Below are 44,602 nucleotides of genomic sequence, written 5' to 3' on the forward strand. Positions count from 1 at the left end.
CCGCTGTATGAATCCCGCCTGAAGGGAAAGCTGCACGTAATCAGCAAGCGATATACGCAGCGAATTGAGCGGCATAACCTGAATCTGAGGCAGCACCTGGCACGGCTGGGACGGAAGTCACTGTCGTTCTCAAAATCGGTGGAGCTGCATGACAAAGTCATCGGGCATTATCTGAACATAAAACACCATCAATAAGTTGGAGTCATTACCGCATGAGATTTTCATCGCGCTATCCGCCATGCTGGATGAGTCGATTGCGGATATTAAGGCGCAATTTGCCGATCTCCTGCCGGCAGAAAATATAGTCGTATGGCATGCCGTAGGCCCTGTTCGTGCGATGGACCAAGGTAATGAATGGCGTCGGGAGAGCGCAGAACTGATTCGGGAAGCGTTTCTTGAATCATTGTGTCCAGATGTCGTTTTCATTACGAGCTTGTTTGAAGGTCATGTCGACGATGCGGCTACATCGGTACACAAATTTAGTCGTCAGTATAAAGTAGCCGTACTGCACCACGATCTTATCCCCCTCGTGCAGGCGGAAACCTATCTGCAGGACGATGTATACAAACCCTACTACTTACAGAAAGTTGAGTGGTTAAAAAACGCTGACCTTTTGTTGACTAACTCTGCTTATACCGCACAGGAAGCGATCGAGCATCTGCATTTACAGGGCGATCATGTGCAGAATATTGCAGCCGCAGTCGATTCTCAGTTTTGTATGGCGGAGGTGACAGCGAGCGAAAAAGAGACCGTCCTTGGCCATTACGGTATTCAGCGCGAGTTCATGTTGTATGCGCCCGGAGGATTTGACTCAAGGAAAAACTTTAAACGGTTGATTGAGGCCTATGCCGGGCTCAGTGATGCCTTACGTCGCAGTCATCAACTGGTTATCGTCAGTAAGCTTTCCATCGGTGATCGTCAGTATCTGGAATCCCTTGCGTCAGGTAATGGTTTACAGCAAGGCGAACTGGTACTCACTGGTTATGTGCCGGAAGATGAGCTGATCCAGCTCTATCGCCTATGTAAGCTGTTCATCTTTGCTTCACTACATGAAGGTTTTGGGTTGCCGGTTCTGGAAGCAATGTCGTGCGGTGCGCCGGTGATTGGCTCAAATGTCACCAGTATTCCTGAAGTCATCGGTAATCCTGAGGCATTATTCGACCCGTATTCTGTCTCTTCCATGAGGGATAAGATCGCGCAATGTTTGACTGATGATACTTTCCTCGCGCGTCTGAAAGACATGGCGCAGCAGCAAGCGCGAAATTTCTCTTGGGATAAAGCTGCGGTGACTGCTCTGGAAGCTTTCGAAAAGATCGCGGTAGAAGACACCGGTACTGCGCAGGTTTTGCCTGAAGCTTTGATTCAGAAAATCCTTGCTATCTCACAAGGGCAGCCAGATGACCGCGATCTGCGCTTGTGCGCAACGGCCATTGATTACAATCTGAAAACGGCAGAACTTTATCAAATCGACGATAAATCGCTGAACTGGCGTGTAGAAGGCCCATTCGATAGCTCATATAGTCTGGCGTTGGTCAACCGCGAATTTGCCCGGGCACTCTCAGCCGATGGTGTAGAGGTCTTATTGCATTCCACTGAAGGACCGGGTGATTTTGCCCCAGATGCCTCGTTTATGGCGCAGTCGGAAAATAGTGATCTTCTGGCATTTTATAATCAATGTCAGACCCGCAAGAGTAACGAAAAGATAGATATTCTTAGCAGAAATATCTATCCACCGCGGGTTACCAAAATGGATGCCAAAGTAAAATTCCTTCATTGTTATGCTTGGGAAGAAACGGGCTTTCCGCAACTGTGGATCAATGAATTTAATCGGGAACTTGACGGAGTGCTGTGTACTTCGGAACATGTTCGTAAAATATTGATTGATAACGGACTGAATGTGCCCGCATTTGTTGTTGGCAATGGCTGTGACCATTGGCTCAATATCCCAGCCGAGACGACAAAAGATGTGGATCACGGAACATTCCGTTTCCTTCATGTCTCTTCTTGTTTCCCTCGCAAAGGGATACAGGCAATGCTTCAGGCTTGGGGGAGGGCGTTCACTCGTCGTGACAATGTTATCTTAATCATTAAGACTTTTAACAATCCGCACAATGAAATTGACGCATGGCTGGCTCAGGCCCAGGCTCAATTCATAGACTATCCCAAAGTTGAAGTGATCAAAGAGGATATGTCAGCCACCGAGCTTAAAGGGCTTTATGAAAGCTGTGATGTTTTGGTTGCTCCAGGTTGCGCTGAAGGCTTTGGTTTACCTATTGCTGAAGCAATGCTGAGTGGGCTACCGGCTATCGTCACCAATTGGAGCGGGCAACTTGATTTTGTTAATTCACAAAATTCATGGCTGGTTGACTATCAGTTCACTCGGGTAAAAACGCACTTTGGTCTGTTTTCCTCAGCCTGGGCCAGTGTGGATATTGACAACTTAACAGATGCATTAAAAGCGGCAGCCTCAACCGATAAATCAGTGCTGCGTGACATGGCCGATGCTGGTCGCGAGCTTCTTCTGCAGCAGTTTACCTGGAAAGCGGTGGCTGATCGTTCTTGCCAGGCGGTCAAGACTCTGCGTGGGCATATTGATATTGCACAGCATCGGGCGCGCATTGGCTGGTTGACGACCTGGAACACGAAATGTGGGATCGCAACCTATTCCCAGCATCTGGTGGAGAGCGCACCTCATGGCGCGGATGTTGTTTTTGCTCCCCAGGTCAGCGCTGGCGATCTTGTGTGTGCAGACGAAGAGTTTGTACTTCGCAACTGGATTGTAGGTAAAGAGAGCAACTATCTGGAAAACCTCCAGCCACACATTGATGCTCTGAGACTCGATGTCATCGTGATCCAATTCAACTATGGATTCTTTAATCATCGAGAACTGTCGGCGTTTATTCGTCGCCAGCATGACGCCGGTCGTTCAGTTGTTATGACGATGCACTCAACTGTGGATCCGCTGGAAAAAGAGCCGAGCTGGAATTTCCGTCTTGCTGAAATGAAAGAGGCGCTGGCACTTTGCGACCGGTTGTTGGTGCATTCGATTGCCGATATGAACCGCCTTAAAGATTTAGGCTTAACTGCGAATGTTGCTTTATTCCCGCACGGCGTTATCAACTACTCCGCAGCGAGCGTTACGCGTCAACAGCAGTCTTTACCGCTAATTGCGAGCTATGGCTTCTGCTTACCGCATAAGGGCCTGATGGAACTAGTAGAATCCGTCCATAGACTCAAGCAAGCCGGTAAACCGGTTCGTTTACGACTGGTGAACGCAGAGTATCCTGTTGGGGAGTCACGCGATCTGGTGGCAGAGCTTAAAGCGGCTGCTCAGCGGTTAGGTGTTACCGATCTGATTGATATGCATAATGATTTCCTACCTGATGCGGAGAGTCTGCGGTTGCTTTCAGAAGCCGATCTTCTGATTTTTGCTTATCAGAATACTGGGGAGTCTGCTAGCGGGGCGGTACGTTATGGTATGGCGACTCAAAAACCTGTTGCGGTAACGCCCCTGGCGATATTTGATGATTTGGACGATGCCGTCTTTAAATTTGATGGATGCAGCGTCGATGATATCAGTCAGGGGATTGACCGGATCCTGAATTCCATCCGTGAACAGGACGCTTGGGCAACCAGGACTCAACAACGTGCCGATGCATGGCGGGAACAACATGATTATCAAGCTGTTTCACGCCGTCTGGTTAATATGTGTCAAGGCTTAGCTAAAGCTAAATATTTTAAATAAAAAAATCGCTCTTGTATTTTTTGCCTTTGAATACAAGAGGGGTTAGATAATGTGTCATTTATTATGAAAATTATTTTTGCTACTGAGCCAATTAAATACCCATTAACGGGCATCGGTCGGTATTCCCTGGAGCTGGTTAAGCGGCTGGCGGTCGCCCGCGAAATTGAAGAATTAAAGCTATTTCACGGTGCGTCGTTTATCGAACAGATCCCTTTGGTGGAGAATAAAAGCGATACCAAAGCCAGCAATCATGGTCGTCTGTCGGCGTTTCTACGCCGACAGACGCTGTTGATTGAGGCTTATCGCTTGCTGCATCCGCGGCGCCAGGCGTGGGCATTGCGCGACTATAAGGATTATATCTACCATGGCCCCAATTTTTATCTGCCGCATAAACTGGAACGCGCCGTGACCACGTTTCATGACATATCCATTTTTACCTGCCCGGAATATCATCCAAAAGATCGGGTTCGCTATATGGAGAAGTCCCTGCATGAGAGTCTGGATTCGGCAAAGCTGATCCTGACTGTTTCTGATTTCTCGCGCAGTGAAATTATCCGCTTGTTCAACTATCCGGCGGAGCGGATCGTAACCACCAAGCTAGCCTGCAGCAGTGACTATATCCCACGCAGCCCGGCAGAGTGTCTGCCGGTACTGCAGAAATATCAGCTGGCGTGGCAGGCCTACGCGCTATATATCGGCACCATGGAGCCACGTAAAAATATCCGTGGCCTGCTGCATGCCTATCAGTTGCTACCGATGGAGATCCGCATGCGCTATCCGCTAATCCTTAGCGGCTATCGCGGCTGGGAAGACGATGTGCTGTGGCAGTTAGTCGAGCGCGGTACTCGGGAAGGCTGGATCCGTTATCTCGGATATGTTCCGGATGAAGACCTGCCGTATCTGTATGCAGCGGCCAGAGTCTTTGTTTATCCCTCCTTCTACGAGGGATTCGGTTTACCTATTCTTGAAGCGATGTCTTGCGGTGTGCCGGTAGTATGCTCCAATGTCACCTCTTTGCCTGAGGTTGTTGGCGATGCCGGCCTCGTTGCCGATCCTAATGATATAGACGCGATTAGCGCACAAATTTTGCAGAGCCTGCAGGATGATAGCTGGCGGGAAATCGCCACCGCGCGCGGTCTTGCTCAGGCGAAACAGTTTTCGTGGGAGAACTGTGCGACCCAGACCATTAACGCCTATAAATTACTCTAAGGGTGTCAGTTGAGAGTTCTACACGTCTATAAGACTTACTATCCCGTTACCTACGGCGGTATTGAGCAGGTCATTTATCAGCTAAGTCAGGGCTGCGCCCGCCGGGGAATCGCAGCCGATGTTTTCACTTTTAGCCCGGACAAAGATACAGGTCCTGTCGCTTACGAAGATCATCGGGTCATTTATAATAAACAGCTTTTTGAAATTGCCTCCACGCCGTTTTCGCTGAAAGCGTTAAAGCGTTTTAAGCTGATTAAAGATGACTACGATATCATCAACTACCATTTTCCGTTTCCCTTTATGGATATGCTGCATCTTTCGGCGCGGCCTGACGCCAGGACTGTGGTGACCTATCACTCTGATATAGTGAAACAAAAACGGTTAATGAAGCTGTACCAGCCGCTGCAGGAGCGATTTCTCAGCGGCGTAGATTGCATCGTTGCCTCGTCGCCCAATTACGTGGCTTCCAGCCAGACCCTGAAAAAATATCTGGATAAAACGGTGGTGATCCCGTTTGGTCTGGAGCAGCAGGACGTGCAGCACGATCCGCAGAGGGTCGCGCACTGGCGGGAAACTGTCGGCGATAAGTTCTTTCTCTTCGTCGGCACTTTCCGCTATTACAAAGGGCTGCATATTCTGATGGATGCCGCTGAGTGTAGCCGACTGCCAGTGGTGGTTGTAGGGGGCGGGCCGCTGGAATCGGAAGTGCGGCGTGAAGCGCAGCAGCGCGGGCTGAGCAATGTGATGTTTACCGGCATGCTCAACGACGAAGATAAGTACATTCTCTTCCAGCTCTGCCGGGGCGTGGTATTCCCCTCGCACCTGCGCTCTGAGGCGTTTGGCATTACGTTATTGGAAGGCGCACGCTTCGCAAGGCCACTGATCTCTTGCGAGATTGGTACAGGTACCTCTTTCATTAACCAGGACAAAGTGAGTGGTTGCGTGATTCCGCCGAATGATAGCCAGGCGCTAGTAGAGGCGATGAATGAGCTCTGGAATAACGAGGAAACCTCCAACCGCTATGGCGAAAACTCGCGTCGTCGTTTTGAAGAGATGTTTACTGCCGACCATATGATTGACGCCTATGTCAATCTCTACACTACATTGCTGGAAAGCAAATCCTGAGAGCTGCTACCCCCGCCGTTGCTGCGGGGGCCAACGCGTTAATGCCGATTCTTCAGATTATCAATCACTTCTCCGAGATCCAGCCCCTGATCCTGCAACAGCACCAGCAGGTGATACATCAAATCAGATGCCTCGTTGGTCAGCTCAAAGCGGTCATTTACCGTCGCGGCCAGTGCGGTTTCCACCCCTTCTTCGCCCACTTTCTGCGCAATGCGTTTGGTGCCGCTGGCATACAGTTTGGCTGTGTAAGAGGTTTCCGGGTCGGCAGATTTGCGTTCGGCGAGCAGTTGTTCCAGTTGATACAGGAACAGCCACTGGTGAGCGGTGTCGCCGAAGCAGCTGCTGGTGCCTTTGTGGCAGGTTGGCCCGATGGGATTCGCCAGCACCAGTAACGTGTCGTTGTCGCAGTCCGGGGCAATACTCACCACATTGAGAAAATTGCCCGACGTTTCGCCTTTGGTCCACAGTCGTTGTTTAGTGCGCGAGAAGAAAGTGACTTTGCCGCTTTCGAGGGTTTTGTCTAAGGCTTCCGGGTTCATATAGCCAAGCATTAGCACTTCGCCGGATACCGCGTGTTGCACAATCACCGGCATCAGTCCGTCGGTTTTTTCCCAGTCCAGTTCGCGACGTTGTTGTTCTGTTAACATATCCTGATCTCCACGCCCTGTGTTGCCAGGTACGCTTTTAATTCACCAATATTGATTATTTGTTTGTGGAATACAGAAGCTGCCAGCGCGCCGTCAACGTCGGCATCGCGGAAGGCTTCGAGGAAGTGTTCCATGGTGCCCGCGCCACCGGAGGCAATCAGCGGGACGTGGCAAACTTCACGCACTTTTTTCAGTTGTTCCAGGTCGTAACCGTTACGCACGCCGTCCTGATTCATCATGTTGAGGACGATTTCTCCGGCTCCACGTTTTTGCACTTCCTGTACCCAGTCGAGTGTTTCCCACTGAGTGACGCGGGTGCGACTTTCATCGCCGGTATATTGATTCACATGATATTTACCGGTTTCGGCGTCGTACCAGGTATCAATACCGACCACAATACACTGCACTCCAAAGCGATCGGCCAGGCGAGTAATTAACGTCGGGTCCGCCAGCGCAGGGGAGTTAATGGAAATTTTATCCGCGCCAAAAGAAAGAATTTTCGCGGCGTCATCCAGCGACTTAATCCCACCCGCCACGCAGAACGGGATGTCGATCACTTCCGCCACGCGGGATACCCAGCTTTTATCTACCACGCGTCCATCACTGGAGGCTGTGATATCGTAGAACACCAGTTCGTCAGCGCCTTCTTCGGCGTAGCGTTTTGCCAGCGGTACAATATCGCCAATGATTTCATGGTTGCGAAACTGTACGCCTTTCACCACCTGACCATCACGAACGTCGAGACATGGAATTATGCGTTTTGCCAGCATGCGATGGCCTCCTTCACGGTGAATTTACCTTCCAGTAATGCCCGACCAACTATTACGCCGCGCACGCCAGTACCACGTAGAGCAGCAACATCATCAATGTCGCCAATACCGCCGGAGGACTGAAATGCCACCTGCGGATATCTGGCGCAAACTTCTTCATATAAAGAGACGTTAGAACCTGCCAGCGTGCCGTCTCGCGAGATATCGGTACACAGCACATGTTTCAGGCCGACGGGCAGATAGGTTTCCACCAGTTGTTCCAGTGAAACGCCCGAGTTCTCTTGCCAGCCGCTGACTGCCACCTGCTTGTTGCCTTGCTCGTCAATACGGACATCCAGCGCCAGCACTAAGGCATCGGCACCAAAACGTTCAAACCAGACCTTCACCATTTCTGGTGATTTCACCGCGGTGGAGCCGACCACCACGCGCGCAACGCCCGCTTCCAGTAACGCCGCCACGTCTTCTTCGCTACGCACGCCGCCGCCAACCTGCACCGGAACGTTAACGCCCGCCACCAGGGTTTTAATCAGCGGGATTTGACGTCTAGCCGGATCTTTTGCTCCGGTCAGATCCACCAGATGCAACACTTCGGCACCCTGCGCGGCGTAATCCTGTAAGCGCGGCAGCGGGTCGTTACCGTAATCGCGTTGTTTGCCGTAATCGCCCTGATGGAGACGCACCACGGTGCCGTCGATTAAATCTAATGCCGGAATAATCATCACATCTCCAGGAAGTTTTTCAGCAACTTAGCGCCAGCGGCACCAGAACGCTCCGGGTGGAACTGCACGCCGTAGAAGTTATCTTTTTGTACCGCCGCGGTGAACGGTTCGCCGTAATTACACTGGGCGATGGTCCACGGATTGACCGGCATTGCGTAGCTGTGAACAAAGTAAAAGTACGCGCCGTCTTCAATCCCCTGAAACAGGCGGTTGCCTGCCTGCGGGTAAACGCGGTTCCAGCCCATATGTGGCAGCGGCAGACCAAAGTCGGTCATTTTCGGCACGTCTTCGTCGATGATGCCCAGCAAATCGACGCCGTTGCTCTCTTCGCTGCGCCGCCCCAGCAGTTGCATCCCTAAGCAGATGCCCAGCACCGGTTGGGTACAGGCTTTGATGAGATCAAACAACTCGCGCTCACGCACCTGGTCCATCGCCGCTTGCGCGGTGCCAACGCCGGGTAAAAACAGTTTATCGGCCAGCAACACGACGTCCGGGTCACGGCTAACTTTGGGTTCATAACCGTGACGCGCAATGGCAGACTTCACCGAGTTCAAATTGGCGCAGCCGGTATCAAGGATCACCACGTTCATTACAGCACTCCTTTCGACGAGGGTAGGGTGTCGCCTTCCACGCGGATGGCCTGGCGCAGGGTGCGACCAAAAGCTTTGAACAGGCTCTCTACTCGGTGGTGATCGTTTTTACCTTTGGTTTTCAGGTGCAGGGTCACGCCCATAGTGTATGAGAGCGAACGGAAGAAGTGCTCGATCATCTCGGTGCTGAGATCGCCCACGCGCTGGTAGGTAAATTCAGCTTTATATTCCAGGTGCGGGCGACCAGAGATATCCAGCGCGCAGCGGGCAAGGCATTCGTCCATCGGCAGTACAAAACCAAAGCGGCAAATACCGCGTTTGTCGCCAAGGGCGATTTTTAACGCTTCGCCCAGCGCCAGGCCGGTATCTTCGACGGTGTGGTGATCGTCGATATAGAGGTCGCCTTTGACGTTGATTTCCATACGGAAACCGCCGTGGGTGGCGATCTGATCCAGCATATGATCAAAGAAGCCAACGCCGGTGTTAATCTTGCTGCCACCTTCGCGATCCAGCCACACCTGGACGTCAATTTGTGTCTCTTTGGTGTTGCGCACTACATGGGCGTAACGGTCTCGTTTAGTGAGCTGCTCGCCAATCATTGGCCAGTTCAGGGTTTCGCGGTCGTAGCGTAAACCATTAATGCCCATGTTTTCCGCCAGCTGAATATCGGTCGCGCGATCGCCAATCACATAACTATTGGCACGATCCATCGCTTGCTCAGCCAGATAACGCTCCACCAGTTTTACTTTCGGCTTACGGCAGTCGCACTCATCGGCGGGCAGGTGCGGACAAATCAGCACTTCATCAAACTGCACGCCTTGCGAGGTGAAGATCTGCATCATCAGGTTGTGCGGGCCATCGAAATCCACCTGCGGGAAACTTTGTGTTCCCAGACCATCCTGATTGGTGATCATCACCAGCTTGTAGCCCGCTTTTTGCAGCTTCAGCAGCTGCGGGATCACGCCCGGTTCAAAGGCGAGTTTGTCAAAACGGTCCACCTGAAAATCACTCGGCGGTTCGCTAATCAGGGTTCCATCGCGATCGATAAAAAGATACTTCTGACTCATCAAACTTGCTCCGCACGTAAGGCGTCAATGACGCGCTGGCTTTCTTCACGGGTTCCGACGGTAATTCGCAGGCAGCCGCTTAAAGAGGGTTGTTTATTCTGATCACGTAAGATAATGCCCTGATCCCACAAAGATTTAAACACTGCGCTGGAGGCTTTAAAGCGCGCCAGAATGTAGTTGGTTTCAGAGTCAAAAACCTGCTCCACGCAGGGGATCTCTTTCAATGCGGCAATCAGATATTCGCGTTCTGCAATAATTTGCGCCACCCGCTCACGCATGGCGACGATCCCCTGCGGGCTTAACGCCTGGGCCGCAATGTCGGCAACCGGCGTCGAGAGCGGGTAGGGGGCGATCACTTTCATTAACAGGTTGATGACCTCTTCGTTTGCCAGCGTAAATCCGCAACGAAGCCCCGCCAGAGCAAAAGCTTTCGACAGTGTGCGCAAAATAGCCAGGTGCGGATATTCCGCCAGCCAGCCAGCCAGCGATGCCTGTGGACAAAACTCTATATAGGCTTCATCGGCAACCACAATCGCCTTACCGCGCGTTAACTCCAGCAGGGTGCGAAAATCCTGCGGGTTGATCAGTTGCCCGGTCGGGTTGTTGGGGCTGCAAACATAGACCACTTTTACGCCGTCCAGCTTGTCGGAAATGCCCTGTAAGTCCAGTTGCCAGTTGTCCAGCGTCGGCACTGTGCGGCACTCGACGCCAATCGTTTCGGCGCTGACGCTGTACATGCCGTACGTTGGCGGGCAGTAGAGGATGGCGTCTTTACCCGGTTCGCAAAAAGCGCGAATCAGCAGTTCAATACCTTCGTCCGCGCCACGGCTGACCAGCACCTGCTCCGGTTTTACGCCTGCATATTGCGCGTAATTTTCAATCACCGCTTTCGGCTGGCATTCCGGGTAGCGGTTGAGCGTTTGCTGAGTAAGCTGAAACTCCACGGCAGTGGGGTATTCGTTGGCGTTCAGCCAGACATCGCCGTTACCGCCCAGACGACGCGCTGACTGATACGGCGTCAGGTTGCGGACGTTTTCACGCGCTAAATCGGTAATAGTCACGGTGCTCATGCTTGCTCCTTAAGGGCGTTAACACGCAAAGTAACGGCATTTTTATGGGCGGTCAGGCGCTCGGCGGAGGCCAGTGTTTCAATGGTCGAAGCCAGCGCGGAAAAGCCTTCTTTCGAGAGTTCCTGCACGGTCATGCGCTTCTGGAAATCTGCCAGCCCGAGGCTGGAACAGGTGGCGGTGTAACCGTAAGTCGGTAGAACATGGTTAGTGCCGGAGGCATAGTCGCCTGCCGATTCCGGTGACCAGTCACCAAGAAATACCGAACCGGCGCTGGTGATGCCATCGACCAGTTCGCGGGCGTTGCGGGTCTGAATGATCAGGTGCTCCGGGCCGTACTGGTTGGAAATCTCTACGCACTGCGCTAAATCTTTAGTCACGATCAGGCGGCTGGCGCTCAGTGCCTGACGTGCGGTTTCGGCACGCGGCAGTTCTGCCAGCTGGCGTTCGACAGCTTCGGCAACGCGACGCGCCATATCAGCATCGGGCGTCAGTAAAATCACCTGAGAGTCCGGGCCGTGTTCAGCCTGAGAAAGCAAATCAGAAGCCACGAAATCTGGCGTAGCGCCGCTGTCGGCAATCACCAGCACTTCCGACGGGCCTGCGGGCATATCGATCGCCGCACCGTCCAGACGCTGGCTTACCTGGCGTTTTGCCTCGGTGACAAAGGCGTTGCCTGGCCCGAAGATTTTGTCCACTTTTGGCACAGATTCAGTACCAAACGCCAGTGCGGCAATGGCCTGTGCGCCGCCGACGTTAAACACGTCCTGTACACCGCACAGCTGCGCCGCATAAAGGATCTCATCGGCAATCGGCGGCGGTGAGCACAGCACCACTTTTTTACAGCCCGCAATACGCGCCGGAGTTGCCAGCATTAATACCGTTGAGAAGAGCGGGGCGGAGCCGCCAGGAATATACAAACCTACCGAAGCCACCGGGCTCGTGACTTGCTGACAACGTACGCCTGGCTGAGTTTCTACATCTACCGGCGGCAGTTTTTGCGCAGTGTGGAAGGTTTCAATATTCTTTACTGCCACCGCCATCGCCTGTTTTAGCTCGTCGCTCAGGCGTTCGCTGGCGGCGGCAATTTCCTCTGCAGACACCTTCAGCGCGGTAACCGTGGTTTTATCAAACTTCGCGCTGTATTCCCGCAGGGCCTCATCGCCGCGTGCTTTCACGTTATCGAGAATATCGTTAACAGTGCGGGTAATGCTTTCAGAAGCGGAGATCGCCGGGCGCATTAATAGCTGGCGTTGTTGCTCCGCAGTACAGCTATTCCAGTCAATGATTGTGTTAAAGCTCATGGCGATCACTCCATCATCTTCTCAATCGGCAGGACCAGGATTGAACTGGCACCCAGCGCTTTCAGTTTTTCCATCGTTTCCCAGAACAGGGTTTCGCTACTGACCATGTGCATCGCTACGCGTTGTTGGTCACCCGCCAGCGGCAGAATGGTTGGGCGTTCGGCACCTGGCAGCAGGGCGATGACTTCATCCAGACGTTCGGTCGGTGCGTGCATCATGATGTATTTTGATTCGCGCGCCTGGATCACACCCTGAATACGGGTCAGCAGTTTGTCGATCAGTTGCTGTTTGGATTCTTCCATTTCGCCATCGCGTTGGATCAGGCAAGCTTTCGAGCGGTAGATAACTTCGACTTCGCGCAGGCCGTTTGCTTCCAGCGTGGCACCGGTGGAAACCAGATCGCAAATCGCATCCGCCAGTCCGGCACGCGGGGCGACTTCAACAGAACCGTTCAGTAAGCAGGATTTAAAAGAGATGCCTTTCTGGTCGAGATAACGCTTGAGCAGGTGAGGATAAGAGGTGGCGATACGTTTACCGTTTAAGGAGAGCGGGCCGTCCCAGGCTTCATCAACCGGCGTTGCCAGCGAGAGACGACAACCGCCAAAATCCAGACGACGCAGGGTAAAGTAGCGCGGATCTTCACCCTGGGCGCGGCGGTTAAGCAGTTCTTCTTCCAGCACGTTTTCGCCGATAATCCCAAGGTCCACCACGCCGTCCATTACCAGACCGGGAATGTCGTCGTCACGCACGCGCAGAATATCAATCGGCATGTTTTCTGCCATCGCGATCAGGCGCTGGGTGTGAAGATTGATTTTAATGCCACAGCGCGCCAGCAATTCACGTGAGTCATCACTTAAACGGCCGGATTTCTGCATAGCTATGCGTAAACGAGTGTTGTCTGTCATTTTGTTATTCCTCTTTAAATCTGTCTGAACCGTTATCAACCGCGCAATAAAAAAGCCCCCGGAAGGTGATCTTCCGGGGGCTTTCTCATGCGTTCATGCACCACTGGAAGATCTGAATGTCTTCCAGCACACATCGCCTGAAAGACTAGTCAGGATGATGGTGATGATGGTGGTGTTTAAATTGAACGCGTGTCATAAAAGTCTCTGTGAATGTTTATTCAACTGATGTCTTTTAACCTAAACCACTTTCACGTTAGAAAGCAAGGGCTTTTTTATATATTTTATGGCGATGGATTTGTTTAATGAATGAGCGGGGAAAGGAGGGGGCTAAGAGGACTGTCCTCTAACTTGACAGCACCAAAAAGAGCAAAGTCTGATTTTTCGTCTCGCTGGCAATGTCTTGATCTACAAACTAATTAATAAATAGTGAATTAACACCCATCATTGTACAATGAACTGTACAAAAGAGGAGATTGACATGCGTACAATTAGCTACAGCGAAGCGCGTCAGAATTTGTCGGCAACAATGATGAAAGCCGTTGAAGATCATGCCCCGATCCTCATTACTCGTCAGAATGGAGAGGCTTGTGTTCTGATGTCACTCGAAGAATACAACTCGCTGGAAGAGACGGCTTATCTACTGCGTTCCCCCGCTAACGCCCGGAGATTGATGGACTCAATCGATAGCCTGAAATCAGGCAAAGGAACGGAAAAGGACATTATTGAGTGAAACTAATCTGGTCTGAGGAATCATGGGATGATTATCTGTACTGGCAGGAAACAGATAAGCGAATTGTTAAAAAGATCAATGAACTTATCAAAGATACCCGCAGAACACCATTTGAAGGTAAGGGGAAACCAGAACCCCTGAAACATAATTTGTCAGGTTTCTGGTCCCGACGCATTACAGAGGAGCACCGTCTGGTATACGCGGTTACTGATGATTCACTGCTCATTGCAGCATGTCGTTATCATTATTGAACAGATTCATTCATAGAATGAATTGTCAGTTTTGATACGCTAGCGTAGCCTTATAGATCTAAGGTGTATCAGGAGATAACGGATGAAAAAGGTCGCAATTGTCGGGTTAGGGTGGTTAGGCATGCCGCTGGCGATGTCACTTTCAGCGCGAGGCTGGCAAGTCACCGGGAGTAAAACCACACAAGATGGTGTCGAAGCGGCCCGAATGAGTGGCATTGATAGCTATCTGCTTCGCATGGAGCCTGAGTTAGTTTGCGATTCTGACGATCTGGATGCCCTGATGGATGCCGATGCGCTGGTCATTACGCTTCCGGCACGTCGTAGCGGCCCCGGCGATGAGTTCTATTTACAAGCGGTACAAGAGTTAGTGGATAGCGCGCTGGCCCATCGTATTCCCCGCATTATTTTTACCAGCTCGACATCTGTCTATGGCGACGCGCAAGGCACGGTGAAAGAAACCACCCCGCGTAATCCGGTGACCAACAGTGGACGAGTATTAGAAGAACTCGAAGACTGGCTGCACAATTTACCCGGTACTTCGGTCGATATTCTGCGTCTTGCGGGCCTGGTCGGACCGGGACGTCATCCCGGACGCTTCTTTGCCGGAAAAACCGCCCCTGATGGTGAACATGGTGTTAATTTAGTCCATTTAGAAGATGTTATTGGCGCTATCACTCTGTTGTTACAGGCACCTAAAGGCGGACACATCTATAATATATGTGCGCCAGCTCACCCTGCGCGTAATGTTTTCTATCCGCAGATGGCCCGTTTATTGGGGCTGGAACCTCCGCAGTTCAGAAATAGTCTGGACAGCGGCAAAGGTAAGATTATTGATGGCAGTCGGATTTGTAATGAACTGGGATTTGAATACCAGTATCCCGATCCGCTGGTAATGCCGCTGGAGTAAACGATCACGCCAGCAGGACGCCGCATATACTGCAAGGGGGCGTGTATGAAACCACTGCTGGATGTGTTGATGATCCTCGATGCCTTAGAAAAAGAAGGCAGTTTTGCGGCGGCGTCGGCCAAACTCTACAAGACGCCGTCCGCTCTGAGTTACACCGTTCACAAGCTGGAAAGCGACCTTAATATTCAATTGCTTGATCGCAGCGGACACCGCGCTAAATTCACCCGCACCGGAAAAATGTTATTAGAGAAGGGGCGGGAAGTTCTGCATACCGTGCGAGAACTGGAAAAGCAGGCGATCAAACTGCATGAAGGCTGGGAAAACGAGCTGGTGATTGGCGTGGACGACACCTTCCCTTTTTCTCTGCTTGCGCCACTCATTGAGGCTTTTTATCAACATCATAGCGTGACGCGCCTGAAGTTTATCAATGGTGTACTCGGTGGTTCATGGGATGCCCTGACTCAGGGGCGAGCGGATATTATTGTTGGCGCGATGCATGAGCCACCATCTTCCAGTGAGTTTGGTTTCTCTCGGTTGGGCGATCTGGAACAAGTCTTTGCGGTCGCGCCTCATCATCCGTTAGCCCTGGAAGAAGAACCGTTAAACCGTCGTATCATTAAACGATATCGGGCGATTGTGGTGGGGGACACTGCACAGGCCGGCGCTTCTACGGCCTCACAACTTCTCGACGAACAAGAAGCTATTACCGTTTTCGATTTTAAAACCAAGCTGGAGCTGCAAATTAGCGGCCTCGGCTGCGGCTATTTACCCCGTTATCTGGCGCAACGTTTTCTCGATAGTGGTGCGTTAATCGAGAAGAAAGTGGTCGCCCAAACCCTCTTTGAACCCGTCTGGATTGGCTGGAATGAACAGACCGCGGGGCTTGCCAGTGGTTGGTGGCGGGACGAAATTTTAGCAAATAGTGCGATCGCCGGTGTTTATGCAAAATCTGATGACGGAAAATCAGCCATTTAAAGAAAAATTATTATGACAAGCCTCTCATTCTCTTGTCATTTCCCCCCCATTTAGGCACAATGCGCCGCTGTCAAAAAATGACTAAAAACCGACGTTTCATCAGCGTCGGTTATTTTTTGCTTCAAACCAATCATTCATACCAAGAGGCCGGGCTTCGTACCGGATAGATATTTACTAAAAATCGACAGTTGTTGTCGCTGAGGAATCCAAAAAAATGGGGCAATTTTTTGCTTACGCGACGGTTATCACCGTAAAGGAGAATGACCATGTCGCATAACGTTACTCCAAACACCTCTCGCGTGGAATTGCGTAAAACGCTTACGTTAGTTCCGGTTGTAATGATGGGTCTTGCCTATATGCAGCCGATGACGCTGTTTGATACTTTTGGTATCGTTTCAGGCCTCACGGATGGTCATGTGCCGACAGCCTATGCGTTCGCATTGATTGCGATCCTGTTTACGGCTCTGAGCTACGGGAAGCTGGTTCGCCGCTATCCTTCTGCTGGCTCTGCATATACTTACGCCCAGAAATCCATTAGCCCGACTGTCGGCTTTATGGTGGGTTGGTCTTCTCTGCTCGACTATCTGTTCGCGCCGATGATCAACATTCTGCTGGCGAAAATCTATTTTGAAGCTCTGGTGCCTTCCATCCCATCGTGGATGTTTGTGGTGGCGCTGGTGGCCTTTATGACCGCCTTTAACCTGCGTAGTCTGAAATCCGTAGCGAACTTCAACACTGTAATCGTCGTGTTGCAGGTAGTGCTGATCGCGGTGATTCTGGGCATGGTTGTTTATGGCGTATTTGAAGGTGAAGGCGCTGGTACGCTGGCGAGCACTCGTCCGTTCTGGTCTGGCGATGCGCATGTTATCCCGATGATTACCGGGGCGACAATCCTGTGCTTCTCCTTTACCGGCTTTGACGGCATCAGCAACCTGTCGGAAGAAACCAAAGATGCAGAGCGCGTGATCCCGCGTGCGATTTTCCTGACCGCGCTGATTGGCGGCATGATCTTCATCTTTGCAACTTACTTCCTGCAGCTGTACTTCCCGGATATCTCTCGCTTTAAAGATCCGGATGCGTCACAGCCTGAAATCATGCTGTACGTTGCGGGTAAAGCGTTCCAGGTTGGCGCGCTGATCTTCTCCACCATTACCGTACTGGCGTCCGGTATGGCGGCGCACGCAGGCGTAGCGCGTCTGATGTACGTAATGGGTCGTGACGGCGTGTTCCCGAAAAGCTTCTTCGGTTATGTACACCCGAAATGGCGTACTCCGGCGATGAACATCATCCTGGTTGGCGCGATTGCCTTGCTGGCAATCAACTTCGACCTGGTAATGGCTACGGCGCTGATCAACTTTGGTGCGCTGGTGGCGTTTACCTTCGTTAACCTGTCGGTCATCTCGCAGTTCTGGATCCGTGAGAAGCGTAATAAGACGCTGAAAGATCACTTCCAGTATCTGTTCCTGCCGATGTGTGGTGCGCTGACCGTTGGTGCGCTGTGGGTTAACCTGGAAGAAAGCTCAATGGTTCTGGGTCTGATCTGGGCTGCTATCGGTCTGATTTACCTGGCTTGCGTCACCAAGAGCTTCCGTAACCCGGTTCCGCAGTACGAAGACGTTGCATAATCATCTTTTCTAATAATAAACCGGAGTCGAATGAATATTTGGCTCCGGTTTTTTTATTCTTTTTTATCGAAATCCTCATTAATAACCATTTGTTCTAATTTAGAGAATTTGGTTATTGGTCTGCATTCCACCAGTCATGAATAATTTCCCTATTAACATTCATCTGGTTAATTAATTTATGTTTTCAATGATATTAAGCGGGCTAATTTGTGGTGCTCTGCTGGGATTTGTCATGCAGCGTGGGCGTTTTTGCCTGACAGGTGGTTTTCGCGATATGTATATCGCGAAAAATAATCGCATGTTTTACGCCTTGCTGATTGCAATTTCGGTACAAAGCGTGGGGGTTTTTGCGTTAATTCAGGCGGGCCTACTGACTTACGAAGCCGGGGCGTTCCCGTGGCTTGGTACTGTTATAGGTGGGTATATCTTCGGGCTGGGAATTGTTCTGGCGGGTGGATGTGCCACCGGGACCTGGTATCGCGCGGGTGAGGGATTGATCGGCAGTTGGATCGCGCTTTCCACTTATATGGTGATGAGTGCGGTGATGCGTTCTCCACATGCCAGTGGTTTAAATCAAACCTTGCAGCACTACAGTACTGAACATAACTCTATTGCTGAGACTTTTAATTTGTCTGTTTGGCCGTTGGTTGCCGTTTTGCTGGTGATAACGCTCTGGGTGGTGATGAAAGAGTTGAAGAAGCCAAAACTGAAAGTCGCGACCTTACCGCCGCGCCGAACTGGGATCGCTCATATTCTGTTTGAAAAACGCTGGCATCCCTTTGTCACTGCTGTACTCATCGGTTTGATTGCGCTTTTAGCCTGGCCCCTGAGTGAAGCAACCGGACGCATGTTTGGGTTAGGAATCACTTCCCCAACGGCCAATATTCTGCAATTTCTGGTCGCGGGTGACGTGAAATACATTAACTGGGGCGTTTTCCTGGTGTTAGGGATCTTCGTGGGGTCATTTATTGCAGCCAAAGCGAGCCGTGAGTTCCGCGTTCGCGCAGCTGATGCACAAACAACAGTACGTAGCGGGTTAGGTGGTGTACTGATGGGCTTCGGTGCCAGTATTGCAGGTGGTTGCTCTATCGGTAATGGACTGGTTATGACTGCAATGATGACCTGGCAGGGCTGGATTGGCCTTGTATTTATGATTCTCGGAGTCTGGACTGCGTCCTGGCTTGTGTATGTTCGACCGCAGCGTAAGGCGCGACTGGCAACTGCTGCGGCAAATTAAGTAAGGTGTAAAGATGGCGATTAAAAAGCTGGATGTGGTGACGCAGGTCTGTCCGTTTCCACTCATAGAAGCAAAAGCAGCACTGGCAGAAATGACCAGCGGCGATGAGTTGGTAATTGAGTTTGATTGCACCCAGGCAACAGAAGCAATCCCACAATGGGCGGCAGAAGAAGGACATGCCATCACCGATTATCAGCAGATTGGCGATGCTGCGTGGAGCATCACCGTTCAAAAAGCCTGACCCAACATTGTCCTCCGCCGTATCAGCGGCGGAGGCTTCAAACTAGACGATCTCTTCCGCGTACTGCCAAAGCGCTTTTAACAGCGCCACTTTTTCTTTATCGTCGGCATACTGCTGCGCCAGCATCTGAATCTCTTCTGCATAGCCTTGTAAAAACTCTGGTGTGAATACCTGGCGGCGGTGCTCCAGCCAGCGTTGCTGCTCGGCATAATCCAGCGTCCCTGGGAAGTTGCGTGCCCGATAATTGAACAACAGCTTTTCAATCCGTTTATCGACAAAAGTGATATCCAGTGCCGGTAAATTGCGCGGCTCGGTTTCCAGCACAATTTTCATTGCTGCGCGATCGGCGTCACTGAAAAAGCCGTTATAAAGCTGTGCATCCACGTTATCTGAAGGCGTAAACGGTTCGGCTTCCGCGAATATCGCCACCACTTTTTCACGCACTTGCGGATTTTCACGCAGAATTTTCAGGTTATCGAGGCAATGCTGACGATCAATTCCCAGTCGGTCGGCATCTTCCGGGCGTAGCGTATTCGCCTGGGCCAGCACCGGACATTTATTGATATGCACCAGCTTAACCGGAACGGCGGCGTTATCGCCAAGATCGGCTTTTGCAGTATATAAACGCTCGCGCAATGTGTCGCTATCCAGTTCCAGTAATGGCGAAATGTCTCCTGCCAAATCCACCATAATTACGGCATTGCGATTTTCAGGATGCCACGCCAGCGGTGCCACCCAGCTGGTATTGCCGCGCCATGCCCCAAACATTCCGGAAACGTGCACCAGGGGTTTCATCTGCGGAACATCAATCAACGCCATCAGTTTGTGTTTATTACGATGGGTAAAGAGATATTCAAACAGACGTGGCTGACGCGTTTTTACCAGCTTTGCCATCGCAATAGTGGCGTACACATCAGCCATCGCATCGTGGGCGTTGCTATGTTCAATTCCATTCGCTTTGGTTAAATGCTCAAGGCGAAAGCTCGGTAGACCGTCATCATTTTCAGGCCAGTTTATTCCTTCCGGGCGCAGGGCATAACAGGCACGCATAACATCCAGTAAATCCCAGCGTGAGTTGTCATGCTGCCAGCTCCAGGCATAAGGATCATAAAAGTTGCGATAGAAGATATTGCGTGTGACTTCGTCATCAAAACGCACATTGTTGTAGCCCAGAATACAGGTCTTCGGTACGGTAAAAAGCGAGTGAATACGGGCGGTAAACGCGGCTTCGTTTTCTCCTTTCGCCCGTGCTTCCTGCGGGGTAATACCGGTAATTAATACTGCTCCAGGCTGGGGTAAATAGTCATCAGCGGGCTTGCAGTAAAAGACTTCGGGTTCGCCGATGACATTGAATTCGCTATCGGTGCGAATGGCTGCGAACTGTGCAGGGCGATCTAACGCGGGGTGCGTGCCAAAGGTTTCGTAATCGTGAAACAAAAAGGTAGATTGTTGCTTACCGTCATTCATCATTAGGTTAAATCCGTTATTTCTGCTGTCTGCCAGAGTATCAAATATCACCGTGCTAATCAGCTTTAGCGCGACAATTTGACAGCGAGTGGCAACAGATCATGTCAGATGAAAATGAGAGGGTAGTCACATTTTCTTGCACTTTATTCCAGCCAGTTCATAAGTATTTCCGTAAAAAGAACAGCTATTTGAAACTCCTGAGGGTTTGCTGTTGAAACGCCGTCTTATTATTGCTGCTTCTTTGTTCGTTTTTAACTTATCGTCTGGTTTTGCGGCGGAAAACATTCCTTTTTCACCTCAGCCTCCTGAGATTCATGCCGGGTCCTGGGTACTGATGGATTACACCACCGGACAGATCCTCACCGCGGGTAATGAGCATCAACAGCGCAATCCCGCCAGCCTGACAAAGCTGATGACGGGTTATGTCGTGGATCGCGCTATCGATAGTCATCGCATTACGCCAGACGATATTGTCACCGTGGGGCGCGATGCGTGGGCGAAAGATAATCCGGTGTTTGTCGGTTCTTCACTGATGTTTTTGAAAGAGGGCGATCGCGTATCGGTACGTGATTTAAGCCGTGGTTTAATTGTTGATTCCGGAAATGACGCTTGTGTTGCTCTGGCTGACTATATTGCCGGTGGGCAACGGCAGTTTGTTGAAATGATGAACAACTATGCCGAGAAGTTGCATCTCAAGGATACGCATTTTGAAACAGTGCATGGCCTGGATGCACCTGGCCAGCATAGCTCGGCTTATGATTTAGCTGTGCTTTCTCGCGCTATCATCCACGGCGAGCCCGAGTTTTATCATATGTACAGTGAGAAAAGTCTCACCTGGAACGGTATCACCCAGCAAAACCGTAACGGGTTGTTGTGGGATAAAACCATGAATGTTGACGGCCTGAAAACGGGTCATACTTCTGGTGCCGGGTTTAATCTCATTGCTTCGGCTGTAGATGGGCAGCGTCGTCTCATTGCAGTGGTAATGGGTGCTGACAGCGCAAAAGGTCGTGAGGAAGAGGCAAGAAAATTACTGCGTTGGGGGCAACAAAACTTTACTACGGTGCAAATTTTGCACCGTGGGAAAAAGGTCGGTACGGAGCGCATCTGGTATGGCGATAAAGAAAATATCGCCCTGGGAACAGAACAAGAGTTCTGGATGGTACTACCGAAAGCCGAAATTCCACATATCAAAGCCAAATATACCCTTGATGGTAAAGAACTCACCGCGCCAATTAGCGCCCATCAGCGGGTAGGGGAAATTGAACTTTACGACCGTGATAAACAGGTGGCGCACTGGCCGCTGGTTACCCTGGAATCTGTCGGGGAAGGCGGCATGTTTTCCCGCCTGAGTGATTATTTCCACCATAAGGCCTGACCTTTCTTTTGCAGCAGACTGGCAGGAGTGCGAGTCTGCTCGCATAATCAACACTCATTCCTTGTGGTTTTAATTTTGCAACTATACTGTATATAAAAACAGTATTAATGGAGGCGTCATGAACTACGAGATTAAGCAGGAAGAGAAACGTACCGTTGCAGGTTTCCATCTCGTTGGCCCGTGGGAACAGACGGTAAAGAAAGGTTTTGAGCAGTTGATGATGTGGGTAGATAGCAAAAATATTGTGCCGAAGGAATGGGTTGCTGTCTATTACGACAATCCAGATGAAACACCCGCCGAAAAATTACGCTGCGACACCGTCGTGACGGTGCCGGGTTACTTTACGCTTCCCGAAAACAGTGAGGGCGTCATTCTGACAGAAATTTCAGGTGGTCAGTATGCGGTGGCGGTAGCTCGTGTAGTCGGTGATGATTTTGCTAAACCCTGGTATCAGTTCTTTAATAGCCTCTTGCAGGACAGTGCTTATGAAATGTTACCAAAGCCCTGCTTCGAGGTTTATTTGAACAATGGCGCGGAAGATGGGTACTGGGATATCGAAATGTATGTTGCGGTGCAGCCAAAACATCACTAATTCATCTCAGGGCGGTGTGTTAACGCGATGACCACTCTTTTTTTTGAAAGCGAAAAGAGTAAGATGCGCCTTTCAATTTTTTCGCTCCTGCCGGGAAATTACACTGTTCCCGGTTTGTCCGTCGGATAATTCAGAGGCGCGCCTTCTGGCCGACAGATGAGTTATGAGCGCTTTTAATCTTCATTACGGAGTTTCTGCGTGCGTGCCGATAAGTCATTAAGCCCGTTTGAAATCCGGGTATACCGCCATTACCGCATTGTGCATGGTACTCGGGTCGCGCTGGCATTCCTGCTCACTTTTCTCATTATCCGCCTGTTTACTATCCCGGAAAGCACCTGGCCGCTGGTCACCATGGTGGTGATTATGGGGCCAATCTCGTTCTGGGGTAACGTTGTCCCTCGCGCCTTTGAGCGTATTGGCGGTACGGTGTTGGGTTCGATTTTAGGTCTTATCGCTCTGCAACTGGAGTTAATCTCGTTACCGCTGATGTTAGTCTGGTGCGCGGCGGCCATGTTCCTTTGCGGTTGGCTGGCGCTGGGCAAGAAACCGTATCAAGGTTTATTGATTGGGGTGACGCTGGCAATTGTTGTGGGTTCCCCGACAGGTGAAATTGATACGGCGTTATGGCGAAGCGGCGATGTGATCCTCGGCTCTTTACTGGCAATGTTGTTTACCGGTATCTGGCCACAACGGGCGTTCATCCACTGGCGCATTCAACTGGCGAAAAGTCTGACCGAGTATAATCGGGTCTATCAATCTGCATTCTCACCGAACTTACTCGAACGCCCACGTCTGGAAAGCCATCTACAAAAACTCCTGACCGATGCCGTGAAAATGCGTGGACTGATTGCGCCCGCCAGCAAAGAAACCCGTATTCCAAAATCGATATATGAAGGTATCCAGACCATTAACCGCAATCTGGTTTGTATGCTGGAGTTGCAAATCAATGCATACTGGGCCACGCGCCCCAGCCATTTCGTGTTATTGAACGCGCAAAAACTTCGTGATACCCAGCACATGATGCAGCAAATACTGCTGAGCCTTGTTCATGCGCTGTACGAAGGTAATCCGCAGCCGGTTTTTGCCAATACGGAAAAATTGAACGATGCTGTGGAAGAGCTGCGTCAGTTGCTCAATAACCACCATGACCTGAAGGTTGTGGAAACACCAATCTATGGTTATGTGTGGCTGAACATGGAAACGGCGCATCAGCTTGAGTTGCTATCGAATCTGATTTGCCGGGCCTTGCGCAAATAATTCCTGAACTTCAGAATCATCTTGCTGCTGCTTCGATTCAGCAAGGATAAAGGGTATGATAGTGAAAAGGGATAAAAGCATTGTCATCTGCGGCAGCTATGAGTAATGTTGGCCCTAACGAATAGCGGTTGCTTAAACGAATCCGACTCTCACATTATCAGGGGTATAAAAATGGAAACAACCAAGCCTTCATTCCAGGACGTACTGGAATTTGTTCGTCTGTTCCGTCGTAAGAACAAACTGCAACGTGAAATTCAGGACGTTGAGAAAAAGATCCGTGACAACCAGAAGCGCGTCCTGCTGCTGGACAACCTGAGCGATTACATCAAGCCGGGGATGAGCGTTGAAGCAATCCAGGGCATCATCGCCAGCATGAAAGGTGACTATGAAGATCGCGTTGACGATTACATCATCAAAAATGCCGAGCTCTCCAAAGAACGCCGCGATATCTCCAAAAAGCTGAAAGCTATGGGCGAAATGAAAAACGGCGAAGCGAAGTAATTCCCGTTTTATTCAATGAGGGTTGCCCGGCAACCCTCATTGCTCATTGATTCTTATCTGTGTATCACCGTCATCATTCTCATCCGAGAACCAATCGAAATTAACAACAGCCTTCTTCTGTATGCAGCAAGGCAAAAAGTTCTGTAACTCCATTGTTATTAACTGCACTGGTTACTAACACGTTGTGCGCTCCAGCTTCCCGTAACCAACTTTTCACCAAAGATATTTGTTCCATGCTGGCTAAATCTGCTTTGGTTACTACTCCAATGACCGGGTGATTCATGGCCCGGTAGGGCGTTTTTACCTCTAATTCCTGCTTCAGCGCTGAGATTCCTGCTTGTTGCCAGAAAAGCAGGCACCTGCCGTCTGAACGGTATCGATCCGGAAGCGTATCTGCGCCATATTCTGAGCATACTGCCGGAATGGCCCTCCAACCGTGTTGACGAACTCCTGCCATGGAACGTAGTTCTCACCAATAAATAAGCGTCAATACGGTGCTCCGTTGACGCTTACTTTAATCCGTTTTCTGAGCTTAGATTTTTCTGTTCCTACCCAGACCGTGGATTTGGAATTCATTTTTTGTCAGGTCAATGCTAATCGTTAAAACGGCCATAACGCACCTCCACTGGAAGGTTTATCAGTAATATCCTACCGTTGCTTCATGGTCGGGGCGTCCATTCCATTATTATCGGTTTTCCTTTCTGTTTATAAATGAAAACGCCAGCTGTATTCAGGCTGGCGTCAGGAGAAATGAAGCCTGTTGAGTGAGATTCACCGGTTCTGGTGCAGAAGCTGCAGATGGCGCAGGGTAAGGACATCTTCTCTTGCCTGCTTAATACAGGACAACAGTGCTGTTTCTATGGTTAATGGCACTATACCCTGTATCACTGCATTGTCTTACAGCAACTGGTGAGGGCTGGCATAAGTTGCCGGTGTTTCGGTAGAGTCACGGTCATCCACCACGCGGAGTGAATAACCGTTTTCAGCGGCCTTATTAATCAGTTCAGTGATATTAACACCATCAATGTCAACGACAATGTGCCCCATATCCAGCGCCTGTACGTTAACGCTGTCGGCTTCCAGTGTCATCATTTCGCCTCCGGATACTTACCCAGGGTAATGTTATTTACCGTTCTGTAATTGTCGCGGGTCATCAGGCCGGTCGCCCTGCGAGCCCGGAGGATATCGATGCTGTTTATTAACTGAGAGCGGGTACAGGCGCTGAATCCCGGCTGGTCGGTACGCACCAGCGCGTATTTTTCCACGAGAAAGTTCACCGCATCACACAGTGAAATGCCTGCCTCAATATGCTGCTCAATCACACGTTCATCGGCAAAAGGTGTGTCATTCAGTGTGAGGCCATAGTGCTGGTCCAGCAGTCGGGACAGCAGTATCTGCCAGATTTCAACAGGAGACGGGCGAGAACTGGCCGCCTGCCCGGGTAATACAGGTAATGTTTTCATACTGAAGATTTTCCTGATATGCAGATATAAAAATGGAAAAGTGGCGTGGTGAAAACACCAGGCCGTAGCAGAAGGCTATTCTGGAGAGTTAATTTTTCATTTCGGGCGTCGGATAAACAGCCAGATAAACGTAACCACAACTGCTGAGGGTATCGGCTTTGCAGGTCAGCCCTTTTGCATACAGCGTGACGGTATGCTGATGGCGGGGATTCAGTTCACCGCTGGTGAGCATGAGTTCCAGTTGTTTCATCAGCAGCGGAAAGGCCTGGTCCAGGTGGTACGCATCTGCATCGCTGAACAGGCCCCTGATACCGGCGCGGTCGGCAAGGTAATGCAACCGGTTACCCTCCTGCACCAGACGTGCCCCGAAACAGGGCGTCACGGTGCAGGGCAGCCCCCACCAGGGGCGGTCGTGATTGTCGTCGGGAAGTGTTGTCCCGGGGAGTGTGTCTGACACGATAAAATCCTTACAGAAAATCGGCTAAGAATGGTCCGGTAGTGGCGATAATTCTGCTCATCAGAATTCCCACTCAGTTCAGGGTGACGCTCATCAGCCGGACATACGGACCAAAACTGTCCTTACGGCGTTCAGCAAACACGGCCAGCACACCGGGAATATCCTGCACTTCACGACCGGTATACGCTTCAGCACTGCCGTGCCAGCGGTATTTACCGGTACAGAACGGAAAAAGACGGGATGTCGGATGTTGTTGGTGAATACGCATGGCTTCACCACGGGTGATAATTTTCATAATGGGATACCTCTGAAGACAGAAGATAAAAGTGAAAACAGGTGTGATGTGGTTGTGAAGGGTTAAAGCAGACCATGTTCGGCAAAGGAGAAAACCTGGTTGCCACCGACTATCAGATGGTCCGGCACCCGGATATCCACCAGGCCCAGTGCCTGTACCAGACGTTCGGTGATAAGCCGGTCTGCCTTACTGGGTGTGACTTCACCGGACGGGTGATTGTGTGCCAGTACCACGGCAGCGGCATTGTGGTACAGGGCGCGTTTAATCACTTCCCGGGGATGGACTTCCGTGCGGTTGATGGTGCCGGTGAAGAGGGTTTCACCGGCAATCAGCTGATTCTGGTTGTTCAGATACAGCACCCGGAATTCTTCACGCTCCAGTCCCGCCATGTTCAGAATCAGCCATTCCCGTGCTGCACGGGTGGAGGTGAAGGCCACGCCGGGTTCATGAAGATGGCGGTCCAGGGTTTTCAGGGCCCGCAGAATGAGGCTGCGCTCGCCGGGCGTCATCTCTCCGGGCAGAAAGGAAAGTTGTTGCATTGTGCTTCTCTCCATTCAGTCGATGATGCGCATAATGGCGCTGCATTCCGGATGCTGCAGGGCGTAATCCCGCAACCGGTAATAATGGACCGTCATGGCATAATTCTCCGTACGACAGGCATGATGACTGTACGTCATCAGACAGGCGGCAATACCGGCGGCTTCCGGGCTCATTTCTGCGCGGTTACCGTTCATGGCATTGAACAGTACCCATGTTTCGTCATCATCGTCATCCGGTTCGGGTGCCATAAATGCGCCACCGTTGTTCAGGGTGTACAGATTCCAGATACCACCGCAGTAGTCTTCGCAAAGACGGTCCATCCAGCCGAAGACACGGGGCTCCAGGGTCACCCACTGTGGAATGAGGCCAAAATGCTGCGGCCAGAAGCTGATGCGCTGTTCATCAGGGACGAGGCTGGCAACCAACTGAGGCGGATTATTCTCTGGTGTTGTAGCTGAATAAATTGTGGGGGTATTCTGAGAAACGGTTTTCATGAGATAACTCCTTAAATAACAAATAAATGTGTGTTTTTCAGGAACGAAAGCTGAATGATTCCCTCACTCAGGGAAACGGCATCAGCGCAGGCTCTCCAGCATCGTTTCTGCCATCACCCACAATGCGCGATTGAGCTTAATGTCGGTATGAATGCTGTGAATGGCCCGGGTATGGATACGTTTTCCTTTTGCACTGCGACCGGAAATCCCGCCTTTCAGCATATTCTCCTGGATGGTCTGATATGCGCTCCTCAGGTCCTTACCGTAATCCTCCCGGCGTCGCGGCGTCAGAATGTCGGCGGTGGTGACGGGCTGATGTTCGTCACCATAACGGTAAGTCAGTGCCGCCTGTGCCAGCGCCTGGCGTGCCGGTGGCGGCAGGACCAGCGACTGCATGGCATCACGCTTCTCCTCTATCCGGTCAAACACGCCCACCACCTCGTAAGCCCCTTCAATGACTCTGTCCACCACATTTCCCCGATGCGGAACACGCACTTCCCCCAGAGACTGACCACAGACGCATCCGTTCTGACAGACGAACCTGAAGTAACCCGGCAGCATCTGGTAGCTGGAGGTACCGTCATGGGAGTTGAGCAGAATGATTTCAGGGACATGTTCTCCGTTTATCTCTCCGGCCCGCCGCAGACGCAGCATGTGTTTTGTGTATCCCCGGCGGCCCGGGTCGCGCACACGGGTCTGGCAGGCGAAGAATGGCTGAAAGCCTTCCCGCTGCAGGCTTTCCAGTACGGTGATGGTGGGAATGTACGCATATCGTTTACTGCGGGAAGTATGCCGGTCTTCACCGAAAATACTGGGAACATAGTGCATCAGTTCTTCGTGTGTCAGCGGACGGTCACGGCGTATCTGGTTCGTATAACCAAAACGACTGGCTAGTCGCATAATTTGCTCCTTATCGGTGGTTAAGATTTACTGGTGTAATAAATGAAAAAGCCACGTCTCCCGGAGAAGACGCGGCCTGACGGGTGAAATGAATAAGGTTTATTGTCTGAGAGGCCTTTCACTGGCGAGCCACGCATTAAGCGGCTTTCCGGTAACAATGGCTGGGGCTGTATTTACCTTTGATATTAATAATGTGCAGAGAAACGCATGGTTTACTCCTTAGATTTTAAGTTTGTCCTGGGCTACAACGACAGGTTTTCCGGATGTGTCGATGACTCCTACCGTCGGTACGCCATTTTTGATTTCGAAGAACGGTTTGTTGCTACCTGAGCACAGTTGATTGTCCCCGTATTCAATCATTTGTGCTTTCCCGGTTTTCAGGTTAACTACCGAGACAGTGTAGTCGTAGCACCAGGCACCACCACGTTCAAGCACGAAAACATAGCTGTTATCTTTATAGTTGAACTGATTCTTTGTCTGGCAATTCATACCGTCAATTTCGGTACAGGAAAACGCTTCTGTAGTATTAACGTATTTGATGTTATTTGGCAGTTTTACTTGTTTCGCAGTAGCGAAGACAGAGAACAGAATAGTTACAGCAACGAGTAAAGTTTTGATAAAAGTTTTCATGATAGACTCCTTAAATTAGTTAACCGCAGCTACGTAGTTTTTCACCAGATACGCGAATTCATGCACGCCAATTTCACCGAACCAAACCAGGTAGGCCGGGTCATCTAAACCAAAGTAACGGTAGCCTGCGTATTACCGTGAAGGAGATCGGTGAGTAACATCGATGGAGATCGGTTCGTGTCACTTTCACAGAACCGTTTTTAAATTACCTTCACTGATCTCCTTCGGTCAACGGAGATTGTATTTTCCGCATTGATTCTCCTTTAAGTTCGATCTTGATACTGCCATGAACCAGTCGATCTAGGATGGCATCCGCATGTGTGGAGTCTCCGATCATTTTGTACCAGTTTTCCACCGGCAACTGGCTCACTACGATGATTGAGCCTCGTTGGTACATCAGATCCACTATTTCCAGCAGGTCGCTACGCTGTTCTGATGAGAGAGGTTCCAGCCCCCAGTCATCCAGAAGCAGCAGATCGCTATTATTCAGCCTGGTCAAAAGTTTGCTGTATCTTCCATCAGCATGCCCCTGATAGCACTGTTCCATCAGCGCTTTAAGGCGATAATAGTAGACCTTGTATCCCTGTCGGCAGGCATTATGACCAAGTGCACATGCCAGGAACGTTTTACCGCTGCCGGTGGCCCCGGTCAGTAAAATATTTTGTTTCAGGGTTAACCAGTTTCCCTGACTGAGTGAACGGATGAGGGCCCTGTCCAGCCCTCTATTGTTACGATAATCCAGCTTTGATAACTCAGCATTAAGTCTGAACCGTGCATGTTTGATCAGACGCTCTGCCTTCCTGTTTTCACGGCAGGTTAGTTCTTCTGCTGTCAGTAATGACAGGCGTTCTTCGAAGCCCAGCTCCTGGTATGTGCCCGGCTGAGCAAGTTGCTTTTTAAGCGCATCACGGAAGCCGGTGAGTTTAAGTGCGGTCAGTTGTTCGTAAAGATGATTCATCATTGGATCCCGTATCAGTGGTAATACTCACTGCCGCGTACGTTTTCGTGTTCCATCGTGGATAACAGATCTGGTTTTGGATCCTGAACAGGTTGTTTATCCAGACCTTTTTCCAGGATCGATTTAATACCTGACAGACGCCATACCTTTGTTTTCAGAGCTCTTGCACATGCTGCATTAAGTCTGGCTTTACTGTATTTTTTATGAAGGTTCAGGAGTCCAAGGCAGAAGCGATAGCTTTGTTCCGGATGTGGACGAGAGTTCAGTATATGAAGCACATAACTATGAGTTTCACTGCCTATGTGCCCCGCCCATTCCAGAAGACGCTCTGGCGTCCAGGTGGCATGCTGTCGATGAGCTTCAGGCATGTGCTCGTTGCGGGTACTGTAGCCATAAGTACGCTTGCGCGGGTGCACAGCAACCTCCTGCCCCTGATTGAAGAGTCTTACCAGTTCTCCGGAGATCCATGCTTCCAGTTGCTGGCCTAACAGCGAACATGGAACCGAGTAGTAATGTTTGTCGATTTCCACGTGGTAATCGGCATGAACTCTGACTTTCTTCACCAGGGTGTAACTGTAACTGGCTTCAGGAAGAGGCTTCAGTGCGGGTTTATCAAGCTGGATGAAGAGTTCTGCACGTGAATAACCCAACTTCTGCATTATTTTGTTATTCAGTCTTTCCAGCAACTCCCGAATGCGCTGATTAAGCGATGCAAGGCTGTAGAAGATCTCATGCCTGATTCGGGCCATGATCCAGCGTTCAACAACCTGAACGCCAACTTCAGCTTTGGCTTTATCTTTCGGTTTACGTGGCCGCGCAGGCAAAACTGCGACATTATAATGCTCAAGCATCTGCTGGTAGGTAGGGTTAACGTCAGGATCATACTTACATGCCCTGGATGTGGCGCTTTTCAGATTGTCCGGAACAACAAGTTCAGGAACGCCACCCAACCACTGGAAGCAGCGAACATGACTCATCACCCAGTCTTCAAGCTGCTGAGACCAGGTGGCCTCTGCCCATGTGTAACTTGATGCCCCGAGAACAGCTACGATGACCTGAGCAGTTCTTATTTCTCCGGTCTCAGGGTCGGTAACGCCAACGGTAGGTCCACAGTAATCAACGAAAAGTTTTTCGCCAGCTTTATGTACCTGACGCATTGATGGTGAAGTGGTTTTGAGCCATTCACGGTACATCCGGCAGTAATGGTTATAGCTGTAAAAACCGCCTGGATTACGCTCACAGTATTCTTCCCAGAGTAGCTGCAGCGTCACGCATTTATTACGCAGTTCCCGGTGTACTGTAGCCCAGTCAGGCAGAGAGTGCTTCTTCATCTTAACCTGGGTCTGAAGGAACGCATGTTTTAGTTTTGTATCATCCCATCCTGTAGGTAAGGGCCACTGCTTTATGCCAAGTTGAGCCGCCCGATTAGTATATCTGGATACAACGGAAGGGGAGATTGCAAGACTACGACCAATTTGTCGATGGCTGAGTCCAACACCGTATTTAAGCCTAAGAATTTCTTTAAGTTTTCTCATAGAAATTGGAACTGTTGGCATAGGTATCCTTTACCGGAATGGCAAAAGATACAGATCAACACACCTGTGAAGTTCCAATAACATTGATGGAGATCACTGAATAACAAAATGAGTCAAAAGTGATCTCCATCGATGTTATTCAGCGATCTGTTCAAATGTTATTACCCGATCTCGATGGAAGTTATTGAGTGATCTCCTTTCATGAAAATACGCAGTAGCCAACAACTTCATGGGTTTTTGGGTTATAGAGTGTTACGATAAAGTCCCAGCCGCAGGTATTGGCTTTGCAACCGTCGCCCTGGAACCAGACTGTACCGTTAATGTTTACTGGCGTGATACCTCCACCAGGGCCATCCATATAGCCGCCTTTACCGAACATGCCGCTCAGTCCGACCGGTTTTAATGCTTTGTCGATAGCGGCTTTGTAGGTAGCGTCACCTTCGTACAACTCGTACGTTGATGGACACGCTCCAGGTTGTTCAGCCCAGGCTTCCGGGTTACAACTAAGAGCTTGTTTTACGGTAGCCGCTTCTGCGTTAAAGTTAAAGCCCGTGAACAGAACCGCCAGAAATAACATAAGGGTATGTAAACGTTTCATTGTAAATATTCTTCCGTTGTAAATGGCGCTGGAAAATTTCTCATCAGTGAAACCTTCCGGAAGTTTCCCCCCCTTGTATGATGTATATCGCCAGTATTTTATTTCATCCCGGCTGTAATTTTTATATTCCCCGGCACGTGCAATAACGCTGACCAGAGATATAAGGCTCATTAATAACTTTACAGGTAATTTCATAATTAAATTTCCAGTGAGTGAATTGACAGGTGAGGGGTAAAACTTTCTCTCAGGTAATATATATATGAAAATATTTTCAATAACACCAGACAGGAAAAACACCACCACAGGCGGTGGCGTTTCTTTGGGGCGTCTTTATTTAATCCGGGCCATCGCGTTTCTCAGTGCCAAATCTGCCTCTTCCGTTATATCCAGGCTTTTCTGCAATACCGCCTCTGACCGGGTCAGTGCCTGACGTGCTGCCAGCGGTTTCCGGATATGCTCCATCGCCAGCATCGTGTCTTCATAGCCCTGCTGACGCCAGGCGTCGGTATGTGCCGATGTAAAACTGAGCAGACCGCCGCTGTTGCCACCATCACCTGCATATTTCAGCCTTTTCCGGGGACGGATCTCAAGGATTGTGGTGTCCGGAAAAGCCTGGCGATCCCATAAAGAACCGTCACTCAGATGCGTCACAATCACCATATTGCATCCGGCATCGACCAGAGGCGTCACAGGGGTATTTCCCTGCATATTTCGCCATCCTCCCATACCACCATCACCGAACATTGTCCCCTGAACCTCACGGGGACGGAACAGCAGGGGCAGCGCGGCTGACGCAAGCAGAGCCTCTTTCTGCTGTCCGCGGGGCAGGCTCTGGATATGCTGAAAAACGGCGTTTTTCGTGGTTCCGACACCCAGTTCAGCACGAATGCAGTCAATAATATCCTGCATGCCCCCTTCTGTGGGGTACAGCGACACATACAGCGGTAGCCCGTCTGCCAGAGCATCAGTATCAAGATAATGATCCATCAGCGCTGTCAGGGGCTCATCTGACAACAACGGCTGAGCCATCAGATTGTCAAACCCGTTGATTGTCGATATATGGCGAAGAAGCGTCGTAAGCAGTGCTCCTGCACGTCCGGGGATCTGGCAGAGGTTCATTGCCTGGAACAATTTTTTCAGCAATGAAAAGTAAACCAATCTGTTTACCGACAGCACTTGATTATTCCCCAGATGATCCCAGAGCGCCTCCAGGCGTACGGCAGCTTCTGACAGATCGGGAGAGGCCGCGATAATGGCACCATTGAATGCGCCAATGCTGGCCCCTGAAACCATGCTGATCTGTGTACCACACTCTGCCAGTGCCTTAACCACTCCCGCCTGATAAGCGCCCACCGCCCCGCCACCGGACAGCACCAGCCCCGTTTTCATTTCTGTACTCATGCAGCCCCCTTCTGAAATATTTCATCGACCATACTTTCAGAGAGGCGTTCTGCAGAGCAGAGGCGAGGCATGCGAACCGGTAAGTGTTCTGCAGCCTGCGTGGTTGACCAGATCACCGGATGCTGCTCTTCACTGCACCAGTCTCCCAGCCAGTTAATCGCGTCATGCCACTCGTTATCTGCCTGCTCCCGGCCCTGACCACCAAGCCAGTCCAGAGTGTTCAGACGCACGGTTGCACTACCGCCACTCTCCTGTGCCATCTGCGTTAATGCTTTATGTCTGAGAATATCCAGTAGCTGGTTAACCTGGCCTGTTTCGCTCTGACGTATCACATCACCAAACGCGCCCCAGCGAAGCTCTTCAAGTGCCACATAACAACGTCCGGCAGGGGAAAATGACGCATATCGCCCGGCGCTCCACCATGAGAATATCTGCTCAAGATGTAACTGCGCCCGCTGAACCTGGTCAACACGGTGGAGTTTTTCTTCAAGATGATTCAGTTTATGGTGAACCTGATCGGCCAGGGTGAGTAACTGCTCCCGCGTATCTGCGGAATAATGCGCCAGCCTGGCTGTATCACTGACCAGTGAACTGACCCTGTCGTTTACCCGGGTAATCGCGTAGTTTGTGGTGGCAAGTGACGTTGTCATCTCCGTCAGCCAGCGCAGGGACGCCTCAACGCCCTGTGCAAGCGACGCATTGATGGCATTCTGCCGTGTAGCGCCTTCGCCGGTCAGCCCCTCTTTTAAACGCCGGAAGAACGTGCGCTCTCCGGCCGTGCGGATATGCTCCTGTGCAACATCGATTCCGTTTGCGAAATCAACCACAAATTTTTCAGGAAGACAGGTGAGTACCTGACATACCCGGTTATCAGCAATTTGTTGAATAAATGGTGAAGTCACAGCATTGTCTCCAGCTCTTCCCTCAGCGCCTTACTGTCAGTAATGAGCTCAGGAACCCTTTCATTTAATGCCTGAAGTCGCCCGGTAAGCCGTTCCTGCGCCTGCTGATCGCGTTTATGATCTTCAGAGCTCTGAATCAGCGTGTTACGCAGTTGTTCAACTTTCTCCCTGAATGCGCAGAAAAAGGCATCGATTTCCTGGCGGACGGGCTGGTTAATATCCTGCTCAATGGATGCCTGCAGCTCCCCGAAATATGCCCGGGTCAGTGACATAACTTCCTCTCTGACCTTGTTGATATTGATCACGCTGCGACTCACATCCTCGTCATAGTTTTCCCAGCCCAGGTCACTGGTGCCAAACCATCGACAAACGGTTCCCCATACGCCACTCTGCCGACGGCGACGGGTGACGGTCTCCGTTCTTTCCTCCATAAGCGCACTCAGATTTATTTTTACCGCGAGCCGGGTCTGTAACTGGCTGACTGCCGGAAAACTGATTTTTACGGTAAAGCCCTCATCCTCCAGGCGGGCATTGATGCGACCGGCAATGTTTTCTGTGGCGTACAGGGCCGTGCCACGAAAACCTGTTTCAATCCCGCTGACGATTTTCTCCAGCTCAGGCCGGAACTGTGCTTCAGCCTCACGGTGCAGGCTGGTCACGGTCGATTCGATTTGCGTCATCAGTTCAAGGGCTTCCCTGCGATCACTGAATTTTATTTCGGGGCTGTCCGGGGCAAAATCTCGTTTCCTGTAATCCTCCCGGCCCTGGTTGTTGATACCGGACCATTGAGAAATTTTCCCCCATAATCCGGACTGAGACCTTCGTTGTTCTGCGTCTTCTTCCTCCAGCATTTGCTGTTCTTTGCGTTTACCGCTTCTGAAATAGTCATTCAGCTCCTCTTCCAGTGAGGTGCAGACCCCCGTCAGTAATTCCCGGGTTTTAGTATCGATCTCCTCCATGGCCATTCTGACATCAGTGGTCATCTGCTCCTGACAGTCCGCGATTTCCCGGATATCCGCAAGCAGGCTGGTGATATGCGACTGCAGTGACTGAATGCTTTGCTGTAGCCCCTGATGGCGTAACAACAGGTATTCACTGATATTTTCTGCATTCTGCATCAGTTTTGCGGCGGCAGAGTCAACCGCCAGTGCCGCAGCTCTGGAATGTGAGCTCTGTATGACTTCCGTTATCAGTTGATCGATAAGTGAGCCTTCCCACAGGTCTGTCGCCCCTTCAGTTGCCAGTTCACTGTCTTTACAGACGTATTCTTTTTTCATGCAACCGAAGGCACCTCTGATAAAATCATCGACCCAGGCTTCATCAACAGGAAGGGTTCCGTTTTTCCGTAACTCATGAAGCGCACGGTTAGCCAGGTATGCCTGGCGTGAGGATCCGGGATAAACGCGGGAGGCGGGCAGCACATCGCTGTTCAGCATTGCCGGAACTTTCTGGCGTACGGCATCTGCCCCATCGCCATTGCGGTCTTTCTCATCAAATTTATTGACCAGTACAAACAGGCGGCCGGCTGATACGTCAGCAATGGCATTAAGCTCTTTACGGACGTCTTCATCCGCTTTTGAGTTCATCTGGGTGTAATCCATCACAGCCAGAACCGCAGAGGCTTTCTGCAGTTGATCCCGCATCATCACTTCCATCTGCGGTTGTCCGGCCTCATTAGGGCCGGGGGTATCCAGCAGTGTGAGTGTTCCCTGGCATGCATCCATCCCCACCAGATGGCTGAATTCCACGTCGATCACCGGCAGTTTCTGCACTTCTGCGTATTCATCAAAAGGAAATTCAGTCCCCATTGCCGCAGCAAGACGAACCAGATCGTTTAACGATGCCAGTCCGGTAAAGATTTCCTCCTCCCCGTGGTATTCATTTTTGAGCCAGCCATCATCCGTCAGAATATCCAGCAGTTCGCGGGTATCCCCGGTTTGCTGCAGGGTCTGTGCGACCTGCTGTCCTGCCGGGGTGGCGAGTTTTTCCTGCAGTGTGATTAATAAATTGCGGACAGGCTGAATATGTTCCAGATGGAGAACCGGCTCAGTTTTTCCGGGAACGTGGCGGATGAGCGTCGGTACAGAGGTCATGGGGCGGTTACGGTTAGGCAGAATTTCCTGCCCCACAATGGCGTTGATGGTGGTTGATTTGCCTGCTTTCATCGTGCCGACAACAGCCAGCACCATCTCCCTGCGGGCGGTTTTGATTTGTTCGCCCTCCAGCTCCTCAATTCTTTTCAGTGCTTTCTGTTTATCAAAAAGCAGTCTGTTTTCGTTCTTACTGTCAGATAACACATCTGGCTCCTCAACCATTTGCCGGAGCAGATTAATGTTCAGTTGCAAAAGTCGGTCGGCTTCATCACAAAGCAGGGCGATGTTCTTTTCGTGCATTATTTAACCTTCCTAAGACGCATTTTCATGACAACCACGGAGGAGGTCATTTACTACAAACGATCGTTTATAACGATCGATATGATAGTAACGATCGATGCATTCTATTAACTTGAGAAACACAACGCAAGGGGACAACCCGGGTATGGCTGCGTTTGCATAGTGTTTTCATGGAGTTAAAAATCTGTAACAACAGCCTGGTACATCACCACCGGGTTCAGAAGAAAATCCAGTTCCATACCGCGCGGGCAACAGAGACCACCGAGTCACGGACGGCGCGCAGAACCGTGCGTGCAACAGAGGCAATGCAGACGCTCTCCGCCGTGTCAAATATCCGGTCCACCGCACCGGTAAACTGTTCACGGGCCTGAGACCGGACAGACTCCGTGCGCAGCTCGTCCTGCAGGCGGGTCATCAGGGGACTGGCGGCATGGTCGGGAAGTGCTGTCATGAGCGCACTGACCAGCGTATCCAGTTCCCAGCCGGTGCGGGCCGATACGGCAACAACCCGATGTACGGGCCGGAACAGACGGAATACCGCCTCCGTTTTTTCGCGAATGTTCTGTGCCTCTGCGGGAGAAGGCTGAATACCGGCCATATCCCATTCATGCCAGGGCTCCGTTTTATCGGCCTGCATCACCACAAACAGTACCCGCTGATGTCCCCGGTGCAGGATGTGTCGCCAGAAATACTCATCCACAGACAGGGCACGGTCATCGGCTTTAATCAGCCACAGTACCAGGTCCAGTTCGAGCAGAATGTCACGGTACAGGGCTTCATACTCTGCATCCCTGTCCCGGCTCTCGCCCACCCCGGGCAGGTCAGTGATAACCATGCTGTGACCATGGCCATTCAGACGGAAGCGCTGCACTTCCCGGGTGCCGGCGTGAACATCACTGACCGGGGTGACCTCCCCCTGAAACAGCGCATTACAGAGTGAGGATTTACCGGCCCCGCTTTTACCCATAATGCCAGGCACGGGTTCGTGACTGGTGAGTTTGCGCAGATGTTCCAGGATGTGACGGGAAAGTGAGTAAGGCAGGGAGGAGAGCGGTTTTTCAATTGCCTCAATGGCATCAGACGGATTCATACATGTATTCCCGGTGAAAAAAGACAAAACCCCGCGCACCGGAAAGGTGGCGGGGGATTCACGGAAATAATATCTGTCTGAAATTATCTGGAATCGATTTGGCTGTTCTGCCTGGTTGCCACCAAATCATGGTACGCCTGCTCAATCATTTCATTCAGCAGTTTTTTTGGGAGGACACCACGACTTCGGGCAATACTTTCAAGCTGTTTGTGGATTTTTCCGGACAGTTTCAGAGGGACGGAACCATCAGCACGTTCATCACGCCTTTTTTGTTGCTCCCGGGCACTTTTCAGCTCATCAAGAAGAATCGCTTTATGCTGAATCCTGGGGGCCTGGAAGGAGACCTGCGTAAACTTCGCTCTGTTCCGTCTGGGATTACTTTCCAGTAAAAACTGTACCTGTTGCTCATTCCAGCCCTCCCAGTTATCAAACGTGGCGCAGGCAAACCAGTATTTCTGCTCCGGGGTAAGGGGATTCAGCGGGGTTCCCACACACCGGACCTGCATGGCGTTCCATAACCAGTCACACTGTTCACTGTCCCTGCTGTCCACCCACGAAAAGGGGGAGGGGTAATCATTGTTTATGCTGGCCCATTCAGAGAATACTGAGTTGATAATCGTCCTCGTAGCCTCTGGTCCGGATTTCAGCAGGTAACTGGAGCAGAACCATATAATTTCACGGTAGATTTTATCCGGATGCACGGTGCGCATCGGCTTTTCTCTGGGACCGGCAATCTTCGGTTGCGATGGAAACCCCGTGGCAAACCGCAGATGTTCCGGGGGCATTCCTGAACGTTTTTCAGGAATGGGTGTGAGTCCTGCGTTTCTGGTCTTTTCCGCTTGTCCGGTATTGCCTCCGGCCGGAGTGTTGTCGGGAGTATCTTCCGGAGGCGAGGTGTTTTCATTAGTTGGGGGAACAACAGCAGAACTGTCCATCTCCGGAATGGGTTGAGGGGCATAATCACTGTGGTAGCCAGGGGAAAGCGTTAAGTCCCGAAGGGTGACATCAGGTTCCGGGCAGTGGGTGCCACCGGGAGTGAACGGGAGTTGTTGCTTTTGGGAGAAAAATGTATTGTGAATGCGGGTATACAGCTGGAACAGAAAAAAATAAGATGCCCGTGGTTCTTTTTTTAACCACTGTGTATATTCCTCTATGGCACCGAGCTGTTGTTTGTGCCGTTTTACAGCATCGATATACGGACAGCTGGTGCAGATATCATCCAGTTCCTTTCCCACAATACACCTCACCTGCTTTTCTCACATTTGCAGATTTTAAAAAAGCAAACAAAAACCTCCGTACATGATGTACAGAACAATCTACCAGGTAGTGGCGTCAGAAAACCTCCGGGCCGCCTGCACTTTCCGGAATGCGCCGGTTATGAAAAACCGGAAATTCAGTCTCTGTTGTAAGATGTACCCTCTGATACTACGTTTTCTCTGTGTATTTAACTCACTGTATTTATTGTCTTTTTAAGCTTGACTGATATTCTCCGGTCATAGTGTGCCGGATATACATCCCGTAAACTTCTCATTTTTATATAAAAATACCTGCACTCTCTTCAGCGCATCTGTCTCCTTTAAGTAAAAAATGTTTTTACGTATTGCTGTAAATTCATTTTAAATCAGTATATTACCTTGATATTGCTGTCTCCTGGTTTGATGCGTAATCGTTCTGCCTTTCTGGATGATTCTGGTGCTTCCGGGTGCATTCTCCTCTGCACATGCAACAGTTCGTCATCGCCACGCTCCCAAAAAGCATATAAAAACGAATCGAATTTGATATTTTTTTCAATCGTTTTTCATAGGAATTTCGTAGGGTATTCTCCGCTATAACCTCCATATTTGCTGTCTTTTTCTTCATAAATCGTATGCAATGTAGCCTGTCTGTCAAGACCTCTTCTCTGCTGTTGAGGAGACGATCTCATTTTTGGTCTTTTCCGGGAGAGAGGCTGTCAGATGAGCGAGCCGGATATACTGTCAGAGGTACACCCCGTAGCAGACCTGTGCTCCCATTTCCGCGATCCGGAACCAACAACACCCTACGGTTAATACCATTTGAAGCGTCAGGTACTGCAGGAAGTTCCCCCCTGCGCGGACATCGGTTCCTGCCGACATCTCACAATACGGCCAGACTGTCATGCAGTAACACCCGCATGCGGTCTGCGGTTTTAAGCGCACTCTCCCGTTTTCAGTGCACCGATAATGCGTCATAGTAAGTCTGGGGGAAGTTACGGAATGCCTGTTAAGTGGTGCCGTGGGTGGAGACAGCTTACTTTTCTACAGCAACTGCAGTCATTCAGGATGATCAGGAGATATTCTGTCAATGTCACGATCCTGCCATTTTCGTACCCGCTAAGATACTTCCGTTACTGATGCTGTCCGCTTTTCACCATTTCATCCTCACTGACAGGCGTTGCGTTTTGGGTCATCACCACAGCTTTACGTTTCTCTTTTAACCGGTAACGCTCTCCTTTGATATTCAGCGTGGTTGAGTGATGCAGCAGTCAATCCAGGAGCGCTGTTGTCCGGCAACCACCATATCAACTTCTTCCCGGGTGTGGCGGAGAGGTGGTATCCTGGCTGAGTTTCGAAGCGAACCGTTCTTTTTGACGGGCGCATTTTACGTCCGGGCTGAATGTAGTAACGCGGCATGGAACGTCGGCCCGTATACCATTGCCTTAATCTCCGCAAAGATAACCTCGTCATTCCGGACATTCTCTGTAAGCGTCGTCTGAGTACCGTCTGGTCCCGAATCCAGGATCCTGTAACTTAAGCACCCACTTATTTTGCAGGTGGACACCTCATGCGCGCTAAAGACAGACTTCCCCGGAAACACTATTCCCCTGAATTCAAAATGGAACTGGTCAGGCTGGCTCTTGAAGAAGAAGGCAGTATTGCCGCACTGGCCCGGAAACATGACGTCAATGATAACCTGCTCTTTAAATGGATAAGGCTCTGGCAGCGTGAAGGGCGGGTCTGTCGGCCCCGAAAAAACTCATCGTCGCTTCCTGCCCTGATACCCGTGCAGCTTCAGGCGGGCTCTTCTCTCCCAACCTTCGAACTACCATCCTGCTCTCCTCCCGCTACCTGCCACATAAAATGTCGGGGAGGAGAAATAACACTGACTCATCCCTCTGCTGAACTCATGAGCACTGTCCTGCGCGAACTGATGCGGGGGCCTGTATGATAAATCTTCCCGCAGGCACAAAAATCTGGCTGGTTGCCGGTATCACCGATATGCGCAACGGCTTCAATGGCCTCGCCGCAAAGGTGCAGACCGCGCTGAAAGATGACCCGATGTCCGGCCACGTCTTCATCTTCCGGGGACGCAGCGGCAGTCAGGTAAAACTGCTCTGGTCCACCGGCGATGGTCTGTGCCTGCTGACAAAGCGACTGGAACGTGGTCGCTTCGCCTGGCCCTCAGCCCGCGATGGCAAAGTGTTCCTGACGCCGGCGCAACTGGCGATGCTGATGGAAGGTATCGACTGGCGACAGCCAAAGCGGTTACTGACATCCCTGACCATGTTGTAGCGCTCTTTATCCTGGTTGTCGCAGAATAAGCCTGGTAAAATACAGGCTTATGAACGATACCTCTTCTGACGACATCCTTCTGCTGAAACAGCGCCTGGCCGAACAGGAAGCGTTGAACCACGCCCTGCAGGAAAAGCTGAGCAACCGGGAACGCGAAATAGACCATCTGCAGGCGCAACTGGATAAGCTGCGCCGGATGAACTTCGGCAGTCGTTCCGAAAAGGTATCCCGCCGTATCGCGCAAATGGAAGCTGACCTGAACCTGCTGCAGCAGGAAAGGGATACGCTGACCGGCCGGGTGGATGACCCGGCAGTGCAGCGCCCGCTGCGTCAGACCCGCACCCGCAAACCGTTCCCTGAGTCACTCCCACGGGATGAGAAGCGGCTGCTGCCGACTGAGCCGTGTTGCCCGGAGTGCGGTGGTTCGCTGAGTTACCTGGGTGAGGATGCCGCCGAACAGCTGGAGCTGATGCGCAGCGCCTTCCGGGTTATCCGGACAGTCCGTGAAAAGCATGCCTGCCGTCGGTGCGATCGCATCGTTCAGGCCCCGGCTCCTTCGCGCCCCATCGAACGGGGGATCGCCGGACCGGGGCTGCTGGCCCGAGTGCTGACCTCAAAGTATGCAGAGCACACACCGCTGTATCGCCAGTCGGAGATCTATGCCCGCCAGGGTGTAGTGTTGAGTCGTTCTGTACTGTCGGGCTGGGTGGATGCGTGTTGTCGTCTGCTGGCACCGCTGGATGAAGCCCTTCAGCACTATGTCCTGACCGACGGCAAACTCCATGCTGACGATATGCCTGTCCCGGTGCTGTTGCCGGGCAATAAGAAGACGAAGACCGGGCGCTTATGGACGTACGTTCGAGACGACCGCAACGCCGGATCAGCGCTGGCCCCCGCAGTGTGGTTCGCTTACAGCCCGGACAGAAAAGGTATCCACCCTCAGCCCCATCTTGCAGGCTTCAGTGGCGTACTGCAGGCTGATGCCTACGCCGGGTTCAACGAGCTCTACCGCGACGGCCATATAAAGGAAGCCGCGTGCTGGGCCCATGCCCGCCGAAAAATCCACGATGTTCACGTCCGTACCCCGTCAGCCCTGACGGAGGAGGCGCTGAAACGGATCGGCGAGCTGTATGCCATCGAGTCGGAGCTCAGAGGTAAAAGAGCAGAGGAACGGCAGGCAGTCCGGCACCAAAAAGTGCTGCCGCTGCTGGCGTCACTGGAGGGGTGGCTGCGGGAGAAACAGAAAACCCTCTCAAGGCACTCAGAACTGGCGAAGGCGTTCGGGTATGCGCTGAACCAGTGGCCGGCGCTGACCCGCTATGCAGAAGATGGCTGGGTGGAGGTGGATAATAACATTGCCGAAAACGCCCTACGACTGGTCAGTCTGGGGAGAAAAAACTGGCTGTTCTTCGGCTCGGATCATGGTGGTGAGCGCGGTGCGTCACTGTACAGTCTTATCGGGACGTGCAAATTAAACGGCGTGGATCCGGAACGCTATCTGCATCATGTACTTGATGTCATCGCCGACTGGCCTGTGAACCGGGTGGGTGCTCTGCTCCCGTGGCGGGTTACTCTGCCTGCCTGACCAGCTTCACTTCGTCAATACGGTTCTCACTGCACGCTTACGGCTCTTACGACCCGCTAACGCGGAGATACGCCCCAACTGCGGCTTCGCCTTGTTGTGACCACTCCGACCGCGCACAAAAGCCTCTGAGCCGCTTTTAGCGGAATATGGCTTTGCAGGGTGAAGGGATGGATAGGCGATCCCTTTCGATCCCTCACTGGTATCGGCGGCTAACCCTTGGTGCTACCTGTCATTTCATCCTGCCGCCTTACATGCGCTAACGCGCATAAATCCCCGTTCCTCAGTGGAACGAAAACTCACGCTAACAGGGTAGTGACCGGGTAGCCACGATAACTGCCAACAAAATTAGCTTATAGGTTAATTCTACCTTGTCTGAAATTAGCCTATAGGTTAATATTAATAGAAATGGGAGGTCACATGTTTAGCGTTGTTTATCACCCGGAAGCCAGGGAAGAAGCCACAGCATTACCCGTAAAAATCAGGGTGAAGTTTGACCGTCTCATCGGCAAACTGGAGTATGACGCCCGATTACTGCGGGAGCCGGACACGAAGCCCCTGGGCGATGGACTTTTTGAGATCCGCACGATGGGGACGGACATAGCCAGGGGAATCTGGGTATACCACAAAGGCAATACCATCATCATGCTCCGTGTTTTCATCAAGAAGTCACAGAAAACGCCAGCGAAAGAAATCGATCTCGCCAAAAAGCGGTTAGCGGAGGTACTTAATGAAACTGGTAAGCCATAAAGAACTGCATAACGAGTGGATGCAGGACGATGAATATCGCGCTGCATGGCAGGAAGAAGAACGTAAGGAAAAGCTCAGGGAGCTGCTTGCTGAATGGCGCAAGCATGACAACCTGACAAAAGCGCAGGTTGCTGAACGCATGGGGGTTACACCTCCGGTTATTTCTCGCCTGGAAAACAACATCACCAAAGCCAGCATCGACACACTGACCCGCTACGCTCACGCCTGCGGCATCAAGAAACCTGTCATTGCCCTGTACTGAATAGCCAGCCCTCCGGGGCTGGCCTTTTTGTTTCGGTCAGTCCCAAAATTTTGTTAAAGCAAGTTTAAAATGTCACCTGTTTCTCCAAAGTTGAAATGTCACTTCTAAGCCAATCTATTTATACATAATCTTTACATCTTTCCCCGGTGACAAAGTGCTAATTGGTCTGTAATGTTCAATGTGTGGCAGGCAAGCCGCCGGTGACTTAGGGAAGGTGCGAACAAGTTCCTGATATGAGATCATCATATTCATCCGGAGCGCATCCCAGAGGGACATCATGAGCCATCAACTCACCTTCGCCGATATTGAATTCAGCACTAAGCGCCGTCAGACCCGAAAAGAGATTTTCCTCTCCCGCATGGAGCAGATTCTGCCATGGCAAAACATGGTGGAAGTCATCGAGCCGTTTTATCCCAAGGCGGGCAATGGCCGACGGCCCTATCCGCTGGAGACCATGCTGCGTATTCACTGCATGCAGCATTGGTACAACCTGAGCGACGGTGCCATGGAAGA

General features: G+C 51.1%; 48 protein-coding genes, 6 pseudogenes and 1 other annotated feature. Of the genes and pseudogenes, 23 read left to right on the forward strand and 31 right to left on the reverse strand.

The window, feature by feature from the left end; translation table 11 throughout:
- The 4 genes from K0778_RS17610 to wbdC all read left to right on the forward strand — a co-directional run.
- The coding region (locus K0778_RS17610; RefSeq protein WP_214290695.1) for an IS1 family transposase at window positions 1-195 on the forward strand (195 nt) is incomplete at its 5' end.
- A 43-nt stretch (window positions 196-238) separates the two neighbouring features.
- Window positions 239-3,745, forward strand: coding sequence for a glycosyltransferase (locus tag K0778_RS17615; RefSeq protein WP_052249884.1), 3,507 nt, complete (start codon window positions 239-241; stop codon window positions 3,743-3,745).
- Between the two features lie 63 nt (window positions 3,746-3,808).
- On the forward strand, window positions 3,809-4,954 hold the full coding sequence (locus K0778_RS17620; RefSeq protein ID WP_000691214.1) for a glycosyltransferase family 1 protein: 1,146 nt from the start codon (window positions 3,809-3,811) through the stop codon (window positions 4,952-4,954).
- 9 nt (window positions 4,955-4,963) lie between these two features.
- Window positions 4,964-6,079, forward strand: coding sequence for an N-acetyl-alpha-D-glucosaminyl-diphospho-ditrans,octacis-undecaprenol 3-alpha-mannosyltransferase WbdC (wbdC, locus tag K0778_RS17625; protein WP_001518030.1), 1,116 nt, complete (start codon window positions 4,964-4,966; stop codon window positions 6,077-6,079).
- Window positions 6,080-6,117: 38 nt separating this feature from the next.
- Here wbdC and hisIE read toward each other — a convergent pair whose 3' ends face one another.
- The 9 genes from hisIE to hisL all read right to left on the reverse strand — a co-directional run bounded on the left by hisIE (window position 6,118) and on the right by hisL (window position 13,344).
- Window positions 6,118-6,726 (reverse strand): bifunctional phosphoribosyl-AMP cyclohydrolase/phosphoribosyl-ATP diphosphatase HisIE, encoded by a 609-nt coding sequence (hisIE, locus tag K0778_RS17630; RefSeq protein ID WP_021545652.1) that lies wholly within the window; start codon window positions 6,724-6,726, stop codon window positions 6,118-6,120.
- Window positions 6,720-7,496, reverse strand: a complete 777-nt coding sequence (gene hisF, locus K0778_RS17635) for an imidazole glycerol phosphate synthase subunit HisF (protein WP_000880156.1) — start codon at window positions 7,494-7,496, stop codon at window positions 6,720-6,722. The genes hisIE and hisF overlap by 7 nt, the downstream gene beginning before the upstream one ends.
- The gene (gene hisA, locus K0778_RS17640) at window positions 7,478-8,215 is read right to left on the reverse strand and encodes a 1-(5-phosphoribosyl)-5-[(5-phosphoribosylamino)methylideneamino]imidazole-4-carboxamide isomerase (RefSeq protein ID WP_000586473.1); all 738 of its coding nucleotides are present in this window, start codon (window positions 8,213-8,215) and stop codon (window positions 7,478-7,480) included. Before hisA ends, hisF begins: the two co-directional genes overlap by 19 nt.
- Window positions 8,215-8,805, reverse strand: coding sequence for an imidazole glycerol phosphate synthase subunit HisH (gene hisH / locus K0778_RS17645; protein ID WP_001103560.1), 591 nt, complete (start codon window positions 8,803-8,805; stop codon window positions 8,215-8,217). Before hisH ends, hisA begins: the two co-directional genes overlap by 1 nt.
- Window positions 8,805-9,872: a bifunctional histidinol-phosphatase/imidazoleglycerol-phosphate dehydratase HisB gene (gene hisB / locus K0778_RS17650; RefSeq protein ID WP_000080141.1), complete on the reverse strand. Its 1,068-nt coding sequence runs from the start codon at window positions 9,870-9,872 to the stop codon at window positions 8,805-8,807. The genes hisH and hisB overlap by 1 nt, the downstream gene beginning before the upstream one ends.
- The gene (hisC, locus tag K0778_RS17655; RefSeq protein WP_000108941.1) at window positions 9,872-10,942 is read right to left on the reverse strand and encodes a histidinol-phosphate transaminase; all 1,071 of its coding nucleotides are present in this window, start codon (window positions 10,940-10,942) and stop codon (window positions 9,872-9,874) included. The genes hisB and hisC overlap by 1 nt, the downstream gene beginning before the upstream one ends.
- The gene (gene hisD, locus K0778_RS17660) at window positions 10,939-12,243 is read right to left on the reverse strand and encodes a histidinol dehydrogenase (protein ID WP_001367667.1); all 1,305 of its coding nucleotides are present in this window, start codon (window positions 12,241-12,243) and stop codon (window positions 10,939-10,941) included. Before hisD ends, hisC begins: the two co-directional genes overlap by 4 nt.
- A gap of 5 nt (window positions 12,244-12,248) precedes the next feature.
- Window positions 12,249-13,148, reverse strand: a complete 900-nt coding sequence (hisG, locus tag K0778_RS17665) for an ATP phosphoribosyltransferase (protein WP_000131782.1) — start codon at window positions 13,146-13,148, stop codon at window positions 12,249-12,251.
- Window positions 13,149-13,194: 46 nt separating this feature from the next.
- Window positions 13,195-13,318: a sequence feature (His leader region), on the reverse strand.
- A complete protein-coding gene (hisL, locus tag K0778_RS17670) occupies window positions 13,294-13,344 on the reverse strand; it encodes a his operon leader peptide (protein WP_001364200.1) in 51 nt (16 codons plus the stop codon). (Overlaps the previous feature by 25 nt.)
- A gap of 282 nt (window positions 13,345-13,626) precedes the next feature.
- Between hisL and yefM the strand changes: the two genes are divergently transcribed.
- The 8 genes from yefM (at window position 13,627) to tsuB (ending at window position 19,114) form a co-directional block, all read left to right on the forward strand.
- The gene (gene yefM, locus K0778_RS17675; RefSeq protein ID WP_001259255.1) at window positions 13,627-13,878 is read left to right on the forward strand and encodes a YoeB-YefM toxin-antitoxin system antitoxin YefM; all 252 of its coding nucleotides are present in this window, start codon (window positions 13,627-13,629) and stop codon (window positions 13,876-13,878) included.
- On the forward strand, window positions 13,875-14,129 hold the full coding sequence (yoeB, locus tag K0778_RS17680) for a type II toxin-antitoxin system mRNA interferase toxin YoeB (RefSeq protein WP_000767829.1): 255 nt from the start codon (window positions 13,875-13,877) through the stop codon (window positions 14,127-14,129). The genes yefM and yoeB overlap by 4 nt, the downstream gene beginning before the upstream one ends.
- Window positions 14,130-14,211: 82 nt before the next feature.
- Window positions 14,212-15,036, forward strand: a complete 825-nt coding sequence (locus tag K0778_RS17685; protein ID WP_000754737.1) for an SDR family oxidoreductase — start codon at window positions 14,212-14,214, stop codon at window positions 15,034-15,036.
- Between the two features lie 45 nt (window positions 15,037-15,081).
- Entirely contained in the window at window positions 15,082-16,011 is a 930-nt protein-coding gene (locus K0778_RS17690) for a LysR substrate-binding domain-containing protein (protein WP_000803351.1), read from the forward strand.
- A 214-nt stretch (window positions 16,012-16,225) separates the two neighbouring features.
- Window positions 16,226-16,288, forward strand: coding sequence for a membrane protein YoeI (gene yoeI / locus K0778_RS17695; protein WP_010723108.1), 63 nt, complete (start codon window positions 16,226-16,228; stop codon window positions 16,286-16,288).
- Window positions 16,278-17,636, forward strand: coding sequence for a putrescine/proton symporter PlaP (gene plaP / locus K0778_RS17700; RefSeq protein ID WP_000019197.1), 1,359 nt, complete (start codon window positions 16,278-16,280; stop codon window positions 17,634-17,636). Before yoeI ends, plaP begins: the two co-directional genes overlap by 11 nt.
- 178 nt (window positions 17,637-17,814) lie before the next feature.
- Window positions 17,815-18,873, forward strand: coding sequence for a thiosulfate utilization transporter TsuA/YeeE (gene tsuA / locus K0778_RS17705; protein WP_000492316.1), 1,059 nt, complete (start codon window positions 17,815-17,817; stop codon window positions 18,871-18,873).
- 13 nt (window positions 18,874-18,886) lie between these two features.
- Window positions 18,887-19,114 carry a thiosulfate utilization sulfurtransferase TsuB/YeeD gene (gene tsuB, locus K0778_RS17710; protein WP_000985278.1) on the forward strand — a complete coding sequence of 76 codons (228 nt, stop codon included), beginning with the start codon at window positions 18,887-18,889 and terminating at the stop codon, window positions 19,112-19,114.
- Window positions 19,115-19,156: 42 nt separating this feature from the next.
- On the opposite strand, the gene sbcB is transcribed toward tsuB, so the two are convergent.
- Window positions 19,157-20,584, reverse strand: a complete 1,428-nt coding sequence (sbcB, locus tag K0778_RS17715; RefSeq protein WP_153449107.1) for an exodeoxyribonuclease I — start codon at window positions 20,582-20,584, stop codon at window positions 19,157-19,159.
- 208 nt (window positions 20,585-20,792) lie between these two features.
- On the opposite strand from sbcB, the gene dacD reads away from it, so the two are divergent.
- From dacD to K0778_RS17735, 4 genes are all read left to right on the forward strand, one after another.
- On the forward strand, window positions 20,793-21,959 hold the full coding sequence (gene dacD / locus K0778_RS17720; RefSeq protein ID WP_001375226.1) for a serine-type D-Ala-D-Ala carboxypeptidase DacD: 1,167 nt from the start codon (window positions 20,793-20,795) through the stop codon (window positions 21,957-21,959).
- A 118-nt stretch (window positions 21,960-22,077) separates the two neighbouring features.
- Window positions 22,078-22,551, forward strand: a complete 474-nt coding sequence (gene sbmC, locus K0778_RS17725; RefSeq protein WP_001105414.1) for a DNA gyrase inhibitor SbmC — start codon at window positions 22,078-22,080, stop codon at window positions 22,549-22,551.
- A 198-nt stretch (window positions 22,552-22,749) separates the two neighbouring features.
- Window positions 22,750-23,808, forward strand: coding sequence for an FUSC family protein (locus K0778_RS17730; RefSeq protein ID WP_001200891.1), 1,059 nt, complete (start codon window positions 22,750-22,752; stop codon window positions 23,806-23,808).
- A 171-nt stretch (window positions 23,809-23,979) separates the two neighbouring features.
- A complete protein-coding gene (locus K0778_RS17735) occupies window positions 23,980-24,309 on the forward strand; it encodes a DUF496 family protein (RefSeq protein ID WP_000450409.1) in 330 nt (109 codons plus the stop codon).
- A gap of 100 nt (window positions 24,310-24,409) precedes the next feature.
- On the opposite strand, the gene K0778_RS17740 is transcribed toward K0778_RS17735, so the two are convergent.
- The gene (locus K0778_RS17740) at window positions 24,410-24,592 is read right to left on the reverse strand and encodes a EutP/PduV family microcompartment system protein (protein ID WP_001016348.1); all 183 of its coding nucleotides are present in this window, start codon (window positions 24,590-24,592) and stop codon (window positions 24,410-24,412) included.
- 71 nt (window positions 24,593-24,663) lie between these two features.
- Between K0778_RS17740 and K0778_RS17745 the strand changes: the two are divergent.
- Window positions 24,664-24,792, forward strand: a pseudogene (locus K0778_RS17745) (transposase domain-containing protein); the annotation flags it as partial.
- Window positions 24,793-25,080: 288 nt separating this feature from the next.
- Here K0778_RS17745 and K0778_RS17750 read toward each other — a convergent pair.
- From K0778_RS17750 to K0778_RS17845, 20 genes and pseudogenes are all read right to left on the reverse strand, one after another.
- Window positions 25,081-25,173: pseudogene (locus K0778_RS17750) on the reverse strand (hypothetical protein); the annotation flags it as partial.
- Between the two features lie 33 nt (window positions 25,174-25,206).
- Window positions 25,207-25,401: a DUF5983 family protein gene (locus K0778_RS17755; protein ID WP_000988600.1), complete on the reverse strand. Its 195-nt coding sequence runs from the start codon at window positions 25,399-25,401 to the stop codon at window positions 25,207-25,209.
- Window positions 25,398-25,772, reverse strand: coding sequence for a type IV toxin-antitoxin system cytoskeleton-binding toxin CbtA (gene cbtA, locus K0778_RS17760; protein ID WP_000854814.1), 375 nt, complete (start codon window positions 25,770-25,772; stop codon window positions 25,398-25,400). The genes K0778_RS17755 and cbtA overlap by 4 nt, the downstream gene beginning before the upstream one ends.
- An 88-nt stretch (window positions 25,773-25,860) precedes the next feature.
- The gene (gene cbeA / locus K0778_RS17765; protein ID WP_001285585.1) at window positions 25,861-26,229 is read right to left on the reverse strand and encodes a type IV toxin-antitoxin system cytoskeleton bundling-enhancing antitoxin CbeA; all 369 of its coding nucleotides are present in this window, start codon (window positions 26,227-26,229) and stop codon (window positions 25,861-25,863) included.
- 73 nt (window positions 26,230-26,302) lie between these two features.
- The gene (locus tag K0778_RS17770; protein ID WP_000692323.1) at window positions 26,303-26,524 is read right to left on the reverse strand and encodes a DUF987 domain-containing protein; all 222 of its coding nucleotides are present in this window, start codon (window positions 26,522-26,524) and stop codon (window positions 26,303-26,305) included.
- Window positions 26,525-26,586: 62 nt separating this feature from the next.
- A complete protein-coding gene (locus K0778_RS17775; RefSeq protein WP_001186726.1) occupies window positions 26,587-27,063 on the reverse strand; it encodes a RadC family protein in 477 nt (158 codons plus the stop codon).
- Between the two features lie 15 nt (window positions 27,064-27,078).
- Window positions 27,079-27,558 (reverse strand): antirestriction protein, encoded by a 480-nt coding sequence (locus K0778_RS17780; RefSeq protein ID WP_000860076.1) that lies wholly within the window; start codon window positions 27,556-27,558, stop codon window positions 27,079-27,081.
- An 81-nt stretch (window positions 27,559-27,639) separates the two neighbouring features.
- Entirely contained in the window at window positions 27,640-28,458 is an 819-nt protein-coding gene (locus tag K0778_RS17785; RefSeq protein ID WP_153449108.1) for a DUF932 domain-containing protein, read from the reverse strand.
- Between the two features lie 219 nt (window positions 28,459-28,677).
- A complete protein-coding gene (locus K0778_RS17790) occupies window positions 28,678-29,088 on the reverse strand; it encodes a hypothetical protein (RefSeq protein ID WP_000846713.1) in 411 nt (136 codons plus the stop codon).
- Between the two features lie 15 nt (window positions 29,089-29,103).
- Window positions 29,104-29,214, reverse strand: a pseudogene (locus K0778_RS17795) (DNA polymerase III subunit gamma/tau); the annotation flags it as partial.
- An 85-nt stretch (window positions 29,215-29,299) separates the two neighbouring features.
- Window positions 29,300-30,046, reverse strand: a complete 747-nt coding sequence (istB, locus tag K0778_RS17800; RefSeq protein WP_001016257.1) for an IS21-like element ISEc12 family helper ATPase IstB — start codon at window positions 30,044-30,046, stop codon at window positions 29,300-29,302.
- 14 nt (window positions 30,047-30,060) lie between these two features.
- Window positions 30,061-31,602 (reverse strand): IS21-like element ISEc12 family transposase, encoded by a 1,542-nt coding sequence (gene istA / locus K0778_RS17805; protein ID WP_001375228.1) that lies wholly within the window; start codon window positions 31,600-31,602, stop codon window positions 30,061-30,063.
- 184 nt (window positions 31,603-31,786) lie between these two features.
- Window positions 31,787-32,374 (reverse strand): annotated as a pseudogene (locus K0778_RS17810) (hypothetical protein); the annotation flags it as partial.
- 135 nt (window positions 32,375-32,509) lie between these two features.
- Window positions 32,510-33,580 (reverse strand): patatin-like phospholipase family protein, encoded by a 1,071-nt coding sequence (locus K0778_RS17815; protein ID WP_000102643.1) that lies wholly within the window; start codon window positions 33,578-33,580, stop codon window positions 32,510-32,512.
- Window positions 33,577-34,482 (reverse strand): diguanylate cyclase regulator RdcB family protein, encoded by a 906-nt coding sequence (locus K0778_RS17820; protein ID WP_000203553.1) that lies wholly within the window; start codon window positions 34,480-34,482, stop codon window positions 33,577-33,579. The genes K0778_RS17815 and K0778_RS17820 overlap by 4 nt, the downstream gene beginning before the upstream one ends.
- Window positions 34,479-36,875: a dynamin family protein gene (locus K0778_RS17825; protein ID WP_000544732.1), complete on the reverse strand. Its 2,397-nt coding sequence runs from the start codon at window positions 36,873-36,875 to the stop codon at window positions 34,479-34,481. Before K0778_RS17825 ends, K0778_RS17820 begins: the two co-directional genes overlap by 4 nt.
- Window positions 36,876-37,092: 217 nt before the next feature.
- Window positions 37,093-37,965, reverse strand: coding sequence for a GTPase family protein (locus K0778_RS17830; protein ID WP_153449109.1), 873 nt, complete (start codon window positions 37,963-37,965; stop codon window positions 37,093-37,095).
- A gap of 83 nt (window positions 37,966-38,048) precedes the next feature.
- On the reverse strand, window positions 38,049-39,200 hold the full coding sequence (locus K0778_RS17835) for a hypothetical protein (RefSeq protein ID WP_000514100.1): 1,152 nt from the start codon (window positions 39,198-39,200) through the stop codon (window positions 38,049-38,051).
- A 1,130-nt stretch (window positions 39,201-40,330) separates the two neighbouring features.
- Window positions 40,331-40,468 (reverse strand): annotated as a pseudogene (locus K0778_RS17840) (AAA family ATPase); the annotation flags it as partial.
- A 14-nt stretch (window positions 40,469-40,482) separates the two neighbouring features.
- Window positions 40,483-40,689, reverse strand: a pseudogene (locus K0778_RS17845) (IS21 family transposase); the annotation flags it as partial.
- Window positions 40,690-40,818: 129 nt separating this feature from the next.
- Here K0778_RS17845 and K0778_RS28615 point away from each other — a divergent pair.
- The 6 genes from K0778_RS28615 to K0778_RS17875 all read left to right on the forward strand — a co-directional run.
- A complete protein-coding gene (locus tag K0778_RS28615; RefSeq protein WP_050586387.1) occupies window positions 40,819-41,151 on the forward strand; it encodes a transposase in 333 nt (110 codons plus the stop codon).
- Window positions 41,148-41,495 (forward strand): IS66 family insertion sequence element accessory protein TnpB, encoded by a 348-nt coding sequence (gene tnpB / locus K0778_RS17855; RefSeq protein ID WP_000609174.1) that lies wholly within the window; start codon window positions 41,148-41,150, stop codon window positions 41,493-41,495. The genes K0778_RS28615 and tnpB overlap by 4 nt, the downstream gene beginning before the upstream one ends.
- 49 nt (window positions 41,496-41,544) lie before the next feature.
- Window positions 41,545-43,080: an IS66 family transposase gene (locus K0778_RS17860; protein WP_153449110.1), complete on the forward strand. Its 1,536-nt coding sequence runs from the start codon at window positions 41,545-41,547 to the stop codon at window positions 43,078-43,080.
- 417 nt (window positions 43,081-43,497) lie between these two features.
- On the forward strand, window positions 43,498-43,827 hold the full coding sequence (locus tag K0778_RS17865; RefSeq protein ID WP_000493286.1) for a type II toxin-antitoxin system RelE/ParE family toxin: 330 nt from the start codon (window positions 43,498-43,500) through the stop codon (window positions 43,825-43,827).
- Entirely contained in the window at window positions 43,808-44,089 is a 282-nt protein-coding gene (locus tag K0778_RS17870) for a helix-turn-helix transcriptional regulator (RefSeq protein WP_000780222.1), read from the forward strand. Before K0778_RS17865 ends, K0778_RS17870 begins: the two co-directional genes overlap by 20 nt.
- Before the next feature lie 277 nt (window positions 44,090-44,366).
- On the forward strand, window positions 44,367-44,602 hold a 236-nt coding region (locus K0778_RS17875; protein ID WP_161997270.1), incomplete at its 3' end, for a transposase.

Source organism: Escherichia sp. XD33 (genome assembly GCF_019375075.1).
GTDB classification, from domain to species: Bacteria; Pseudomonadota; Gammaproteobacteria; order Enterobacterales; family Enterobacteriaceae; genus Enterobacter; species Enterobacter flexneri_A.

Excerpts from the sequence above, each read along its gene's own strand:
- hisB (WP_000080141.1), bottom strand. The coding sequence starts at position 9,872 with ATGAGTCAGAAGTATCTTTTTATCGATCGCGATGGAACCCTGATTAGC.
- K0778_RS17740 (WP_001016348.1), bottom strand. The coding sequence starts at position 24,592 with ATGAATCACCCGGTCATTGGAGTAGTAACCAAAGCAGATTTAGCCAGC.
- K0778_RS17775 (WP_001186726.1), bottom strand. The coding sequence starts at position 27,063 with ATGCAACAACTTTCCTTTCTGCCCGGAGAGATGACGCCCGGCGAGCGC.
- K0778_RS17690 (WP_000803351.1), top strand. The coding sequence starts at position 15,082 with ATGAAACCACTGCTGGATGTGTTGATGATCCTCGATGCCTTAGAAAAA.
- tnpB (WP_000609174.1), top strand. The coding sequence starts at position 41,148 with ATGATAAATCTTCCCGCAGGCACAAAAATCTGGCTGGTTGCCGGTATC.
- hisIE (WP_021545652.1), bottom strand. The coding sequence starts at position 6,726 with ATGTTAACAGAACAACAACGTCGCGAACTGGACTGGGAAAAAACCGAC.
- yefM (WP_001259255.1), top strand. The coding sequence starts at position 13,627 with ATGCGTACAATTAGCTACAGCGAAGCGCGTCAGAATTTGTCGGCAACA.
- K0778_RS17620 (WP_000691214.1), top strand. The coding sequence starts at position 3,809 with ATGAAAATTATTTTTGCTACTGAGCCAATTAAATACCCATTAACGGGC.
- K0778_RS17785 (WP_153449108.1), bottom strand. The coding sequence starts at position 28,458 with ATGCGACTAGCCAGTCGTTTTGGTTATACGAACCAGATACGCCGTGAC.
- istA (WP_001375228.1), bottom strand. The coding sequence starts at position 31,602 with ATGCCAACAGTTCCAATTTCTATGAGAAAACTTAAAGAAATTCTTAGG.
- K0778_RS17615 (WP_052249884.1), top strand. The coding sequence starts at position 239 with ATGCTGGATGAGTCGATTGCGGATATTAAGGCGCAATTTGCCGATCTC.
- K0778_RS17780 (WP_000860076.1), bottom strand. The coding sequence starts at position 27,558 with ATGAAAACCGTTTCTCAGAATACCCCCACAATTTATTCAGCTACAACA.
- K0778_RS17870 (WP_000780222.1), top strand. The coding sequence starts at position 43,808 with ATGAAACTGGTAAGCCATAAAGAACTGCATAACGAGTGGATGCAGGAC.
- K0778_RS17755 (WP_000988600.1), bottom strand. The coding sequence starts at position 25,401 with ATGATGACACTGGAAGCCGACAGCGTTAACGTACAGGCGCTGGATATG.
- tsuA (WP_000492316.1), top strand. The coding sequence starts at position 17,815 with ATGTTTTCAATGATATTAAGCGGGCTAATTTGTGGTGCTCTGCTGGGA.
- sbcB (WP_153449107.1), bottom strand. The coding sequence starts at position 20,584 with ATGATGAATGACGGTAAGCAACAATCTACCTTTTTGTTTCACGATTAC.
- K0778_RS17825 (WP_000544732.1), bottom strand. The coding sequence starts at position 36,875 with ATGCACGAAAAGAACATCGCCCTGCTTTGTGATGAAGCCGACCGACTT.
- istB (WP_001016257.1), bottom strand. The coding sequence starts at position 30,046 with ATGAATCATCTTTACGAACAACTGACCGCACTTAAACTCACCGGCTTC.
- hisF (WP_000880156.1), bottom strand. The coding sequence starts at position 7,496 with ATGCTGGCAAAACGCATAATTCCATGTCTCGACGTTCGTGATGGTCAG.
- K0778_RS17815 (WP_000102643.1), bottom strand. The coding sequence starts at position 33,580 with ATGAGTACAGAAATGAAAACGGGGCTGGTGCTGTCCGGTGGCGGGGCG.
- sbmC (WP_001105414.1), top strand. The coding sequence starts at position 22,078 with ATGAACTACGAGATTAAGCAGGAAGAGAAACGTACCGTTGCAGGTTTC.
- K0778_RS17865 (WP_000493286.1), top strand. The coding sequence starts at position 43,498 with ATGTTTAGCGTTGTTTATCACCCGGAAGCCAGGGAAGAAGCCACAGCA.
- hisC (WP_000108941.1), bottom strand. The coding sequence starts at position 10,942 with ATGAGCACCGTGACTATTACCGATTTAGCGCGTGAAAACGTCCGCAAC.
- K0778_RS17685 (WP_000754737.1), top strand. The coding sequence starts at position 14,212 with ATGAAAAAGGTCGCAATTGTCGGGTTAGGGTGGTTAGGCATGCCGCTG.
- plaP (WP_000019197.1), top strand. The coding sequence starts at position 16,278 with ATGTCGCATAACGTTACTCCAAACACCTCTCGCGTGGAATTGCGTAAA.
- K0778_RS17735 (WP_000450409.1), top strand. The coding sequence starts at position 23,980 with ATGGAAACAACCAAGCCTTCATTCCAGGACGTACTGGAATTTGTTCGT.
- hisH (WP_001103560.1), bottom strand. The coding sequence starts at position 8,805 with ATGAACGTGGTGATCCTTGATACCGGCTGCGCCAATTTGAACTCGGTG.
- hisA (WP_000586473.1), bottom strand. The coding sequence starts at position 8,215 with ATGATTATTCCGGCATTAGATTTAATCGACGGCACCGTGGTGCGTCTC.
- K0778_RS17830 (WP_153449109.1), bottom strand. The coding sequence starts at position 37,965 with ATGAATCCGTCTGATGCCATTGAGGCAATTGAAAAACCGCTCTCCTCC.
- K0778_RS17790 (WP_000846713.1), bottom strand. The coding sequence starts at position 29,088 with ATGAAAACTTTTATCAAAACTTTACTCGTTGCTGTAACTATTCTGTTC.
- K0778_RS17860 (WP_153449110.1), top strand. The coding sequence starts at position 41,545 with ATGAACGATACCTCTTCTGACGACATCCTTCTGCTGAAACAGCGCCTG.
- K0778_RS17770 (WP_000692323.1), bottom strand. The coding sequence starts at position 26,524 with ATGAAAATTATCACCCGTGGTGAAGCCATGCGTATTCACCAACAACAT.
- K0778_RS28615 (WP_050586387.1), top strand. The coding sequence starts at position 40,819 with ATGGAACTGGTCAGGCTGGCTCTTGAAGAAGAAGGCAGTATTGCCGCA.
- cbtA (WP_000854814.1), bottom strand. The coding sequence starts at position 25,772 with ATGAAAACATTACCTGTATTACCCGGGCAGGCGGCCAGTTCTCGCCCG.
- hisG (WP_000131782.1), bottom strand. The coding sequence starts at position 13,148 with ATGACAGACAACACTCGTTTACGCATAGCTATGCAGAAATCCGGCCGT.
- tsuB (WP_000985278.1), top strand. The coding sequence starts at position 18,887 with ATGGCGATTAAAAAGCTGGATGTGGTGACGCAGGTCTGTCCGTTTCCA.
- hisD (WP_001367667.1), bottom strand. The coding sequence starts at position 12,243 with ATGAGCTTTAACACAATCATTGACTGGAATAGCTGTACTGCGGAGCAA.